56 protein-coding genes, 1 pseudogene and 1 CRISPR repeat array (2 of these 58 cut by a window edge) are annotated in these 57,671 nt (G+C 42.9%); of the genes and pseudogenes, 45 read left to right on the top strand and 12 right to left on the bottom strand.

What is annotated here, in order from left to right; all coding sequences use genetic code 11:
• From A3I5_RS0109850 to A3I5_RS0109765, 18 genes are all read left to right on the top strand, one after another.
• Positions 1–287 carry the 3' portion of a CRISPR-associated helicase/endonuclease Cas3 gene (locus tag A3I5_RS0109850; protein ID WP_018374442.1) on the top strand. 2,122 nt of this gene lie to the left of the window's left edge, so the window shows 287 of its 2,409 coding nt (coding positions 2,123–2,409); its start codon lies off the left edge, out of view; its stop codon occupies positions 285–287.
• A gap of 279 nt (positions 288–566) precedes the next feature.
• Positions 567–1,304 carry a type I-C CRISPR-associated protein Cas5c gene (gene cas5c / locus A3I5_RS0109845; protein WP_018374441.1) on the top strand — a complete coding sequence of 246 codons (738 nt, stop codon included), beginning with the start codon at positions 567–569 and terminating at the stop codon, positions 1,302–1,304.
• Entirely contained in the window at positions 1,304–3,181 is a 1,878-nt protein-coding gene (gene cas8c, locus A3I5_RS0109840; protein ID WP_018374440.1) for a type I-C CRISPR-associated protein Cas8c/Csd1, read from the top strand. The genes cas5c and cas8c overlap by 1 nt, the downstream gene beginning before the upstream one ends.
• A 3-nt stretch (positions 3,182–3,184) precedes the next feature.
• Complete coding sequence (cas7c, locus tag A3I5_RS0109835; RefSeq protein ID WP_018374439.1) at positions 3,185–4,033, top strand: type I-C CRISPR-associated protein Cas7/Csd2; 849 nt, start codon at positions 3,185–3,187, stop codon at positions 4,031–4,033.
• Position 4,034: 1 nt separating this feature from the next.
• On the top strand, positions 4,035–4,706 hold the full coding sequence (gene cas4 / locus A3I5_RS0109830; protein WP_018374438.1) for a CRISPR-associated protein Cas4: 672 nt from the start codon (positions 4,035–4,037) through the stop codon (positions 4,704–4,706).
• The gene (gene cas1c / locus A3I5_RS0109825; RefSeq protein WP_018374437.1) at positions 4,703–5,728 is read left to right on the top strand and encodes a type I-C CRISPR-associated endonuclease Cas1c; all 1,026 of its coding nucleotides are present in this window, start codon (positions 4,703–4,705) and stop codon (positions 5,726–5,728) included. The genes cas4 and cas1c overlap by 4 nt, the downstream gene beginning before the upstream one ends.
• Positions 5,729–5,738: 10 nt before the next feature.
• A complete protein-coding gene (gene cas2, locus A3I5_RS0109820) occupies positions 5,739–6,032 on the top strand; it encodes a CRISPR-associated endonuclease Cas2 (RefSeq protein ID WP_018374436.1) in 294 nt (97 codons plus the stop codon).
• 147 nt (positions 6,033–6,179) lie between these two features.
• Positions 6,180–7,994: a CRISPR direct-repeat array (repeat unit 32 nt; unit sequence GTCGCACCCTTCGCGGGTGCGTGGATTGAAAT).
• Between the two features lie 240 nt (positions 7,995–8,234).
• Positions 8,235–8,471, top strand: coding sequence for a YneF family protein (locus A3I5_RS0109815; protein ID WP_018374435.1), 237 nt, complete (start codon positions 8,235–8,237; stop codon positions 8,469–8,471).
• 50 nt (positions 8,472–8,521) lie between these two features.
• Complete coding sequence (gene racE, locus A3I5_RS0109810) at positions 8,522–9,316, top strand: glutamate racemase (protein ID WP_018374434.1); 795 nt, start codon at positions 8,522–8,524, stop codon at positions 9,314–9,316.
• Positions 9,313–10,287, top strand: coding sequence for a nucleoside-triphosphate diphosphatase (locus A3I5_RS0109805; protein ID WP_018374433.1), 975 nt, complete (start codon positions 9,313–9,315; stop codon positions 10,285–10,287). Before racE ends, A3I5_RS0109805 begins: the two co-directional genes overlap by 4 nt.
• Positions 10,281–10,796, top strand: coding sequence for a metallophosphoesterase (locus A3I5_RS0109800; RefSeq protein ID WP_018374432.1), 516 nt, complete (start codon positions 10,281–10,283; stop codon positions 10,794–10,796). The genes A3I5_RS0109805 and A3I5_RS0109800 overlap by 7 nt, the downstream gene beginning before the upstream one ends.
• A complete protein-coding gene (cbpB, locus tag A3I5_RS0109795; protein ID WP_018374431.1) occupies positions 10,793–11,263 on the top strand; it encodes a cyclic-di-AMP-binding protein CbpB in 471 nt (156 codons plus the stop codon). The genes A3I5_RS0109800 and cbpB overlap by 4 nt, the downstream gene beginning before the upstream one ends.
• Positions 11,250–11,993 carry a site-specific tyrosine recombinase XerD gene (xerD, locus tag A3I5_RS0109790; RefSeq protein ID WP_018374430.1) on the top strand — a complete coding sequence of 248 codons (744 nt, stop codon included), beginning with the start codon at positions 11,250–11,252 and terminating at the stop codon, positions 11,991–11,993. The genes cbpB and xerD overlap by 14 nt, the downstream gene beginning before the upstream one ends.
• Positions 11,994–12,568: 575 nt before the next feature.
• Complete coding sequence (locus A3I5_RS0109785; RefSeq protein WP_018374429.1) at positions 12,569–13,288, top strand: segregation/condensation protein A; 720 nt, start codon at positions 12,569–12,571, stop codon at positions 13,286–13,288.
• The gene (gene scpB, locus A3I5_RS0109780; protein ID WP_018374428.1) at positions 13,272–13,916 is read left to right on the top strand and encodes an SMC-Scp complex subunit ScpB; all 645 of its coding nucleotides are present in this window, start codon (positions 13,272–13,274) and stop codon (positions 13,914–13,916) included. The genes A3I5_RS0109785 and scpB overlap by 17 nt, the downstream gene beginning before the upstream one ends.
• A 96-nt stretch (positions 13,917–14,012) precedes the next feature.
• Positions 14,013–14,735 (top strand): pseudouridine synthase, encoded by a 723-nt coding sequence (locus A3I5_RS0109775; RefSeq protein ID WP_018374427.1) that lies wholly within the window; start codon positions 14,013–14,015, stop codon positions 14,733–14,735.
• Position 14,736: 1 nt separating this feature from the next.
• Positions 14,737–14,985: a membrane protein insertion efficiency factor YidD gene (gene yidD, locus A3I5_RS12440; RefSeq protein ID WP_083903332.1), complete on the top strand. Its 249-nt coding sequence runs from the start codon at positions 14,737–14,739 to the stop codon at positions 14,983–14,985.
• A gap of 464 nt (positions 14,986–15,449) precedes the next feature.
• Positions 15,450–15,962 carry a tRNA (cytidine(34)-2'-O)-methyltransferase gene (locus A3I5_RS0109765; protein WP_018374425.1) on the top strand — a complete coding sequence of 171 codons (513 nt, stop codon included), beginning with the start codon at positions 15,450–15,452 and terminating at the stop codon, positions 15,960–15,962.
• Between the two features lie 533 nt (positions 15,963–16,495).
• Here the strand turns inward: A3I5_RS0109765 and A3I5_RS0109755 are convergent.
• From A3I5_RS0109755 to rlmD, 7 genes are all read right to left on the bottom strand, one after another.
• Positions 16,496–16,978, bottom strand: a complete 483-nt coding sequence (locus A3I5_RS0109755; RefSeq protein ID WP_018374423.1) for an NUDIX domain-containing protein — start codon at positions 16,976–16,978, stop codon at positions 16,496–16,498.
• Between the two features lie 57 nt (positions 16,979–17,035).
• A complete protein-coding gene (locus A3I5_RS0109750; protein ID WP_018374422.1) occupies positions 17,036–17,791 on the bottom strand; it encodes an ABC transporter permease in 756 nt (251 codons plus the stop codon).
• Positions 17,788–18,693, bottom strand: coding sequence for an ABC transporter ATP-binding protein (locus A3I5_RS0109745; RefSeq protein ID WP_018374421.1), 906 nt, complete (start codon positions 18,691–18,693; stop codon positions 17,788–17,790). Before A3I5_RS0109745 ends, A3I5_RS0109750 begins: the two co-directional genes overlap by 4 nt.
• On the bottom strand, positions 18,693–18,902 hold the full coding sequence (locus tag A3I5_RS0109740) for a PLDc N-terminal domain-containing protein (RefSeq protein WP_018374420.1): 210 nt from the start codon (positions 18,900–18,902) through the stop codon (positions 18,693–18,695). Before A3I5_RS0109740 ends, A3I5_RS0109745 begins: the two co-directional genes overlap by 1 nt.
• 19 nt (positions 18,903–18,921) lie before the next feature.
• Positions 18,922–20,037, bottom strand: coding sequence for a helix-turn-helix domain-containing protein (locus tag A3I5_RS0109735; RefSeq protein ID WP_018374419.1), 1,116 nt, complete (start codon positions 20,035–20,037; stop codon positions 18,922–18,924).
• Between the two features lie 249 nt (positions 20,038–20,286).
• Positions 20,287–20,649: a hypothetical protein gene (locus A3I5_RS0109730; protein WP_018374418.1), complete on the bottom strand. Its 363-nt coding sequence runs from the start codon at positions 20,647–20,649 to the stop codon at positions 20,287–20,289.
• Between the two features lie 10 nt (positions 20,650–20,659).
• Complete coding sequence (gene rlmD, locus A3I5_RS0109725; protein ID WP_018374417.1) at positions 20,660–22,021, bottom strand: 23S rRNA (uracil(1939)-C(5))-methyltransferase RlmD; 1,362 nt, start codon at positions 22,019–22,021, stop codon at positions 20,660–20,662.
• A 455-nt stretch (positions 22,022–22,476) separates the two neighbouring features.
• On the opposite strand from rlmD, the gene A3I5_RS0109720 reads away from it, so the two are divergent.
• The 4 genes from A3I5_RS0109720 (at position 22,477) to A3I5_RS0109705 (ending at position 25,193) form a co-directional block, all read left to right on the top strand.
• Positions 22,477–23,316, top strand: a complete 840-nt coding sequence (locus A3I5_RS0109720) for a DegV family protein (RefSeq protein WP_018374416.1) — start codon at positions 22,477–22,479, stop codon at positions 23,314–23,316.
• Positions 23,309–24,157, top strand: a complete 849-nt coding sequence (locus A3I5_RS0109715; RefSeq protein WP_018374415.1) for an SGNH/GDSL hydrolase family protein — start codon at positions 23,309–23,311, stop codon at positions 24,155–24,157. The genes A3I5_RS0109720 and A3I5_RS0109715 overlap by 8 nt, the downstream gene beginning before the upstream one ends.
• Positions 24,126–24,716, top strand: a complete 591-nt coding sequence (locus tag A3I5_RS0109710; RefSeq protein ID WP_018374414.1) for a YpmS family protein — start codon at positions 24,126–24,128, stop codon at positions 24,714–24,716. Before A3I5_RS0109715 ends, A3I5_RS0109710 begins: the two co-directional genes overlap by 32 nt.
• A gap of 201 nt (positions 24,717–24,917) precedes the next feature.
• Positions 24,918–25,193 carry an HU family DNA-binding protein gene (locus A3I5_RS0109705; RefSeq protein WP_018374413.1) on the top strand — a complete coding sequence of 92 codons (276 nt, stop codon included), beginning with the start codon at positions 24,918–24,920 and terminating at the stop codon, positions 25,191–25,193.
• 241 nt (positions 25,194–25,434) lie between these two features.
• Here A3I5_RS0109705 and A3I5_RS0109700 read toward each other — a convergent pair whose 3' ends face one another.
• From A3I5_RS0109700 to A3I5_RS0109690, 3 genes are read right to left on the bottom strand one after another with little or no spacing between them, the layout of a single operon-like run.
• Positions 25,435–26,691, bottom strand: coding sequence for a hydroxymethylglutaryl-CoA reductase, degradative (locus A3I5_RS0109700; RefSeq protein ID WP_018374412.1), 1,257 nt, complete (start codon positions 26,689–26,691; stop codon positions 25,435–25,437).
• A 10-nt stretch (positions 26,692–26,701) separates the two neighbouring features.
• Positions 26,702–27,301 (bottom strand): Type 1 glutamine amidotransferase-like domain-containing protein, encoded by a 600-nt coding sequence (locus A3I5_RS0109695; RefSeq protein WP_018374411.1) that lies wholly within the window; start codon positions 27,299–27,301, stop codon positions 26,702–26,704.
• A gap of 4 nt (positions 27,302–27,305) precedes the next feature.
• Positions 27,306–27,713, bottom strand: a complete 408-nt coding sequence (locus tag A3I5_RS0109690; protein WP_018374410.1) for a GNAT family N-acetyltransferase — start codon at positions 27,711–27,713, stop codon at positions 27,306–27,308.
• A 368-nt stretch (positions 27,714–28,081) separates the two neighbouring features.
• Here A3I5_RS0109690 and A3I5_RS0109685 point away from each other — a divergent pair, with 368 nt between their 5' ends.
• The 5 genes from A3I5_RS0109685 to rsmI all read left to right on the top strand — a co-directional run bounded on the left by A3I5_RS0109685 (position 28,082) and on the right by rsmI (position 31,803).
• On the top strand, positions 28,082–28,960 hold the full coding sequence (locus tag A3I5_RS0109685) for a sulfite exporter TauE/SafE family protein (protein WP_018374409.1): 879 nt from the start codon (positions 28,082–28,084) through the stop codon (positions 28,958–28,960).
• Between the two features lie 93 nt (positions 28,961–29,053).
• Positions 29,054–29,686 carry a dTMP kinase gene (gene tmk, locus A3I5_RS0109680; RefSeq protein ID WP_018374408.1) on the top strand — a complete coding sequence of 211 codons (633 nt, stop codon included), beginning with the start codon at positions 29,054–29,056 and terminating at the stop codon, positions 29,684–29,686.
• Positions 29,687–29,689: 3 nt separating this feature from the next.
• Complete coding sequence (locus A3I5_RS0109675; protein WP_018374407.1) at positions 29,690–30,577, top strand: DNA polymerase III subunit delta'; 888 nt, start codon at positions 29,690–29,692, stop codon at positions 30,575–30,577.
• A 26-nt stretch (positions 30,578–30,603) separates the two neighbouring features.
• Positions 30,604–30,927: a DNA replication initiation control protein YabA gene (gene yabA, locus A3I5_RS0109670; RefSeq protein ID WP_018374406.1), complete on the top strand. Its 324-nt coding sequence runs from the start codon at positions 30,604–30,606 to the stop codon at positions 30,925–30,927.
• A gap of 6 nt (positions 30,928–30,933) precedes the next feature.
• The gene (gene rsmI, locus A3I5_RS0109665) at positions 30,934–31,803 is read left to right on the top strand and encodes a 16S rRNA (cytidine(1402)-2'-O)-methyltransferase (RefSeq protein WP_026217031.1); all 870 of its coding nucleotides are present in this window, start codon (positions 30,934–30,936) and stop codon (positions 31,801–31,803) included.
• Between the two features lie 572 nt (positions 31,804–32,375).
• Here the strand turns inward: rsmI and A3I5_RS0109660 are convergent.
• The gene (locus A3I5_RS0109660) at positions 32,376–32,849 is read right to left on the bottom strand and encodes an arginine repressor (protein WP_018374404.1); all 474 of its coding nucleotides are present in this window, start codon (positions 32,847–32,849) and stop codon (positions 32,376–32,378) included.
• Positions 32,850–33,046: 197 nt separating this feature from the next.
• Between A3I5_RS0109660 and A3I5_RS0109655 the strand changes: the two genes are divergently transcribed.
• The 18 genes and pseudogenes from A3I5_RS0109655 to alaS all read left to right on the top strand — a co-directional run bounded on the left by A3I5_RS0109655 (position 33,047) and on the right by alaS (position 56,213).
• A complete protein-coding gene (locus A3I5_RS0109655; protein WP_018374403.1) occupies positions 33,047–33,727 on the top strand; it encodes a Crp/Fnr family transcriptional regulator in 681 nt (226 codons plus the stop codon).
• 285 nt (positions 33,728–34,012) lie between these two features.
• A complete protein-coding gene (gene arcA, locus A3I5_RS0109650) occupies positions 34,013–35,245 on the top strand; it encodes an arginine deiminase (RefSeq protein WP_018374402.1) in 1,233 nt (410 codons plus the stop codon).
• A 5-nt stretch (positions 35,246–35,250) separates the two neighbouring features.
• Positions 35,251–35,694 (top strand): GNAT family N-acetyltransferase, encoded by a 444-nt coding sequence (locus A3I5_RS0109645; RefSeq protein ID WP_026217030.1) that lies wholly within the window; start codon positions 35,251–35,253, stop codon positions 35,692–35,694.
• Positions 35,694–36,707, top strand: a complete 1,014-nt coding sequence (gene argF / locus A3I5_RS0109640) for an ornithine carbamoyltransferase (protein ID WP_018374400.1) — start codon at positions 35,694–35,696, stop codon at positions 36,705–36,707. The genes A3I5_RS0109645 and argF overlap by 1 nt, the downstream gene beginning before the upstream one ends.
• A 536-nt stretch (positions 36,708–37,243) precedes the next feature.
• Positions 37,244–38,191, top strand: a complete 948-nt coding sequence (arcC, locus tag A3I5_RS0109635) for a carbamate kinase (protein WP_018374399.1) — start codon at positions 37,244–37,246, stop codon at positions 38,189–38,191.
• A gap of 25 nt (positions 38,192–38,216) precedes the next feature.
• Positions 38,217–39,626 carry an arginine-ornithine antiporter gene (gene arcD, locus A3I5_RS0109630; RefSeq protein WP_018374398.1) on the top strand — a complete coding sequence of 470 codons (1,410 nt, stop codon included), beginning with the start codon at positions 38,217–38,219 and terminating at the stop codon, positions 39,624–39,626.
• Positions 39,627–39,762: 136 nt separating this feature from the next.
• Positions 39,763–40,881: an aminotransferase gene (locus A3I5_RS0109625; protein ID WP_018374397.1), complete on the top strand. Its 1,119-nt coding sequence runs from the start codon at positions 39,763–39,765 to the stop codon at positions 40,879–40,881.
• 255 nt (positions 40,882–41,136) lie between these two features.
• On the top strand, positions 41,137–43,677 hold the full coding sequence (locus A3I5_RS0109620) for a M1 family metallopeptidase (protein ID WP_018374396.1): 2,541 nt from the start codon (positions 41,137–41,139) through the stop codon (positions 43,675–43,677).
• A gap of 103 nt (positions 43,678–43,780) precedes the next feature.
• Positions 43,781–44,740, top strand: a complete 960-nt coding sequence (locus A3I5_RS0109615) for a competence protein CoiA (RefSeq protein WP_018374395.1) — start codon at positions 43,781–43,783, stop codon at positions 44,738–44,740.
• A 194-nt stretch (positions 44,741–44,934) separates the two neighbouring features.
• A complete protein-coding gene (pepF, locus tag A3I5_RS0109610; protein ID WP_018374394.1) occupies positions 44,935–46,734 on the top strand; it encodes an oligoendopeptidase F in 1,800 nt (599 codons plus the stop codon).
• Between the two features lie 198 nt (positions 46,735–46,932).
• The gene (locus A3I5_RS0109605; protein ID WP_018374393.1) at positions 46,933–47,448 is read left to right on the top strand and encodes a GNAT family N-acetyltransferase; all 516 of its coding nucleotides are present in this window, start codon (positions 46,933–46,935) and stop codon (positions 47,446–47,448) included.
• A 1-nt stretch (position 47,449) separates the two neighbouring features.
• Complete coding sequence (locus A3I5_RS0109600; protein WP_018374392.1) at positions 47,450–47,959, top strand: GNAT family N-acetyltransferase; 510 nt, start codon at positions 47,450–47,452, stop codon at positions 47,957–47,959.
• A gap of 352 nt (positions 47,960–48,311) precedes the next feature.
• Positions 48,312–50,621: a G5 domain-containing protein gene (locus A3I5_RS0109595; protein WP_018374391.1), complete on the top strand. Its 2,310-nt coding sequence runs from the start codon at positions 48,312–48,314 to the stop codon at positions 50,619–50,621.
• A 187-nt stretch (positions 50,622–50,808) separates the two neighbouring features.
• Positions 50,809–51,516: an O-methyltransferase gene (locus A3I5_RS0109590; RefSeq protein WP_040834832.1), complete on the top strand. Its 708-nt coding sequence runs from the start codon at positions 50,809–50,811 to the stop codon at positions 51,514–51,516.
• A gap of 69 nt (positions 51,517–51,585) precedes the next feature.
• Positions 51,586–52,548 carry a peptidylprolyl isomerase gene (locus tag A3I5_RS0109585; RefSeq protein WP_018374389.1) on the top strand — a complete coding sequence of 321 codons (963 nt, stop codon included), beginning with the start codon at positions 51,586–51,588 and terminating at the stop codon, positions 52,546–52,548.
• 230 nt (positions 52,549–52,778) lie between these two features.
• Positions 52,779–53,156: pseudogene (locus A3I5_RS11940) on the top strand (LURP-one-related/scramblase family protein); the annotation flags it as partial.
• Positions 53,157–53,222: 66 nt separating this feature from the next.
• Positions 53,223–53,423: an LURP-one-related/scramblase family protein gene (locus A3I5_RS12695; RefSeq protein WP_018374387.1), complete on the top strand. Its 201-nt coding sequence runs from the start codon at positions 53,223–53,225 to the stop codon at positions 53,421–53,423.
• A gap of 168 nt (positions 53,424–53,591) precedes the next feature.
• Positions 53,592–56,213 (top strand): alanine--tRNA ligase, encoded by a 2,622-nt coding sequence (alaS, locus tag A3I5_RS0109575; RefSeq protein WP_018374386.1) that lies wholly within the window; start codon positions 53,592–53,594, stop codon positions 56,211–56,213.
• Positions 56,214–56,910: 697 nt separating this feature from the next.
• On the opposite strand, the gene A3I5_RS0109570 is transcribed toward alaS, so the two are convergent.
• Positions 56,911–57,671: the end of a glycosyl hydrolase family 28-related protein gene (locus tag A3I5_RS0109570; RefSeq protein WP_018374385.1), read on the bottom strand. It continues 1,381 nt past the right edge of the window; only the last 761 of its 2,142 coding nucleotides appear in the window; its start codon lies beyond the right edge, outside the window; the stop codon is at positions 56,911–56,913.

The raw sequence follows: 57,671 nt of genomic DNA, 5'->3' as shown, positions 1-57,671 counted from the left end.
ATGATGAGAGTCTTGGAGTTTTTGTCTTTCATAAAGATTGGGAAGAAGCGCTGCTGAATTTGGAAGATCGATTAGCGGCACTGCCAACTTTTCCAGAATTGGAAGACCTCAGAGACATAAAAGAGGACTTGAAAAAGTTACAACTATTCACCGTGAATCTCAGAGAGACAGACGAGTTGCTCAAAGCGACTCGATCATATCTAAATGGTCAAGTTTTGTTTTTGCAAGAAGAATATTACGATGATGTGATTGGTGTTAAAAAAGAAGCAGACAGCTTTATCTTCTAGGACAAGAAAAAGCTGCCTGCGACCGATCAATACTTCCAAAGTATGATATTTCAATCCACATCTTTAATGATGATAATAACAGTATATCAAGTAATTTTTTCGAAATCAAAACCTATTTTTTAAATTTTATTACAAAGAATGATGAATAAAATTGTTGACAAGAGATTCTTAAAATGATATACTAACGCTTGTAAAGCGTTTACAAACAGGTGAGAGGTTAGAACTTCTTATAAGTGTTTTTCTAATTTGTGACCAATAAAAAGAAAAGGAGGTTTTGGTGTGTATAGATCACGGAATTTCTATTTACGAGTGACTGGTGATAGGGCACTATTCACAAACCCTGCGACCAAAGGGGGTGGAGAGCGTAGCTCCTACGCTGTGCCTACTAAGCAGGCTTTGCAAGGCATTGTTGATAGTGTTTATCACAAGCCAACTATTACCAATGTCGTGACTGAGGTGAAGGTTGTCAATCAAATACAGACGGAGCTGCATGGTGTTCGGGCCTTGCTAGCGAACTATGGAGCTGATTTGAGTTATGTCTCTTACCTTAGCGAAGTGGATTATTTAGTGAAATTTCACTTTATTTGGAATGAAGATCGTCCAGACTTGATACAAGACCGATTGCCCAATAAACATGAGGCCATTATGGCACGCTCTATCCGTAAAGGTGGGCGAAGAGATGTTTTTTTGGGAACGAGAGAATGTCTTGGTCTAGTGGAAGAAATTAGTCAAGACGACTACGAATCAGCATCAACTGAATATGATGGTCAAGAGATTGATTTCGGTGTTATGTTTCATTCCTTTGCTTACCCCAAGGATAAGAGTCAACCTTTGCGATCCTTTTTTACAAGGACAGTTATGACGGATGGCAGGATTCATTTTAAGCCTCAGGAAGACTGTGAGATTGTCAATACTCTTTCGAGCTATGCATTTAAAGTATCTGGCCCTGTTCGCTCGGTAGAAGATGAATATGAGGCATATGAAGTAGATCGTGTCCGAGAAGAAGGAGGTCAGTGATGGATTTCTTTACCTCGCTTTTAAAAACTTACGACAAGGCAGAAGAAACAGGATGGGTGGATAATCCTGAAAAAGGAAAAACGCTCCTTTTGCCACGTTACCACACGAGTCTCAAATCTAATGGAAAGAATATCATTTTCGTCCAATTGGATCAGTCTGGCAACTTTATGCGTGCCGAATTTATGGGAGCAGAAACAAGTATTGTTTTTCCTGTAACACCTGATTCGGTGGCGCGTTCTGGGAAAAATCCTGCTCCCCATCCCTTGGTCGATAAACTGTCTTATTATGTTTCAGAACAGAATGAATCTCAGTATCAGACATTTCACCGTCAGCTTGAAAGCTGGATAGGCTCTTCCCAAGATAAAACAGTGAAATCATATCTTGAGCTGATTCAAGGATTTATCAAAAGAGCTGACTTTCTGGATGTGATTTGCCGATCACTCTTTGGAAAAGAGTATCGTCGTGATGGTTTGAAGATTACGACTGTATTTGATGGAAAAGAAAAAGATACGGATTTATCTGCCTGTTTCCTAGAGTTTGCAATAGACAATTTTATCGGTTTAAAGACAGTTTCTGTCAGCAATTACCAAGAACTTCATCAGGATTATATCAAGGTGGTTGAGGCCGCAGATGCAGAAAAAATCCGCTGCAATATCAGTGGCGATTTAGAGATTTTGGCAACTAAACATAGGGGGCTTCTAGGAAATGCCAAACTCATTTCGGTGAGTAATAATGGTGAAGCCTATAAGGGGCGTTTTAGAGAACGTGAGGATGTGTTTACAGTTGGCAATAAGACCTCTGAAAAGATTCATTTAATGGCAAAGTTCCTGCTTGAAAGGGAGAAAACCCATGCCTGGTTGGGTTCTGGACAACATCTGATTAATTGGTTTGATAGTGACCTTGTCAATGACAGTGCATTGGATATTACAGCTTCTGATTTTTTCGGTGATTACGATGAAGAGGAAGATGAGACTGCGGCATTTACTGTCAAGGACGATAATCGTAATATTAGTGACTCTTTTACAAGAGGTACTAAAATCTTCCAAAATAGCTCAACTTATAACGCGGCTATCTTAAACAAAACAAATGATGGGCGTATTGCTCTCAAATATTTTCGACAATTACAGGGATCGAGATTGTTAAAACATCTTGAAAAATGGCAGGATTCTTACTCTTGGGAGCGTCAATTGAAAGGTGGTGTTGGTTATTATCAAAAAACACCGAGCTTCAGAGAGATTATCGTGGCTGCCTATGGGGTTGATCGTGGTCGCTATTTAGAGTTGGATAACGATAGCTTTCTCAGCGATCAATATCAGCAATTGGTAACAGCTTTGCTGGATGGACAAGAAATTCCTAGAGCTTTGGTCCATAAGCTGCAAGAAAATATTAGGCAACGGCAAAAATATCCTAAAACTTGGTATCAACTGCAATATGTGAGTTTAGCAGTATTACAAAAGCAAAATAGAAAGGTGTTCACGCCAATGATAGATCAGGAAAATCATGACAGGTCTTACCTCTTCGGAAGGCTTTTAGCGATTTACGAGTTGATTGAAACTCAGCGCTATGTGATGGATGGCAATTCTCAGGAGAGAATCACAAATGCAGAGCGGTATTGGACTGCTTATACTGGCCAACCAGCTAAGATGATGATGCTTTTGGAAAACAAGATCAAACCTTATGAGGAAGTCTTGAAGCTGAATCGTCCAGGGCTTTGGCATAAATTGGCCAAGGAAAAGGAGCAAATTATGGAGCGATTAATGAATCAATTCACTTCTAGACAGTTCAATCAAGCTCTTGAATACATGTTTCTTTTTGGCTATTATGCTGAAAAACGTTTCTTTTATACCAAACAAGTTAAAACTGAAAGTGAGGACTAAGTCATGTTAGAACATAAGATTGATTTTATGGCAACTATTGAGGTGAGAGAGGCTAATGCCAATGGGGATCCGTTATCTGGCAATATGCCCAGAACAGATGCCAAAGGGTTTGGATTGATGAGTGATGTTTCGATCAAACGCAAAATCAGAAATCGCATGCAAGATATGGGGTATCCGATATTTGTGCAGGCTGGTGATCGAATTGAAGATGAATTTCGCTCGCTTGAGAAGCGTTTCTCAAATCATTTTACTGCCAAGACACCTGATCAAGAAGTTGAAGAAACAGCTAATCAACTATGGTTGGATGTGCGTAGTTTTGGACAAGTTTTCACTTATTTGAAAAAATCTATTGGTGTTCGAGGGCCAGTTTCGATTAGCATGGCTAAGTCCTTAGAACCAATTGTCATTTCCAGCCTTCAAATTACTCGAAGCACCAACGGGATGGAAGCCAAAAATGATAGTGGTCGCTCTTCGGATACGATGGGAACTAAGCATTTTGTGGATTATGGTGTTTATGTCATTAAGGGGTCTATTAATGCTCATTTTGCAGAGAAAACTGGTTTTTCAGATGCGGATGCTGAGGTTATTAAGGAAGCTCTGCTGAGTCTCTTTGAAAATGATGCCTCATCGGCTCGACCTGAGGGATCTATGCGTATTCGTGAAGTGTTTTGGTTTACACACTCCAGCAAATTAGGAAATGTGTCTAGCGCGCGTGTCTTTGATTTGTTAGAATTTAATAAGGAGCAGTTAGACAAGAATAGCTATGAAGATTATGCCATCAGGTTGAATCAAGAAAAACTAGAAAGTTACCAAGAAAAAGGGTTGAAGGTTGAAATCCTAGAAGGACTGTAATATGGGATATGCAGAAGATGATTATCTTATGCTTTCGGGCATTCAGCACTTTCAGTTCTGCAAAAGACAGTGGGGATTAATTCATATCGAGCAGCATTGGCTGGATAATGAAGCGACTGCTCATGGCCAAGTTCTGCATCAAAAAGCAGATAACCCGTATGTCAAGGAAAAACGAAAAGACATCATTACCTCTAGAGCTATGCAGGTTTCGTCCAAGTCTCTGGGGCTGTATGGTATTTTAGATGTCGTTGAGTTTCATAAGCATGAGGATGGTGTTGCTTTAAAGGGTAGACGAGGAAGATGGCTACCGACCATTGTCGAGTATAAACGGGGGAAACCTAAAAAGGATAGTAGGGATATTGTCCAGCTTGTCGCTCAGGTTATTTGCCTTGAAGAGACATTGGGATGCCAGATTGATAAGAGCTATCTCTATTACCACAGTGTCAATCAAAAGCAAGAGATTATTATCACTCCTGCTCGTAGACAGAAAGTTGCAGACTTGGCAGCTCAGATGCATGCTTATTACGCAGATAAAAGAATCGAAAAGGCAGCCTATTTTAGAAATTGCCAGCTGTGTTCTCTGGTTGATATTTGTATGCCAAGGCTCAGTAAAAAGACACCAAGCGTGTCGAATTATATCCAGTCTGCGCTTAGAAGTGAGGCGTTGTTATGAAAAAATTACTCAATACCCTTTACCTAACGCAGGAAGATTTTTACTTGACGCGTGAGCGGGATAATATTGTCATAAAGCAAGATGGAAAGGTACTAAATCGTTTTCCCTATCGGATTATTGATGGGATTGTCTGCTTTTCTTATCTCGGCGCATCACCATCTCTGATTGAGCTCTGTGCAGAAAATCAAATCAATCTTTCCTTTCACACGCCTCAAGGTCGGTTTTGCGGGCGTTTTGTTGGACCGACCAATGGAAATGTTCTTCTTCGAAGACAACACTATCGATTAGCAGATGATGTTGAATCACTGGATTTTGCCAAACGGTTTATGCTTGCTAAAATCTCCAATTCGCGTAAATACTTGCTCCGCTTTAAGCGAGATCATAGGGATCGCGTTGATGTGAAGTTGTTTGAAGAAATTGATAATGAGCTGGTTTGGGCATTGGAAAACGTTCAAGTTGCTCAAGATAAAGAGATGCTGCTAGGTATTGAAGGTCAGGCTGCAAACCAATATTTTCGCGCCTTTAACGATATGGTTTTATCTGATAAAGAGACTTTCAGGTTTAATGGTCGTTCGCGGAGGCCGCCATTGGATTGTTTGAATGCCTTGATGTCCTTTGGTTATAGTTTGCTGACTTATGAGTGTCAATCGGCTTTAGAAGCGGTTGGCCTAGATAGCTATGTCGGTTTTTACCATACAGACCGTCCTGGTAGAGCTGGTTTAGCTCTTGATTTGGTGGAGGAATTCCGATCTTTTATCGTTGATCGTTTTGTCTTTTCTCTGGTCAATCGTGGACAATTGACAGCTAAGCACTTTGAGATCAAAGAAAATGGAAGTGTCCTTCTAACCGAAAAGGGACGAGCTGTCTTTATTGAAAACTGGCAGAAGCGCAAGCACACCGAGGTTGAACATCCATTTTTAAAAGAAAAAGTGAAGTTGATGCTGCTCCCCTACGTCCAAGCTCAGCTATTGGCTAAAGCTATTCGAGGAGACTTGGACGCTTATCCGCCGTTTTTAATTTAGGAGATTTACGATGATGGTCTTGGTTGCTTATGATGTAAACACAGAGTCGGCAGCAGGTCGAAAGCGTCTGCGCCATGTTGCGAAACTATGTGTTGATTATGGTCAGCGCGTGCAAAATTCTGTTTTTGAATGTTCAGTGACACCAGCTGAATTTGTCGAAATTAAAGATCGTCTGTCCAAAATAATCGATATGGAATCAGACAGCATCCGCTTTTACCTGTTAGGCAAAAATTGGCAAAATCGTGTTGAAACGATGGGACGCGATGACAGTTACGATCCTGATATAGGGGTTTTGCTCCTTTGAAAAATACTTTGCGAACCCTTGTTACTCATAAAAGTACGGGAGGTTCGCGCAAAAAAATAGGAAAAATGGGTCATTTTTGCAGTTTTAGAAGCTAAAAAGTGCTTTCTAGATCGCCAATGTGGCCCACAAACGGTGTCTCTACGCGCCGTCGCACCCTTCGCGGGTGCGTGGATTGAAATGATTTTATAAGTTCAATTAACCCAGCTTATCAAGTCGCACCCTTCGCGGGTGCGTGGATTGAAATTCGGTGTCATAAACTACCTCCGCAACTCATTTTGTCGCACCCTTCGCGGGTGCGTGGATTGAAATTCGGTGTCATAAACTACCTCCGAAACTCATTTTGTCGCACCCTTCGCGGGTGCGTGGATTGAAATTGCGGTGGCTAGTACAGCATTGACCGCGTATCTAAAGTCGCACCCTTCGCGGGTGCGTGGATTGAAATATCTGGTTGATGTATGGCCGCAGAAAGTCCGGGAAACGTCGCACCCTTCGCGGGTGCGTGGATTGAAATCAATTCAAGAGACGCTATTTTGAAACATGTTGAGTCGCACCCTTCGCGGGTGCGTGGATTGAAATAAGAGTGATTTCCATTTGTCCATGAAAAACTTCGGTCGCACCCTTCGCGGGTGCGTGGATTGAAATAGGCCAAGTATATGCTCTCAGGTATCGCTCAATGCGTCGCACCCTTCGCGGGTGCGTGGATTGAAATCCAATGCTGACGTGACGATAATTTCTGTGATTTGAGTCGCACCCTTCGCGGGTGCGTGGATTGAAATAAAGTAATCGTTACGAGACTAAGACTATTACCTTGTCGCACCCTTCGCGGGTGCGTGGATTGAAATAAGTACATATCTTGATGATACATTAGGATTTGTGTCGCACCCTTCGCGGGTGCGTGGATTGAAATTCGTTCTAGCTGTGCAAACACTGACAGGACTCCGACCGTCGCACCCTTCGCGGGTGCGTGGATTGAAATCCTGATACAGCTATCATGAGTAAAGACTATCAACAGTCGCACCCTTCGCGGGTGCGTGGATTGAAATTGCTGGCGGATAATCTATAAAGATGTCCTCGTACTGTCGCACCCTTCGCGGGTGCGTGGATTGAAATGGAACCAACATTAAAGCCTAAATCGACATAGACAGTCGCACCCTTCGCGGGTGCGTGGATTGAAATCCGTAATGATAGCTTCATTATAGCACAGGAGGCTACGTCGCACCCTTCGCGGGTGCGTGGATTGAAATACTATTCGAACTAGGTTAAAAACAGACTAAACCTTCGCACCCTTCGCGGGTGCGTGGATTGAAATAAGGGGCTTTTGATGATGAACCACCTAGACCATGTCGCACCCTTCGCGGGTGCGTGGATTGAAATGGGTCTTACGATATTTTTTATTTGATAAGTCATGTCGCACCCTTCGCGGGTGCGTGGATTGAAATGGAACAAGTCGTTGATGTAGCTGATGCGAATTGGGTCGCACCCTTCGCGGGTGCGTGGATTGAAATTCAATGAGCTATACATTGAAGCACTTGGTGGCAAGTCGCACCCTTCGCGGGTGCGTGGATTGAAATTTGCCAGCGTCTAGCAAAGTCGTCCATAGGCCCGTCGCACCCTTCGCGGGTGCGTGGATTGAAATTCTCCTTTATGGTATAATAGACACAGGGTATTTGTCGCACCCTTCGCGGGTGCGTGGATTGAAATGTCTGCAAAGTTCCAGCACTTGTCGCTCCGAGGGTCGCACCCTTCGCGGGTGCGTGGATTGAAATAGTACCAACTGGATCTCGAAATGGTGGCGCTAGGTCGCACCCTTCGCGGGTGCGTGGATTGAAATATTTTGGCCAGATTGTCCATTGCCTGCAACTTAGTCGCACCCTTCGCGGGTGCGTGGATTGAAATTAGGTTGCTTTTTGCGAGGTTCCCAGCTCGTTTTGTCGCACCCTTCGCGGGTGCGTGGATTGAAATGGCTTGTAAACTTGTGCTAACTCGTACATAGATAGGTCGCACCCTTTGCGGGTGCGCGTGATTTCGCCTAGTAAATTATGCTGTAAAGTTAAAAGATGATACGTTGTTTTTTAGAATTTGGCGCTTATAGTCGTTAAAGTCAATATATTGAATTTATCATCTAAAGTGTAAGTCTCTCGCTTTCAAATCGTTTCCATTTTTGGTATAATGTAAGGGATTAAAACTTAGGAGTTGTGTAACATGAATATTGGATTAGCGATTTTATTGATTGTCCTTGCCTTGGCTGGGGGAACATTCTTGGGCGCTTTCTTAGTGCGCAAGCAGATTGAAAAAGACTTTGCAGAAAATCCCCGTTTGAATGTAGATGCGGTGCGTGCTATGATGTCTTCTATGGGCCAAAAACCTAGTGAAGCCAAGGTTCAGCAAGTTTACCGTCAAATTAAAGCCTCTCAAAAAGAAGCGACTAAGAAGAAATAAGGATAGTGAAAGGGACTGGGATTTTGCCCAGTCTCTTTTGGAGATAAAGCATGGACAATAGACCCATCGGATTTTTAGATTCAGGCGTGGGCGGATTGACGGTTGTGCGTGAATTTATGAGACAACTTCCTCATGAGCGTGTTATTTTCGTTGGAGATCAAGCGCGTGCACCGTACGGTCCTAGACCAGCAGAGCAGATTCGTAAATACACTTGGGAAATGGTCAGGTTCCTATTGACCAAGGATGTCAAAATGATTGTCTTGGCATGTAACACAGCGACTTCAGTCGTCTGGGAGGAAATCAAGGCGGAGCTGGATATTCCAGTCTTAGGTGTGATTTTACCAGGAGCTTCAGCGGCAATTAAGGCTAGTCGTTTGGGGAAAATTGGTGTCCTAGGAACTCAGATGACCATCAACTCAGATATCTATCGGCAGAAAATCCAATCACTCTCACCTGATACTGAGGTGACGAGTCTTGCTTGCCCGCGGTTTGTGCCCTTAGTGGAGTCCAATGAGCTAGACTCAAGCCTTGCCAAAAAGATCATCTACGAGACCTTGCAACCTTTGAAGGGAACGATAGATACCCTTGTTCTGGGCTGCACCCATTATCCGCTTTTGCGTCCAATTATCCAAAATGCTATGGGACCAGAGGTCAAGCTGATTGATAGCGGAGCTGAGACGGCGCGGGATATATCTGTTTTACTAAATTATTTTGAAATCAATGCAGCACGAGATGCTGCTGAGAAACATCATCAATTTTACACGACTGCCAGTCCAGAAGCCTTTCAAAAAATGGCTGAAAGCTGGCTCGGTCAAAGGATAGAAGTGGAGCATGTCAAATTATGAATGAGAAAAGCCCAAAGATTTTTGAGTATCGTGATGACCTAGACTGGTTTGTCGGTGCAGTTAGTGATTACACTTACATCTCAAGTTTTGTAGATGATGAGGTGCATTTTCAAATTCAGCATGATTTAGCGCAATTATTGGAAAATCAACAGTCTTCTGAAGACAAGGGGATCCATATCCATGTCATCACCTACAGTTCTGTTTTTAAATTAATCCGCTTTGCGGTCGAGATGATTAATGAGAGTTTTGGGCGTAATCTTGTGGTCAAACAGCACCAAGGTGCCATCTTAGTTTTGGAAAACGACCAGCTTTTGCAGGTGGTTTTACCTGAAGAGGGTGTGCCGTTAGAGAGTTTTACGGGCTCATCAGAGGACTTAGGAGATATGATTTTAATTGCCACGCGAAATGAGGGCAAGACCAACGAATTTCGTGAATTCTTTGCGAACTTGGGTTATGGTGTGCAGAACCTCAATGATTTTCCAGACCTTCCTGAGGTAGAAGAGACGGGAATGACTTTTGAAGAAAATGCTCGTTTGAAAGCTGAGACCATTGCTGAGATGACAGGCAAGATGGTTCTTGCTGACGATTCGGGTCTCAAAGTTGATGCGCTCGGTGGCTTACCTGGTGTCTGGTCAGCACGTTTTTCAGGGCCTGACGCAACAGATGACACGAATAATCAAAAACTCCTGCACGAATTAGCGGTTGTTTTTGAGCAAAAAGATCGTTCGGCTCAATTTCACTGTACTTTGGTGTTGGCCAAGCCGGGCAAGGCTAGCTTAGTCGTTGAGGCTGATTGGCCAGGGTTTATTGCCTATGAGGCCAAAGGAGAACATGGATTTGGTTATGATCCGCTCTTTATCGTTGCAGATACGGGAAAACGGGCGGCTGAACTAACTACAGAAGAAAAAAATAGCCAGTCGCATCGTGCTCTGGCTCTGAAAAAGCTTTTGGAGGTCTTTCCAACATGGTAACACGGTTTATTATCATGAGTGATTCCCATGGTGACCGTGGGATTGTCGAGGACATTAAAGCGCGCTATCAAGGTAAGGTAGCAGCGCTCTTCCATAATGGTGATTCGGAGCTAGATGCTAGTGACAGTCTTTGGGACGGAATCCATGTGGTCAAGGGAAATTGTGACTGGACAGCTTTTCCAGAGCGTGTGATAACGACCATTGATGGTGTAACGATTGCCCAGACCCATGGCCATCTTTACGCTATTAACTACGGTTGGACTCGCTTGAATTATTGGGCAGAAGAAGCTGGTGCAGACATTTGCCTTTACGGACACTTGCATGTGCCCGCAGCAGATATGCGAGATGGTTGTCTCTTTGTCAATCCGGGCTCCATTAGCCAGCCTCGTGGCCTCATACAAGAGCGCCTTTATGCGATACTGGATATTTATCCAGACCACTTCCATATTGAGTATTTGGATCGTAACCATCAACCTTACCCTGATTTAACAAGAGATATAAAACGATGATTAATCCACATTTTAAAGAATTTTTACGTTCGCAGGAAGAGACGTTTTTAACACCTGCTGAGAATTTGGCGGTCTTGATTGACACGCACAATATGGATCATGCCAAGCTCGTTTTGACTCACATGGCCTATTCTCGTGTGCCTGTGGTGACTCAGGAGGGGAAATTCGTTGGAACTATTGGTTTGACGGAGATTACCCGCTATCAGTTGGAAAATGAGCTTTCTGATGAAGACTTGAATCAGGACATTAGTAGTATCGTTAAGACTGATGTTGCGGTTGTTAGTGAGTTTTATAGTTTGACTCAGGTCATGCATGACCTTATTGATCAGTCTTTCTTACCGGTGGTGGATCAAGATGGCTTTTTCAAGGGCATCATCACTCGGAAAGCTATTTTGAAAGCTATCAACAGCATGCTTCATAAGTTTGCAGATGATTATGTGATTGAGGAAAAAGATGACAGCCATTGATGATTTCCTTGACCAGAAAAAATTAGCGCAAAACTCCCTGTCAGCCTATCGTTACGACTTAGAGCAGTTTCGCCAACTGGTTGAAGGCGAGATTGAACCTGCTAAGCTTAAGGCCTACCAGCAATTTTTGACAGACTTGAAGCCTACAGCTCAGAAGCGTAAAATTTCAGCAGTCAATCAGTTTCTTTATTATCTCTATGAAACTGGTCAGATTAAGCAATTTCACAAGTTAAGCCTGCCAAGTCAGGTCCGTCTTGTCAGTCCTCGTTTTACGTCTAAGACGGAAGTGTTGGATTTAGCGATTTTGTGGCAAAAGAGTGAACGTCCTGTAGGGCAGCTGTTTGCCTTGTTTATCTGGACAATGGGGCTACAACCCAGTGAAATACTCCAGCTTGAAGCTGAGCATTTAAATCTGGATTTCCAGATTTTAACGGTTAGGCGTGGTCAGGACAAGCGGGTTTTGAAGATTCCGCAGAAGCTTTTGCCATATTTAATAGAGTTACCTGAGGTTGGTTTTCTGTTTGCCAAGGGAGGCAAACCTTATTCACGTCAGTGGTTGTTTAACCAGCTTCGGCTTTATTTGGAGACTATTGGCATGGCTCATCTAACAGCGCAAAAGTTGCGAGAACAATACATCCTAAGTCAGCTAGCATCAGATGTCAGTCTTGAGAAAGTAGCCAAAAATCTAGGGCTCAAGTCTGCAGTGACTTTGGAAAAATATGTAAGATGAGATAAAGAGGAGAGCGGCAAATTGACCATTTCGTAGAAATTACAAAGGACGTTAAGAAAAGCGTAGGAAAATGGCGGTAAGTCAGGGAGTGAGACAGAAGTCGTGATTTCAATGAAATCGACTTCGTCGTCTCACCCCCGCAAGGTTGGGAGTAAGACTTGTTGGCCGTGCCAACTTAGTCTTACCCCTGCACAGGTCATTAGGTGCTTTAGCACGAATGAACCACTGCTGACTAGATTTGTAGAATGGTGAGTTATCAACATTTTACAAACCAGACAACTACTGCGTCGATCTGTTTAAACTATAAATGATATGAGACTGTGTACTTTGCCTCAGCTCATCGACGCATCCTGGCCAGAATGACTAGGATTTTCACAGATGGAATCGAAGAAAATCCAGACGGCCACGGTTCCAGTTAGATGAGGCTAAATTTAGCTTTTTAGACCGTGTTCAACTCCGAGATACAAACCCACACTCACTTTTCCTAGATTACGGTGTCTCATTTGTTTAGTATAAAAATTGCTGAGACTGTTTTTTTAGATTCAGCCTCAGCAAGGCAATAATATTTGGTAATAATGGATATTAAATTAAAAGATTTTGAAGGTCCGCTGGATCTCTTGCTCCATCTGGTGTCCAAATACCAGATGGACATTTACGATGTGCCGATCACAGAAGTGATTGAGCAGTATTTGGCCTATATCGCGACCTTACAAGCCATGCGCTTAGAAGTGGCGGGGGATTATATGCTCATGGCTAGTCAACTCATGTTGATTAAGAGCCGTAAACTTCTCCCCAAGGTTGTTGCTGAGGCTCCTGAAGAAGATGATCCCGAACGCGACCTGATTGATCAGATTGAGGAATACCGTAAGTTTAAGCTACTCAGCCAGAAATTATCGGATCAGCATGATAGGAGGGCTCAGTATTTCTCTAAACCTAAGCAGGATCTGGTCTATGAGGATGTGACGCTGAAACAAGATAAGACTAGTTTAGATATTTTTCTGGCCTTCTCACAAGTCATGACAGCCAAGCAAGCAGAATTTAAGCGCAGTCACACGACCATCGCGGCGGATGACTATAAGATTGAAGATATGATGTCCTATATCGAGACGCAATTTTCGGAAAAAATAGAAGTCCGTTTGGAAGAAATTTTCCAAGTCAGTCAATCTATGAATGAGCTGATTACCATGTTTTTGGCGACGCTGGAGCTGATTAAAACTCAGGTCATTACCGCAGTCCAAGAGGAAGTATTCGGACAAGTTTATTTGAGAAAGGTGAGCTATGAACCGATTAGCTGAAATTGAAGCTCTGCTCTTTATTGCAGGTGAAGAGGGGTTGAGCTTACGCCAGATGGCAGAAGTTCTTGAGTTGCCTCCAACAGGTCTCAGTCAATCGTTGGAAAAACTGGCTGATAAGTATCGTGATGATGAGTTTTCTTGTTTGGCGTTGATTCAGTCTGGCAATAAATACCGTCTGGTGACCAAGGAGATTCATGCAGATTTACTGCGTCGTTTTTCACGGACACCTATCAATCAGACCATGTCGCGAGCTCTGTTAGAAACTCTCTCCATCGTCGCCTACAAACAGCCTATCACGCGACTTGAGGTCGATGAGATCCGTGGGGTCAACTCCAGCTCTGCTTTATCGAAACTGGTGACATTTGAGCTGATTGAAGTCGTTGGTCATAAAGAAGCTATCGGGCGTCCGCGTCTTTATGCGACGACGGAATATTTTCTGGATTTTTTAGGAATTAACAGCCTAGAAGAATTGCCAGAAGTGACAGCATTAGACCTCAGTCAGGAAGAGAGCCAGCTCTTTGTCGAACGAGAAGATTCGCCTGAGGAAACTGAGCCATTAGCAGCTGGTGAATTGGCTGAGCCAGATTTACCGGAAGAGTTAGGTCTCTTTGAGTCGTCAGTAGATTAGGTGGTCTGATAACTAGCTTATCAGGACGAGAAAGTTGGCAGATCAGTCAAACTAATCTGCTTTGCTATTTTCCAAAAAAAAGAAAAAGAGAAGAATATGCGTATCAATAAATTTATCGCTCATGCGGGCGTGGCTAGTCGTCGAAAGGCAGAAGAGCTGGTCAAGCAAGGCTTAGTCACAATCAATGGTGAAGTGGTGCGGGATCTGGCAACGACAGTCAAGTCGGGAGACCGTGTCGAGGTGGAAGGAACACCAATTTATAATGAGGAGAAGGTCTACTATCTTCTCAATAAACCACGCGGTGTCATTTCTTCGGTGTCAGATGATAAGGGGCGTCAGACCGTAGTTGACTTGTTGCCACAGGTCAAGGAGCGGATTTATCCTGTTGGGCGTCTGGACTGGGACACATCTGGTATTTTGATATTGACCAATGATGGGGATTTTACTGATGAGATGATTCACCCGCGAAACGAGATTGACAAGGTCTACGTGGCGCGTGTTAAGGGGATCGCCAACAAGGAAAATTTGCGTCCGCTAACACGCGGTGTTGTGGTTGACGGTAAGAAAACTAAACCAGCTGTTTATAACATTCTCAAGGTTGATCCGATTAAAGGCCGTTCGGTAGTACAGCTGACGATCCATGAGGGGCGGAACCATCAGGTTAAGAAGATGTTTGAAGCTGTGGGCTTGCCCGTAGACAAACTATCTCGCACACGCTTTGGCAATCTGGATCTGACTGGCCTTCGTCCAGGTGAATTCCGTCGCCTCAATAAGAAGGACATTTCCAAGCTTCATGAGCTGGCTGTCCGTCAGAAATAGCATGAAAAAGTTACTAATTGTCCTGGTGCGCTGGTATCAGAGGCGGATTTCACCACTAAGTCCGCCTAGCTGTCGCTTTCGGCCAACATGTTCTAACTACATGATTGAGGCTATTGAAAAACATGGTTTCAAGGGTATTTTGATGGGAATTGCTCGGATTTTCCGTTGCCATCCTTTCAGTGCTACAGGAGATGATCCAGTGCCTGATCATTTTAGTCTGAGACGAAATTGGAATCATCATAAGAGTTAGGATTGGAATCACAGTAAGCAAGTGCCTTGATGATTAAGAAAACAGCATTTTTAAGCACTTTGGTCAAGATTGCAGGTTCTAAGATTGGTACGGATGACTTGTTTTGCAAAAAAAGAGGAAAGTCAGCTTTTTTTCAGAAATCCAGTTAAAAACCCTTGACACCAGTCCTCAGAGTGGTATACTAAAGTAGAAATTGATTGGCTTACATCAAACCTGTTGTGATTTAAGTTAACCAATACAGACTACGCCAGTTGCCGAGCTAGACTCCGACTGGCGTCGTTTTTGTTATAATTATCAAATCGTTAAATGAAGCAGGACGAGAGCAATGGCTTCTCAAAAGTGGATATAAAGGCCGTTAAGAAAAGCTGTTTTAACTGAGCGATACTAGCAAATATTGACATTCGCTTTGACAGCGGTTAAACCTCTAAATCCCCACAATTGCTAACTAACAAAAGGATCAATTTATGCCGAAAACTCGCAATCACATCGTTTTATTTGAACCACAAATTCCCCAAAACACTGGAAATATTGCCCGTACCTGTGCGGCGACCAATAGCCCTCTACACATCATTCGCCCCATGGGTTTTCCCATTGATGATCGCAAGATGAAGCGGGCGGGGCTTGATTATTGGGATAAGTTGGACATTTATTTCTATGATTCCTTGGTGGACTTTTTGGAAAGATGCCAGGGACAGATTCATCTCATTTCTAAGTTTGCGTCCAAGGTTTACTCGGAGGAGTGCTTCTCAGATGGCCAAGAACATTATTTCATCTTTGGTCGAGAAGATACGGGTCTGCCAGAAAAATTCATGCGAGACCATCCTGAAAAAGCGCTGCGCATTCCCATGAATGATGAGCATGTCAGAAGTCTCAATGTGTCCAATACAGTCTGTATGATTGTCTATGAGGCCCTTCGCCAACAGAATTTTGCAGGGCTAGACTTGGTGCATACCTATGAAAAGGATAAACTAAAATGAGAGTGAGACAGACAGCCATGATGACATCGCCCCAAAGTATGTAACAGTTGAAGATGACGTATAAGAAGTCGTGGTTTCAATGAAATCGGCTTTGCTGTCAAAGGTCATTAGGTGCTTTAGCACCAATGAACAACTGCTGATTGGCAGATTTGTTCGTGTTTTACACTCCAAATCTAGCCTAATCAACTGTGCGGGGGTGGGAAAACGAACTCTTTTTTAATTGCTCGAGTTCTTTCCCGCTCCCAATGAAGCACTGCTGACTAGGTTTGTAGAAGATTGATTTATCAGCATTTTACAAAGCAGACAACTACTGTGTCAAACGATAAATAAAACGAGACTGGGGAAATGATCAGACCCCAAAAGTTAGACGAAAACTCTAACGATTGGGGTGCAGTTCATCAGTTCCAGTCTCTTAGTTTTAATTCGAAAAAAGAGGCATTCGCAGTGGTTTTGAGAATGGCTGTCTCAGCCCTCTGTGTAGAGGTGAGACTAGGTTGATTGAGCCAACAAGCCTTATTTTCATTTTTCCTCAATCACTGCACTGCCCAAGTAGCAGAATCGCCATGAACAAGGCCGCCGTAAAGAGCGCTTGTCTCACACCCTATCTCAATGTAATGTTTCAAAATCAGTCTGGCAGATAAAGGCATATCTAACTGGTTTATCTGATCAAGATCAAACCACTGAAGTTGACCCTCGTTGGAGATAAGGTTTAGGCTGTCAGTATTTCTAACTTGGGCAAAGTAAAAATAATTCTGGCGGATTTCACCATTAACACTACGCAAAGTAATGTAACGCAGAGCCATCTCTTTTAGATAATCTTCGGTTAGGCCTAATTCTTCTTCGAGTTCACGAATTGCACCTTGATAAGGATGATTAAGCTCTTCAGGCTCCAAATGACCACCAGCAGCGGCTACCCAGACATTGTTCACCACGCGCCCACCCTGTCGAAAGAGCAGAAGAATTTTGCGATCGTGTAAAAGGTAGATGGAAGTCATTTCACGCATAGTTTGGGTCATCGATTTCCTCCTTGGTTTTCTTTTAGTATAACACTTTAGAAAATAATCATGGGTAAATTAAAGTTGTTTTTTATTAAAGGAGAGGACAGCTCCTCCTAAAGAAATGGTGATTGTGATGATTGTGATGACAACTGCTGGAAAGATTCTGCTAGGTTTTTCCAGATTGGTTAAGAATGCTGTGCTTTGTGTAATGAGAGAAAGCGGATTAAAAGAAAGTGTGCCAGGAAAGAGATTAAGCACAAGGAGTCCAGCTACGAAGAGTCCTATAACGATCAGGACGAGATAATTGCTTGTGATAATAACGGAAGTTATGAGAATTAATGACATCAAAAGAATGCCAAAGAGCCAAAGACAAAAAAGTGCGAAGCTAAGATGAGGTAGAGATATTTGAGGAAAAAGAAAGACTGTGTAAGTATAGGCGATGCCAAAACAGAGTATCAGACTGAGCGTCCATAGGCTTATCATGAGTAGACCCTTGGCCAAAATGACACACCATCTTGGTAAACCTTTAGCTAGCAAAATGATTAGGGTGCCTTTGGATAAATCTGATGTGAGGATTCCACTAAACAGGACGACAAGAAAAATCAAGCCAGTCTGCGTAACATTCTTAAAAAATTGTCCCCAAGAATCCAGCGCTGTTGGTTCTGGTAGAGTAGTAAGATCTACTCCGTCAATAACGATTTCCATGATAAGGGGAGTTAGCTTTGCAATAAGAGGACTCATAAAACCAAATAGAGCAAAAATGATGAGCATTAAAAAGAGTTTGTAGTTACGTTGATGCTCTACCCATTCCTTTTTTAGAAAGGTAATCATTGAATCACCTCCTCAAAAATAGTTTCTAGATTAGGCTCTAACTTAGCAAATGATGACGGGAGAAGTTTTTCTTGAGCCAGAATCTCTAGGAGTTTTTGACCATCACTGGTTTTGAGATGCAGCACCAGCCCTTCTTTAGATTTTTGATTGCATAAATTTTTAATATCTGGATGAGTGAAGAAGCGGTCTAGATCGGCTTGCTTAGCAAAGGAGATCTGATAATCATCTCTGCTGTATTGTCGTTTTAAAGTATCCAGAGTACTGCTGAGCACAATTTTTCCCTTGTGAAGAATAGCTACTTGGTCGCAGATACGTTCAACATCAGATAAGATATGCGTCGAAAACAAGATAGTGGTTTGTTCCTTGACGGCCAAGAGAATATCTAGTATTTCCTTACGGCCTATCGGATCAAGCGCAGAGGTCGGTTCATCACAAATGAGGAGTTTCGGTTCGTTGAGTAGAGCCTGGGCAATCCCCAGACGTTGTTTCATTCCTCTGGAAAATGTCTTTATAGGCTTTTTTTCGTAGGTTAAACCAACTAACTGGAGTAATTCCTGACTTTTTAGTTCAGTTTTTTTCTTGGATAATCCAGTTAGGCGCCCGCAGAGTTGTAAATATTCTCTGGCAGTCATATAATCATAAAAGGCTGGGACATCGGGTAAATAGCCGACAAAACGATTTGTTTTAGTATCACCGTACTGAACCTTTTCGCCATTTACGGTAATTGTCCCCTTGTTTGCTTTTAAGAGTCCAAGAATTAATTTCATGGTGGTTGTTTTCCCAGATCCATTTTGACCTAAAAAACCAAAGATAGAATGCTCTGGCACTGTAATATTAAGGTCGCTAAGTATCTTTTTTTCACCAAAGTGCTTTTCCAGATGGCTAATTTCTAAAATTGCCATTAGTCATCTCCTTTCCCAATCAGAAAATAAAGAATGGGCCCGACAAGTTGTCCAAATATGACAATGATCAGCCAAAACACTTTATTTCCGTATCGGTAATGAGAGTGTCTAAGGATATGAATAACGGCAACAATAGCTAGGATTAGTTGTAAAAGGAACAGTGGTACGAGGAAGGGAAGATATTCTTTAACCCGTTCAAATGTGTTCATAGGAACCTCCAAATAGGGATTAGGATTCTAAAAGTATCTGAAGCCGGTGACAAAGTTTAGAAAAGCTAGGATTTTCAGAAAGATTAGTAAAAGATGGATTAAGAATCACTCCATCATAAAGAGATTTTTTGACAGCAACTTCATCCTGAGGTGGCTGGGTGCCAAGTGGAAGCTGGTTAAACCAGCCATCTATTTTGGTAAAAAAAGAATCGCCCTTCAGTTTAACAGGAAAAATTTTTGAGGTGGCTAAACGGACATACTCATTTAGGTAATGAAAAACTTTTTCAATATTTTGATGAGTGCTGTAAACTTGAGCTAATTTCAGATAGATAGGGAAAAGGACAAAAGGATGTAGCTTTTCAAGGTCAAAAGCAATGATTAATTTTAATAAGCGATTCTCAATCATACTAACAGTTTTCGGTTGGTCTGCAGTAAGGGACAGATAGGTTTGTAAAAGCTGTAGTAGGGTCAAAAAATACTGGTAAATTTCAATCTGTAATGTTTCTTGAGCTTGTTCGATTTGCCCAGTAGCCTGATAAGCCTGTGCCAGAAGAATTTCTTGGGACATCAGCGCAGTATTAGGGTGTTCAATAAGATCGATCACGTGTTCAGGTTCTTTGAGCTGTAACAAACAAATGGCTTCTAAATAAATCGCTTGCTTTTGAAGTTCAAGGTCATTTGACTCCGTTTTGATCTTTTGAAAGAGGCTTTGAGCATAACGAATTGTGGCTTCCGTCTTATCGATTGTAGGTGCTAGATGACAATGATTGAGTAGCAGTTGCCCCATTGCAAAGAGGAAAGGGTAACAGGAATAATAGGACTTAATCAATTCTTGGCAACTCTCTAAAACTTTCTCAAACGGTTTTCTTGAAAAATCGGTTGCTAAAGATTGATAGTATTCTCGAATAGCAGTAGGAGTCAACTGTGGCTCATAGCCCATCAACTCATCGATGCTAATGTTAAAGTAGGTCGCCAATTGTGGCAGAAAGGTAATATCAGGAAAACTGTGCCCAATCTCCCATTTGGAAACTGAGGCCTTTGAGACGCCAATAAAGTTGGCTAATTCTTCTTGTGTGATTCCTTTCTCTTTTCGATACTTGCTAATTCTATGGCTAATTGAAATTTTGTGAGTCATATACGCACCTCTTTCCTATTTTCATTTTATATTAGAATTTCTGGAAAAACAATGGATTTTTAGTTGACTTTTGTTGATTTTGTCAACCACAAGGAAACTATTGCTAAATCAAATACTTTCAGACAAAAATTTGAGACGTAGGTATCACTGTCTTAGGCAAGTCGAAAGTGGCGCTATATCAAAGTTACTTCAAATGTCTCTATTTATACAAAAAAAAGCTCGACAGTGTGAATGTAAACCAGCGAGCTTTTAATTAATAGAGGTACTTTTTTTGAGAATAAAAACAACGAGCAAAATAATCTGTGGTAGGGCAAAAATAATGGTATGTGAGAAGGGTGTTGCTAGGGGAGCGAGCGAAAGAATGACTTGAAGTCCTGCTAGCCATTTATTAGTGAGCATAAAAGCTAGTGCATTAATCACACTCAAAGTAAAGAAATAGGCGAAAGGAATCGTGAGAATGGCAATAGCCATGCCGTGACCAGCTGTATCTGAGGCATATTCATGAGATCCATATGATGCATCAAACCAGAGATAAGCCATTAGAAGTGCGACAAGGCTTAACTCGATCAGCGTGATGATGAGAGAGGATTTTAAAAGTTTACTTTTTGGCATGCTTTTCTTTCTAGACTTTCTTTTTCCGTACCAGTTTAACCACACACTCTGTTCTTGCAGTGTGTGGAAACATGTCAACAGATTGGAGGTAGACGACGTTGTAAACTTTGACTAGCTGGGCTAGGTCGCGAGCTAATGTGGAGACATTGCAGGAAACATAGACCATCTTTTGGGGTTTGTAGCGCAGAAGAGTATCAAGTAGCTTGCTATCCAGACCAGTCCGCGGAGGGTCTACGATGATGGCGTCTGCTCGGTAACCATTTTTGTACCATTTAGGAATAACGGTTTCAGCAGTTCCTGTCTCGTAGAGGGCATTTTTAACTCCTAATCGCGCAGCATTTTCCCTAGCATCAGCGATAGCTTCTGGAATAATATCCATCCCCCTGATAGAGGCGACTTTTCCTGCAAAAGCGAGTCCAATAGTTCCGACGCCGCAGTAAGCATCGATCAGATGATCGTCAGGTGAGACATCCAGCGCCTTGATAGCTTCGCTATAGAGAATTTGGGTTTGTTTGGGATTGAGCTGGTAGAAGGCGCGTGGGGACAAGGCAAAGCGGTAATCCAGAACACCTTCTTCAATCGTCTCTTTGCCCCAGAGAATCTTGGTGAAGTCACCGTAAATCTCACTGGTTTTCGACTTGTTGAGATTAAAGGCAACAGTCTCAATCTGTGGAAATTGCTGGTTCAAATCTCGAATGACAAAATCAAGCTTGACAGGCTTAGAGGCGACAAAGATTAGCTGAATCTGGTTAGTAGCGTGAGCCTTACGAATCATGACTGTGCGGACGCCAGCAATTTTGCGTTCGTCGTAGATGGGAACATTGTAGCGGGTCAAAAGCAGGCTTACTTGATTGATGATTTGCTGGGTTAAGTCATCCTGAACGAGACAGTCTCGTAATTCGACCAGACGGTGGGAGTTCTGAGCGTAGAGGCCAGCGACTACCTTGCCCTTGAATTTACGAACTTGAAATTGCAGTTTCGCTCGATAATGCGTTGGCTCTGTCATGCCGATGGTCGGCCTAATCTCAAAATTCTCGTAACCTTGGGGTTGAAATTTTTTCAGAGCCTGCTGTAACAGATCCGTTTTGAAATCCAACTGCTTGTCATAGCGCAAGTGCATGATTTGGCAGCCGCCACAAACTTGATAAACAGGACAGGCTGGATCAACGCGGAACTTTGACGGTTTAGTGATTTTCAGCAGACGAGCTTCTACAAAATTTCGCTTAATAGCCGTCACCTGACAGAGAATATCCTCGCCCTTTAAGGCTCCGTCAACAAAAACGAGGGTTTTCTTGTAAAAGCCAATCCCTTCGCCATTGATGCCTAGACGCTTGATTTTTAGAGGAATGGTTTGTTTAATGGTAAGATTCATAAGTCTATTATAGCACGATTTAGGAGGAAAACGAGCTGAGAGAGATGGGAAATAGCTGAGCTAGCAACCGTTTTTTTCTGAAACACTTAGAACCTGCTTTTACAAGCTAGTTTTGGTGTGAAACTAGCGTTGGGGAGTGAAATGGATAGTCAGTACGGCGGAGATCACCGAGAAGGTCAAAACAATCAAACTTTAACAAAGAAGTAAGCGGGTAATAATTATCTGAGATACGAAGTTTGCCTTTTTACAGCTGACCTCTAGTTTTTAAACAGTATTGTTCACAGGACTGGTACAGTATGGCAAATCCTTTTGTTGTGCTATTCTTTGAAAAAATGCTGACAAGAAAAGCCTTGCTTTGATGAAAAGAGCTACTATCCCATATAAAAGTCTAGGGACAGTCTTTTTTTAGCAAATCTGATATAATATAAACAATTATGAGAAAGTGAGTGTATGACATGTCTAAGATTAAAATTGTGACAGATTCTTGTATTAGCATTGAACCTGAGATTGTAAAGAACCTTGAGATTACGATAGTTCCCTTGTCAGTTATGGTTGATGGGGTTCTTTATTCAGATGCCGACCTCAGGGAAGGCGAGTTTCTGGCTTTGATGAAGAAGGCCAAGGCGTTACCAAAGACAAGTCAACCTCCTGTTGGTCTTTTTGCAGAAACCTATGAGGCCATTAGCGAGGAAGGGGACCAAATTATCTCGATTCATACCTCACACGCCCTGTCTGGTACGGTAGAAGCTGCGCGTCAGGGCGGGCTTATCGCCAACCGTGATGTCACGGTGGTCGATTCGACCTTTACCGACCAAAGCCTCAAATTCCAAGTGGTTGAAGCGGCCAAGCTTGCTCAGGCTGGCGCTAGTAAGGACGAAATCTTAGCTAAGATTGAAGAAGTCCGCAACAAGTCGCAACTCTTTATAGGGATTTCAACTCTGGAAAATCTCGTAAAAGGAGGTCGTATCAGCCGTGTGTCTGGTATGATGAGCTCGCTTTTAAACATCAAAGTGGTAATGGAAATGGTTGATCATCAGCTTCAGCCGATTTTAAAAGGCCGTGGTACCAAGACATTTACAAAGTGGTTGGATACTTTCATCTCTCAGGCAGAAGCTGGTGGACGAAAGATTGCTGAAATCGGTATTTCCTATGCAGGGATGGCTGATTATGCTCTTGGAATGAAAGAAAGATTATCACATTTAGTCGCTAAGGAGATTTCGGTTTTAGAAACAGGCTCGATCATTCAGACTCATACGGGAGAAGACGCTTGGGCTGTCTTGGTGCGCTATGAATAAGCGGGGCCTTTTAACTAGCCTTATAGGATTAGGACTGAGCTTTGGCTTGGCCTTTTTCCTATTTCAGGCTCTCATTCCAGAAGCAAAGCCACTTTTACTACGAACGACAGAAGAGAAAAAGCCCAGTCGTCAGCCATTTCACTATGTTGCACTAGGGGATTCTTTGACGGAAGGTGTCGGAGATTCAACCGGCCAAGGAGGATTTGTTCCTTTGGTGGCAAGCAACCTCTCTTTGCAATATGGCTATGACGTTCAGGTTGAAAATTATGGGGTAGCAGGTAATACGAGCAATCAGATTTTAAAGCGACTGACAGAAGATATTCATTTGCAAGAACACTTGGCTCAGGCAGATCTTTTGACCTTGACTGTCGGTGGAAATGACGTCATGCGGGTGATTCGACAAAATCTTGCAAATCTGACAGTGGATACTTTCGAAAAACCCGCCCAAGAGTACAGCCAGCGGTTGAGGGACATTATTACGCAGGCGCGGGCCGAAAATCCTGATTTACCGATCTATGTGCTGGGGATTTACAATCCTTTTTACCTGAATTTTCCTGAGATCACAGAGATGCAAACGGTTATCGATAATTGGAATAGCGTTACTGAGCAGACCTTAGCTTCCATCGATAGGGCTTATTTTGTGCCCATAAACGATCGACTTTACCGAGGGATTGACGGGCAGGAAGGAATCACAGAAAACGCGAATGGGCAGTCAGTGGTGGTTAATGACGCTCTGTTTGAGGGAGATCATTTCCATCCAAATAATATCGGCTATCAAATCATGCAAGCAGCAATTATGGAGAAATTAGATGAAACGCGTCAGATTTGGCAACAAGATTAATATCTGGAAATGGCTTTTTATTGGTTTAGTGGGCGTTCAGTTAGCTCTGATGACGGTTCTCTTTTTGAGAATGTCTAGCCCACGAGAAACCGATAGGACTGCTCAAGAAGTGACCACGAATTTTCAAGTTGGGACATTTTCAACGACAAGGGACCAACTCAATCTTGCTCTAAAGAGTTATCTCAAGAATTACCAATCTAAGACCTTTACTTACGCTATCTATTTGACAGAGAAAAGGGTCGTTTTTGAGGGATTTTATGAAATTTTAGGGGCGAAAATTCCGCTTTATGTCTACTTTTCGCCCTATCGCGATGAGACAGGAGCTGTTATTTTAGAGGTCAATGAGGTCTCAGCAGGCACCCTGTCTTTGCCAAAATCGGAGATTTTAAACTATATCAGTAAAAACTACAAATTGCCTAAGGCCATTTTAATCGATCCTAAAACAGGAAAGATTACCGTTGATTTACCGCATATTGAAAATAAATTAGGTATGGCTGTTAAGGCAAGAAGCATTGATTTGTACAATGATCAGCTGATTTTTGAAGTTTTCCAAAAATAAGTTAAAACGCTGAATATCCTACGATTTAGGATAATAAAAGCACTTTATCACAGATAAAAGGTTCTCGTTTTAAAAAATTTCAATAAAACCCTCAAAAATGACGTCAAAACGCCTTTAATACTTGACCGAATACATTTTTTAGGATATGATAGTACATGTTAGAGCAATAGCTCATTAAAATTATTTGGAGGTTTTAGCACAATGGCTAACAAACAAGATTTGATCGCAAAAGTAGCAGAAGCTACAGGGTTGACTAAGAAAGATTCAACAGCTGCTGTTGATGCAGTATTTGCATCAGTATCTGACTACCTTGCAGCTGGTGAAAAAGTTCAATTGATCGGTTTCGGTAACTTTGAAGTACGTGAACGTGCTGCTCGTAAGGGTCGCAACCCACAAACTGGTAAAGAAATCACAATCGCGGCATCAAAAGTTCCAGCGTTCAAAGCTGGTAAAGCCCTTAAAGACGCTGTTAAATAATAACAGCTTAAAAAGCCTATTGTATCAACGTTTCGGCGTTGTGCAGTAGGCTTTTTCTGTGTTTTGGGGCATTTTTTTGGCATAAAATCAGTAGTTTTCCATGATTTCTGCTACATTTGCCTTTAATGGTTTGGTGACATAGGAATAAATCTGGCTAGTAGTAGGCTTTGAGGGATACACCGCAAAGTCTACTTTCTCTAATCCGTTTTTGATTTTCTGGAACAAAGTATTTTTTCTTACTTTAGTCTATGTTTGGTTTTCTCAATTTCTCTAGTATGGCCTTAGCTTGCGCTAAATTGGTGTGCTGGCTTTGGCGGAGTTTTTGGGCAACCTGCTCGATTTCGCTTTCCGTAGCTCCTGCTAGCATGGCCAAAGACTTGGCTTGGAGTTTCATGTGGCCAGCTTGGATACCAGTAGTTACTAGAGCTCTGAGGGCTGCAAAGTTTTGGCAGAGTCCTGTTGCAACGATTAGACCAGCTAAAGTTTTGGCATTGGGATGGCCTAGTAGATCAAAAGCAGCCTTGACCTTGGGATTTAAGCCAATAGAGCCACCGACAGTGGCGATGGGCATGGGCAGGCTCAGCTGGCCCATGAGACATTCTCCGTCTAGCGTCCATTTTGCTAGTCCTCGGTACTGTCCATCTTGACAGGCATAGGCGTGACTACCTGCTTCAATGGCTCGCCAATCATTTCCTGTTGCCATTACGACAGCATCAATGCCATTAAAAATTCCTTTATTGTGAGTTGCTGCCCGATAGGGATCTACCTGAGCTAGACGACTAGCTTTGACGATTTTTTGAGCAGTCTCAAGACCACCAGAAATAGTATTGACGTTCAAACGACAGCTGGCTGTGACTAGAGAGGCGGTCGCGTAATTGGACAGGATGGCCATGAGGGCTTGAGCACCTGTCAGCTCCGTCAAATAAGGCTTGATACCTTCTAGCATGTTATTGAGAATATTGGCGCCCATGGCTTCTTGGACATCAGCATGGAGGTAGACGATGAGAAAGTCTTCCTTGACTTCTGTGCGGAGATATCTGGCGCCGCCGCCTCTCTTGACAATGGACGGGTGTGCCGCGTCAGCTAGGTTTAAAATATCTTGTTCATGCTGGGCAATCTGGTAGAGTGCTTCTGATAAATCGGGGACATCATAGAGGGCTACTTGGCCGATCATCAGGCGTTCATGCACTTGAGTCGAAAAGCCATCTGATTTGCTGATGATTTTATTAGCATAATTTAACGCCGCAACCACCGAAGGTTCCTCCGTGACGAGAGGCAGCTGATATGCTTGGCTGTTGACCAGAAAATCAGGCACCGCACTCATAGGAAGGGCAAAAGTGCCGATATGGTTTTCAGTCATTTGGCCAGCGGTGCTCTCAGGGAGATTGTTGTCCTCTACTAAGTTTTGGTAGGTTTCAGCAGTTAAGGGGTTCTGATTTTTAAGCAGTTCTATACGCTCTAGGCGTGTTTTTTTATGGAATCCAGAAAAATGTGTCATAAGGCTCCTTTTATCTGAGGTTGGGCCAGTAGCCCTCACCGTCCTGTAAAGGACGAACGTTTGTGTGAAGATCGCTTTCAAATTGTTTTAAAATGGTGTCAAGATTTTTAAAACGTTTTTGACATTGATCAAAATGTGGTAAAAGGTCATCATCAAAAAGATGTAACCCTGTTAGGTCTGTCAGCCATTTATTCATTTCAGGGGTTAGGCGGTCGATAAGTCTCAGACTTGGTCCAAGAGCTAGAGCGCTTGCGCTCCATGCCATGATGAGCTTGTCTGGGGCTTGAGCCAGTTGCTGAAAGATGGGTTTGGCCATTGATTGGTTCAATCGGTGCAGGAAGTAGTAGGGATTACCACCGATACACTCTACCACATCGTAGTTTAAGAGATTTTTGACATCGGTTTGGTCAAGGTCAAAAAGATCAACGGTTAATCCCAGATTCTGAAGTATCTGTTGACAAGGCTTGACATGCCAATTTTGCTCTTTGTAATCAGGGTCGGCAGTTACCACTAGGGCAGCCCGATGACCTGATAGAGTATGGTCTAGTGTTTTTTGGACTTCTTTTATTAACATTGGCGAAGTCAGTCCATTTGAGGTTAGAAATAGCATCGTTTTACTTTCTATAATACGATATGATTTGCCCCTCTGCGATAGGGACCATTCCCAGAGACTGGTAGAAGGCGTTGGCTTTGACATCGTGAAGGTCAGTGTTAAGTTGGAACATTCGGACATGGGCATAGCGATTCCACATTATTTTTAGCAGTTCTGTTCCGATGCCACGCTTTTGATAGTCAGGATGGACTAGCAAATCTTGAATGAGAACAATGTGTTGACCGTCTCCAACGATACGGATAAAGCCGATTAGCTGATCCTTGTCAAAAGCTCCGAGCAAATCTAAAGACTGATCAAAAGCAGACGGCAAGAGGCTTTCGTCTTTCAGGTAGCTGGTCCAGCCGACACTAGCATAAAGGTGTTTAATTGCTTCGCTAAAATCTGTGTAGTCAAAAGAGTTAAAGTGCATAGAATTCTCCCTATTTTAAAATGCAAAGAAATCATAAAATGTCTTGAAAATAGAAGGATTATCAACGATTTTTGAGGGAAAGTTGAGCATTTTAGAACTAGCCTGTCCAGCGGTTGTTTTTCTACCACTCAACGTGCGTTTTTAAATGCTATCAAGTACTCCTTCCAAAAGCTTTCCTGATGATCGAAAAAGAATTTCCTGAACCAAGAGCTCTTACTTGTGAATACAGTTGTTTACAAACAGAAGGCTGTGTTTCTTGCTAAAGCTATTATACCATACGCTCGCCTTATAGAACATTGTTATCAAAAGAGAATCCAAGATAGTGAAAGTAACTTTACAAATAAGGGGATTTAGCTTAAAATGAAACAATGACAAATGAACTTATCCTACGAAGTATTCAATTTCTCTTAGTTGCGCTGATTATCTGGGTAGCATGGATGATTTGGCAACATACTCAAAAGCAGAACATTAATTTGAAAGAGCGCTTCTGGACAGGGCTGTGGATTGGCTTTGTGACAGATCTTCTAGACACGCTTGGTATCGGGACCTTTGCGACGACAACGACTTTGTTTAAGGTGACCAAGTTGGTAGACGATGACCGTAAAATTCCTGCAACTCTGACGACAGCCCATGTGATTCCAGTGATGGTTGAGGCACTGTGCTTTATCACCATTGTCAAGGTTGATATCACGACCCTTGTTTGCATGGCGTCCTCGGCCTTTGCAGGTGCGTTTGTGGGGGCTCGTATCACTAAGAGTTGGGACACTAAGCAGGTGCAGCGGATTTTAGGTTTTTTGTTAATTGTGGCAGCTTGCTTCATGGTTTATCGCTTTCTAACTAATCCGGGTACGGGATTATCAGAGGAAATTCGCGGACTTTCTGGAATTTGGCTTGTTATCGGGATGGCTTTTGACTTTTTAGTCGGCCTCCTCATGACGATGGGACTTGGTAATTATGCGCCTGAGTTGATTTTCTTTTCTCTTATGGGCATTAATCCATCTGTGGCTCTTCCTGTGATGATGCTAAATGCGGCGATGATCATGGCCGCGGGGGCTAAGCAATTTATCCAGTCAGATCGGGTTCATTGGCCAGGTGTACTGGGGATTATTGTTGGAGGTGTTGTTGGAGTTCTGACAGCAGCTGTTTTTCTGACTAGTCTAGACATCAATCATCTGAAAATTTTAGTGATTTTCATTGCATTTTATACAGGGATAATGTTATTGCGCGCATCTCTTTTAAGGCGCTGAAAAATTTTGCGAAGCATTGCCTCGATGAGGTAAAATCTTCTCTGAAATGGTACAATAGAAAAGATCATAATCGTGTAGAGAAAAGGAAATGACATGCAAAAGGGAATTTTTATTTCAGTGGAAGGGCCAGATGGAGCAGGCAAGACCAGCGTAATCACTCAGCTGCTGCCAAGATTGGCAGATTATGGCAAGGTAGTGACGACTCGGGAGCCTGGAGGAGTGCCAATTGCGGAGAAAATCCGTGAAGTGATCTTGAATCCAGAACACACCGGTATGGACGATAAGACTGAGCTCTTGCTTTATATCGCCGCTCGTCGGCAGCATTTGAAAGAACGGATTGAGCCAGCTTTGGAAGCAGGGAACATTCTCTTGGTCGATCGTTTTATTGATTCTTCTGTGGCTTATCAGGGCTTTGGACGAGGTCTGAATCCAGCAGATATTGACTGGCTAAACCATTTTGCGACAGATGGTCTAGTACCTGATCTAACCCTCTATTTTGACATTGATGTGGAAGAAGGCTTGGCAAGGATCGCTCAGACCCGCGGTCATGAGGTCAATCGTTTGGATATGGAGAGCCTTGGCCTGCACCAGCGAGTGCGAGAAGGCTATCTTTCCATTTTGAACAAGCAGCCCGATCGTCTGGTCAAAATTGATGCCAGCCAGCCCTTGGAGCAAGTAGTAGCTGACGCTTGGTCAGTCATTGAAACGCGCTTTTTTAAGGACTAGCCTATGAAATTAGAAATCTTAAAGCGCCAGCAGCCCAAGTTATTTGACGAGTTTCAACAGATTTTGCAGGCAGGAAAACTAGCCCACGCTTACCTCTTCACAGGTGCTTTTGCAAGTCTAGACATGGCTGTTATGCTGGCTCAGGCTAGTTATTGTGAAGCACCTCTTGATAGCCTGCCTTGCCAGATTTGCCGAGCTTGTCGCTTGATTGAAGCCGATGAGTTTTCAGATGTCAAGCGTTTGACCCCGACTAATAATATCATCAAGACCGATCTAGTGCGTGAGGTCATGCAGGACTTTGTCCAATCGGGATTTGAGACAGATCATCAACTATTGATCATTGAAGGCGCTGATAAGATGCATGTCAATGCAGCAAATAGCCTACTCAAGTTTATTGAGGAACCTCAAAGCAAGGTCAATATTTTTCTTTTGACCGATCAGGAGACAGCTGTTTTGCCAACTATTAAGAGTCGTTGTCAGATCTTTCATTTTCCTAAAAATCAAGCACTGATGCAGGAAGAATTAGAGGCAGCTGGCCTACTTAAGACACAAGCTCAGCTCTTGTCAGATTTGTGTCCAACTTTGGATCAGGCTTTGGCTTTGGGACAAAATAGTCATTTTATGGAAACGCTAAGTGTCGCAGAGACATGGATTGAACGCTATTTGGCAGGCGATGCGATGGCATATCTGACCACGGCCAAATTGTCAAGTCTTCCCTCTGATAAAGCAGAGCAAGGGCAATTATTTGACCTTTTGACCTTGCTTTTAGCTAAGGCGATGCCAACGAAAAAGGCGCAGGAAGGACTGAGTCAGCTCCTAGAAGTAAGGCTCATGTGGCAGGCTAATGTCAGCCTGCAAAACGCTTTAGAATACATGATTTTGACAGCGTGAGATAATAGAAATAGAAAAGAAATAGTATGGACAAACGAGAATTATTTAACGCCCTAGAGACATTTTCCCAGAATTTGATGTTGACTCTAGCAGAAGTTGAGTCCATCAAGGCTCATTTGCAGGACTTGGCTCAAGAAAATACAGCACTCAGATTAGAAAACGACAAACTGCGCGAGCATTTACAACAATTAGAGACAGCAGAAGATGTTAAACTAGTTCGCAACACCAGCAATCTGGAAAAAATTTACGATGATGGGTTTCACATCTGTAAGGATTTCTTTGGGCAACGTAGGGATAATGATGAGCCCTGTGCCTTTTGCTTAGAACTTATCTACCGCGAGGATGTCTAGATGGCAGTGGAAGTACAACGTTCCTTTAAAGGAGAGCAGGGAACTGGGACCCTTTACTTAGTGCCGACACCTATCGGAAATCTTGGAGATATGACTTTTCGGGCGGTTGAGACGCTCAAGGCTGTTGACCTCATTGCTGCTGAAGATACCCGTAACACAGGTCTCTTACTCAAGCATTTTAAGATTGAGACTCGTCAGATTGCTTTTCATGAGCACAATGCCTATGAGAAAATCCCTGATTTGATTGCTCTTCTTAAAGCAGGAAAGCATCTGGCTCAGGTTTCAGATGCGGGTTTGCCCTCTATTTCTGATCCCGGTCATGATTTGGTCAAGGCTGTGATTGCTGAGGGAATTCCAGTCGTCGCTCTTCCGGGCGCATCAGCTGGAATTACAGCTCTTATCGCCTCTGGTCTAGCACCTCAACCCCATGTTTTTTACGGTTTTTTACCAAGAAAAGCAGGGCAGCAAAAGGCTTTTTTTCAAGAAAAACGGCTTTATCCTGAAACCCAGATTTTTTACGACTCTCCCTATCGAGTGACTGATACGCTGGCAAATATGTTGGCCATCTATGGCGACAGACAAGTGGTCATCGTTCGTGAGCTGACCAAGCTCTATGAAGAGTATCAGCGGGGATCGATTACAGAGATACTCGACTATCTGGCCGAGCATCCACTTAAAGGTGAGTGCCTGTTGGTGGTGTCAGGTGCAAGCGAGGAGCTTGTTCCTAGTGAAGACTTAGCCGAGCTTGATGTCGTGGCCAGTGTTCAAGCCCTTATTGACCAAGGCAAAAAGCCTAATCAGGCCATCAAGACTGTTGCCAAACAGTATGGACTAGACCGTCAGACCGTCTACAACCAGTTTCATGGTTTAACATAAAAGATACTGAGACAGACAGCTATGATGGCTTCGCCCACACCTCCAAAACATGTAATCGTTGAAGATTACGTATAAATATTTCTCAAGCGCGGACTTATCATCTAGCGTGCCTCTGAAGGAGAGGGTTTAATTGAATATAGACAAAAAGAGTCTGGGACAATCCCAGACTCGCTTATTTTTCTAATTTCCTTGCAAGACGCAGTGGTTGGGAGTAAGACTTGTTGGCCATGCCAACTTAGTCTTACCCCCTGCACAGGTTATTAGGCGCTTTAGCGCCAATGAGCCACTGCTGAGTGGGCTCTAATACATTGATGAATCAACTTTTAGAGCCCTACTCAGCGGTTCGCTGTTTCCAATCGTTTGCTTACAATGTTCGCAACTCTTGGACAGCTATCGCATAGGTGGAACATCTGGGTGTGGACAACGCCATCATGGCTGTTTGTCCCAGTCTCTTTTTCAAAACTTGTCGAATCAATTATCCGCAAAATTAGCTGTAATAGTGTTCAAAGATAAGAACCTGTCTTCACGAGTAAGAGATGTTGATTCAGGAGATGGTTTCCTTTGAGTATTACCTATTTATTGCTAAAAAAGAATGGTGGGGTATAATTGCTTAAGGTTTCAAAACATTTGATAGCCCCTTCATTATCATTACAGATAATAAGACAGACATCATCGCCACAAACGGTGGCCACAACTTCTGGAATTTGCATGGCATCTAAAATAGATCCAAACGATTGGGCCAAGCCGGGCAACGTTTTTAGCACAACTTGATTTTGGACGGGTTTTAGCATGATCAGGGCATCTTCCATATAAAAACGAAGGCGGTGCTCCCAACGACTAGGTGAAATTTTGTGGATTTCATAGTGAGCATCTTCGTTATTAGAAACCTTGACCAAGTGCAAATCTTTCATATCTCTTGAGAGAGTTGCTTGAGTGACAGAGATACCATTTTTCTTGAGGGCTTCTTGAAGCTCTTGCTGGGTATGGATTCTCGTCTCTGTAATCAGAGAGCGAATAAGTTGGTGTCGGGCCTCTTTTTTATTCATAGTAACCTTGTATTTCCTTTGATAACGTTTTCTAATGCTTTATAAACATTATTGTAACATAAATAAAAAGATAAGAAAAATTATATTAATTTTTCAAAAAGCTAGCTTATTGTAAAAGTTTAGTGTAAGATAGAGGTGTATTGATGTGGAAAATCTGTTTATGGATAACAGTTTAGAAAAAATGGGGTTTACTACGGATGATTACTAAAGAGCAGTACCAACTGCTACGTGGTTTGGATGATTTTAAATATTTCTCCATGGCACAATTTGACAAGTTGGTAGCTACCATGACGCTCAGAAAGGTCCGAAAGGGACAAATTCTTTTCTTTGAAGGGGATAAGCGAGATCGGCTGTTTTTGTTAACTTCAGGTTATGCTAAGATTGAGCAGTTTGATATTACAGGCTCATTTATCTATACTGATTATGTTCGTCAAAAAACAGTTTTTCCGTATGGAGATTTGTTTACAGAGGAGAATTACCATTTTACAGCGACTGCTGTGGCGGAGCTTGAATATATTAGCTTTCCCTTAGAGTTGTTTGAAAAATTTTCATTAACAAATCCAGCACAAATGAAGATGCTCTATCAAAAATTATCAAATTTGCTCAGATTACATGAAATTCGACTGCGAAATTTGGTGGTTTCCAGCGCCACGGTGAGGGTCACGCAGTCATTGGCTTTCTTGCTCTATGAGATGTGCGAAGGGACAGATACGCTTCCTTTTGGGATTACGACGATAGATGTTGCTAATATGAGTGGCACGACTCGTGAAACGGTCAGTCATGTCTTTAAGCAATTGAAAAAAGAAGGGGTTTTAGCCTTTAAAGGAAGACGACTCACTTTTCTAGATAGAGAGTATTTTTCACAGTTTTTGAATTAAATTAACAGGTGAGATTGGTGTAGATGGCTACAATGGTTGTCTATGCCAATCTTTTTTATAAAATCATAAATTTATAAATATTAATTTTTTAGTATAAATTAAGGGAGAAACAAGTTCCTGATGTGAAATTTGTATAAATAAAAAAAGAAGGGAAAGGTCCCGTGAAAACGCTCACACATAATTTGCGAGATTGCTTAAAAAGCTTCTTTGGGAATTTCTTAAAATGAAGTTGTCAACAAGGGAAAATCCCTACAAGATTAACGTTACAGAAAGGAAGTAACACCTATGTCAAACACTAAACCCATTCATGTTTTCTCTGAGATCGGTAAACTCAAGAAAGTCATGTTGCACCGCCCAGGCAAGGAAATTGAAAACCTGATGCCAGACTACTTGGAGCGCCTGCTCTTTGATGATATTCCTTTCCTCGAAGATGCTCAAAAAGAGCACGACGCTTTTGCACAAGCTCTGCGTGATGAGGGTGTAGAAGTTCTCTATTTAGAAGACTTGGCTGCTGAATCGCTGACATCTCCTGAATTAAAAGAGCAATTCGTAGACGAATACCTAGAAGAAGCGAATATCCGTGGTCGTGCAACAAAGAAAGCCATTCGTCAACTTTTGCTTTCAATTGACGATAATCGTGAGTTGATTGACAAAACAATGGCCGGTATTCAGAAATCTGAATTGCCAGAAGTTCCAGCAGATGAAAAGGGCTTGACAGACTTGGTAGAGTCTAACTACCCATTTGCTATCGATCCGATGCCAAATCTTTATTTCACGCGCGATCCGTTTGCAACGATTGGCAATGGTGTCTCTCTCAACCATATGTATGCTGACACCCGTAACCGTGAAACACTCTATGGGAAATATATTTTCACCTATCACCCTGAATACGGTGGCAAAGTGCCTTTGGTTTACGACCGTGATGAAACCACTCGTATCGAAGGTGGAGATGAGCTGGTTCTGTCAAAAGATGTGTTAGCAGTTGGTATCTCACAGCGGACAGATGCAGCTTCTATTGAAAAACTCTTAGTGAACATCTTCAAAGAAAATCTCGGATTCAAGAAAGTGTTAGCCTTTGAATTTGCTAATAATCGTAAATTCATGCACTTGGATACCGTCTTTACCATGGTTGACTATGACAAGTTCACCATTCACCCAGAGATTGAAGGAGATCTGCGCGTTTACTCAGTGACTTACGAAAATGAAGCTCTTCATATCGTGGAAGAAAAAGGTGATTTGGCAGAGCTTTTGGCAGCAAACCTCGGTGTTGAAAAAGTTGACTTGATTCGTTGTGGTGGTGACAATACTGTTGCAGCTGGTCGTGAACAATGGAACGATGGCTCAAATACTTTAACCATCGCACCAGGTGTGGTTGTGGTTTACAAGCGTAACACCATTACCAACGCTATTTTGGAATCTAAAGGGCTACGCTTGATTAAAATTGGCGGAAGCGAGTTGGTTCGGGGTCGTGGTGGGCCACGTTGTATGTCAATGCCATTCGTGCGTGAAGATTTGTAAAAATGATGACCATGAAAATCGGCTGTGAGCCCTATCTTCGGGCTGCGAGTCTCTTCATCCGCTACACTGTCTTTGTGCTTGAAAAAGGCATTGCAGCGGAAGATGAATTTGACCAAAATGATGAAAAAGGAATAATCTATGCAGTGCTCTACCGAGACCAAATGCCAGTGTCAACGGCACGTTTCCTGCCTCAGGGTGAAAAACAGGCTCGTTTGACACGGGTGGCCACCCTTAAAGATGAGCGCAGCAAAGGCTATGGTGCTCAGATTATTCAAGCTTTAGAGCAATATGCTCGTGATGAGGGATTTGAGCATCTCGTTATTCACAGTGAACTGACTGCCAGAGCGTTTTATGAGAAAATCGGCTATAAGCCATTTAGTTCAATCTACGAAGAAGACGGTGAACCCTGCCAATCGTTAGAAAAATATTTAGAAGGAGAACAGTATTAATGACACAAGTATTCCAAGGACGTAGTTTCCTCGCAGAAAAAGATTTCACTCGTGCTGAGTTGGAGTATCTGATTGATTTTTCAGCTCACTTAAAAGATTTGAAAAAACGTGGTATTCCGCACCACTATTTAGAAGGTAAGAACATTGCCCTCTTGTTTGAAAAAACATCTACCCGTACTCGTGCAGCCTTTACAACAGCAGCTATTGATCTGGGTGCTCATCCAGAGTATCTCGGTGCTAATGATATCCAACTGGGCAAAAAAGAGTCCACAGAAGACACGGCTAAGGTTCTCGGCCGTATGTTTGATGGGATTGAATTCCGTGGTTTTAGTCAACGCATGGTTGAAGAATTGGCCGAGTTTTCAGGCGTGCCTGTATGGAATGGCTTGACAGATGAATGGCATCCAACCCAAATGTTAGCAGACTATCTGACTGTTAAAGAAAACTTCGGTAAACTGGAAGGTTTGACCTTGGTTTATTGTGGTGATGGCCGCAACAATGTGGCAAATTCTCTTCTTGTGACAGGTGCTATTCTTGGGGTTAACGTCCATATTTTCTCACCAAAAGAACTCTTCCCAGAACAAGATGTGGTTGATTTTGCTGAAAAATTTGCCAAAGAATCAGGTGCTCAAATCCTCATCACGGATAATGCAGATGAAGCCGTTAAGGGAGCAGACGTTCTCTATACAGACGTTTGGGTATCAATGGGTGAAGAAGATAAGTTTGAAGAACGTGTGAAGATGTTGACACCATTCCAAGTCAACATGGATTTGGTGAAGAAAACAGGCAATGATGATGTGATCTTCTTGCACTGTTTGCCAGCTTTCCACGACACAAATACAGTCTATGGTAAAGATGTTGCTGAAAAATTTGGTGTCAAAGAAATGGAAGTGACAGATGAAGTCTTCCGTAGCAAGTATGCCCGTCATTTTGACCAAGCAGAAAATCGCATGCACACGATCAAAGCTGTGATGGCAGCGACACTCGGAAACCTTTTCATTCCAAAAGTTTAAAGTATTGCTAATCGACCATACCGCGTTAAGGGGCTGGACTGGCTGAGGCCCAGCCCTTTCGTGTTCCCAAAAAGGTGATATGCCAAGATGAACAGCGTGATCGGTCATACTCTTTGAAAATCAGTAGTTGTCTGGATTTCCATTGATTTCATCTGTGAAAATCCTAATCGTCTTGGCCGGGGTGCGTCGACGCCATCAAAGATGGCTGACTTACCGCCATTTTCCATCGCATTTTTGAACACCCTTTGTATCTTGGAATGGAATTCGGGCTAAAATACTCTCATATCTTAATAACTGAATTCGGCCTAAAATCCTCGATAAAATTCAAAAACTTCCTCAAGTCCAGAGACTTGTCGTCTGTTTTCTCATTTTTCATCGGATTTTTTAACGGCCTCATATCTTAGAATTGAATTCGGCCTAAAATCCTTGATAAAATTCGAAAACTTCCTCAAGTCCAGAGACTTGTCGTCTGTTTTCTCATTTTTCATCGGATTTTTTAACGGCCTCATATCTTATTTATAAGGAGATTTTGTTATATGTCTAATCGTAAAATTGTTGTTGCTCTTGGAGGGAATGCTATTCTTTCAAGCGATCCTAGCGCTCAAGCACAGCAGAAAGCTCTTGAAGACACTGCTAAACACCTCGTCAAGCTTATTAAAAATGGTGATGATCTCATCATCACTCACGGCAATGGCCCTCAAGTTGGGAATCTCTTGCTTCAAAATCTAGCAGCTGATTCTGAGAAGAATCCTGCCTTTCCGCTGGATTCTTTGGTAGCTATGACGGAAGGCTCTATTGGTTTTTGGTTGCAAAATGCCCTCCAAAATGCTCTTTTGGATGAAGGCATTGAAAAGGAAGTAGCATCTGTTGTGACTCAGGTTATTGTTGATAAGAAAGATCCTGCTTTTGAAAACTTAACTAAGCCAATTGGACCGTTCTACACGGAAGAAGAAGCTAGGGTTGAGGCGGAGAAGACAGGTGCGACCTTCAAAGAAGATGCTGGACGTGGTTGGCGCAAAGTGGTTGCTTCACCAAAACCTGTGGGAATAAAAGAAATTGGTACCATCCGTACGTTGCTAAATGCAGGCTCTGTGGTCGTTGCTGCAGGTGGTGGTGGTATTCCTGTGATTCAGGAGGACAATGGCTATTTGACAGGCGTTGAAGCAGTTATTGACAAAGATTTTGCTTCACAAACCTTGGCTGAATTGGTTGATGCGGATCTCTTTATTGTCTTGACTGGTGTGGATTATGTCTTTGTGAATTATAACAAGCCAGACCAAGCGAAGTTGGAGCGCGTTACTGTCGCAGAACTAGAAGAGTATATCAAGCAGGATCAGTTTGCACCAGGCTCCATGCTTCCCAAGGTTCAAGCAGCGATGGCTTTTGTTAATAACAAACCAGAATCCAAGGCAGTTATCACTTCCCTTGAAAATCTTGGAGCATTGATTGCTTCAGAAAGCGGAACGATTATTGAAAAAGGATAGTCTGGTTTAAGGGGGAGGAGATTATATGTCAACAGAGCCTAAAAAATTAGGTATTATTGCCTTAACGGCTTTAATTATCAGCTCGTCAATTGGATCAGGGATATTTGCAATACCAACTGACATGGCTGATGCGGCAGCACCAGGTAGTGCCTTAGTGGCATGGCTAATCGCAGGTTTAGGGGTTTTAACGCTTTGTTTATCCATTGTTAATATTGGAAATAAGAAACCTGAGTTATCAGGGATTGTCAGCTATGCTGAGGATGGTTTTGGCCCCTTCAATGGTTTTATCAGTGGTTGGGGATATTGGCTATCGGCTTGGCTTGGTAACGTTGCCTTTGCCACTATGATGATGAAAACGGTAGGTCGCTTTATCCCAGCTTTTGAAGATGGTAGTAACCTCTTATCGATATTGGTAGCATCGGTCGTTCTTTGGGGACTTTATTTCTTAGTTAATCGTGGCGTTGAAAGTGCTGCTGCACTCAACACCATCATCACACTTTGTAAGTTATTACCACTAGCTCTTTATATTATTTTGGCCTGCTTGTTCTTTGATTTAGATACGTTTACGGCTAATTTCTGGGGAACTGCTTCAGGTGGTTTTGAATGGTCAAGTGTCGTAAGCCAAGTTCAAAATTCGATGATGGTCATCATGTGGGTGTTTGTCGGTATTGAAGGCGCTGCAATGATGTCAGACCGCGCTAGCAGTCGCCAAATCGTTGGTAAATCAACAGTTTTAGGGCTAATTGGACTTTTAGTCGTCTATATTGCGGCTTCTATCCTACCTTATGGAATAATGCGCCAAGAGCAGATTGTTGAACTACCAAGTCCAGCCATGGGTTATGTTTTGGCAAGCAATGTCGGTTCGTGGTTTCCAGTTGTGGTCAATATCGCGCTCATCGTCTCTATTTTTGGTGCTTGGCTGTCTTGGACCATGCTTCCAGCTGAGACCACGCTCATTATGGCTCAGCGAGAATTGTTACCAAGCAAATTTGGAGACTTAAATGACAAGGGGGTTCCAACGTATTCATTGTTCTTTATGACCGCTTTGACCCAAGCTTTCATGTTTACCTTGCTCTTTACGGAATCGGCTTATCAGTTTGCTTTCTCACTCTGTACAGCAGCGATGTTTATTTCATGGCTTTACGTGGTGCTTTATCAGGTCAAGTTATCAAGTGATCTAAAAGACACAGGCCAGTTGCTTCTTGGTATCATAGGCTCAGCTTTCTTTATCTGGGTCATTTGGGCATCAGGAATCGATTACTTCTTACTTTGTTTGATTGCTTACTTGGTTGGGATTTTCTTTTATATCCAAGCCCGCAAACAAAAAGGTGTCAAGAAGGTCTTCTCTCAGACTGAACGGATCTTACTAGGGCTATTAGTAGCCGGTGCAGTTCTTGCTTTATATCGATTGGCGACTGGACAGATTGCGCTTTAGTGCACAAATTGATATATTTGTTTACCAAATACCAAAATGGCAGGAGTAGGTGCGATAATCTGAATGTCACCTTCTTCCTGCCATTTGCATCAGGAAATTCAGAACGAATAGATGTTGATCTGGAAAGGAGAGACTTATGGATATTAATGCATTTGGCGTGGAAGAATGGCTGAACATTTGGGAAAAGGATACGATTTACGATATCGCTGGGAGCTCTATAGCTTCTATGACTCTCGATGAGATTTTGGACTTGAATCCAGCTGGTCGTGAGGAGCTGATGGAGATTCTCCTTGCTAAAAAGATGGACTACGGTTGGATAGAGGGATCTCCTGAGTTTAAGGAAGAGGTTGCTAAACTCTATACGACAGTGCGGCCAAGCCAGATTTTGCAGACCAATGGTGCGACAGGCGCAAACTTTCTAGCTCTATACAGCCTGATTGAGCCAGGAGATCATGTCATCTCACTTTATCCGACCTATCAGCAGCTCTATGATATTCCGAGGTCTTTCGGAGCTGAGGTAACGCTGTGGCGGACTCATGAGAAGGACAATTGGTTACCATCTTTGGATGAATTGCGTCAGCTGATTCGCTCCAATACCAAGATGATCTGCATTAACAATGCCAATAACCCAACAGGGGCTGTTATGGACAAAGTTTTCTTAGAAGGATTGGTCGCCATTGCTAGTAAGGTTAGTGCTTATATCCTATCCGATGAGGTCTACAAACCGTTGGAAAATGGACTTGATGTGCCTGCTATCGTGGATCTTTATGACAGGGGAATTTCGACAAACAGCCTGTCAAAAACTTACTCAGTACCAGGTGTTCGAGTAGGGTGGGTCGTCTCTAACGATGACTTGGCTAATCGTTTCAGGAAATATCGTGACTATACCATGATTTGTGCGGGTGTTTTTGACGATTTTATCACGACCTATGTTCTCAAACATCGAAAAACCATCCTCAAGCGTAATCAGGAGATTGTTAGCCGAAATCTGGAAATTGTGAAAAATTGGGTGGCTAAGGAGGCGCGAGTGTCGCTGATCTTCCCTCGTCATGTATCAACTTCTTTTATCAAGCTAGACGTGCCAGAAGAAACAGAAACGTTTTGCATTCGCCTGCTTAAGGAAAAAGGAGTCCTGTTGGTTCCAGGCAATCGTTTTGACATGCCAGGTTATGCTAGACTTGGCTATTGTTGCCAGACGGAAGTTCTGGAAAAAGGTCTTGAAAAATTATCAGAATTTCTGCGAGCGTATGATTAAGGCTCTGTATTTCGTAGCTAAATGCAGTCGCTGAAATTGTGGTATACATACCTCTTGTTGAGAGAAAATCCAATAGTTCTTTCAAAAAAGCTATGAAATTATTTTTTAAAATTGCACTTATCAAAAGCTAGGATAGGTGCAATTTTTCGTACATTTGCCATGTGAGAACCGATCTTTTTATTACCATTTTTTCAAAATGTGGTACAATAAGAAAGACGATTGATTTAATCATACTTAATTTTAAAAGGAGCTTTTATGACAGCTGTAAAACGTTTAATTGAAACTTTTGTTCCTGAAAACTATGACCTTTTCTTGGACATTAACCGCAGCAGCAAGACCTTCTCTGGTCGTGTGACTATCACAGGAGAAGCGCTCAAGGAGCAGATTTCCCTCCACCAACACGATTTGGAAATTCTTTCGGTGACTTTAGAAGGGAAATCCTTGAATTTTACCAAAGATGATGCCAATGAAGCAGTGCACATCGCGGTTGGACGGACTGGTGATGTGGCCTTGACAGTGATGTTTGCTGGAAACATCACGGACAATATGACAGGGATCTACCCATCTTACTACACTGTTGACGGTGTGAAAAAAGAAGTGATTGCTACTCAGTTTGAGAGCCATTTTGCCCGTGAAGCCTTTCCATGTGTGGACGAGCCAGAAGCTAAGGCCACCTTTGATTTCTCTGTGACATTTGATCAGGAAGAGGGAGAGATTGTTCTGTCCAACATGCCTGAAATCAAGGTTGAACACCGCAAAGAAACAGGTGTTTGGACTTTTGACACGACCCCACGCATGTCGTCTTATCTGCTTGCCTTTGGTTTGGGAGATTTGCAGTCCAAGAAAGCTAAGGCCAAGGGTGGTACTGAAGTAGGAATCTTTGCGACCAAGGCTCACCCTGCATCATCTCTGGATTTTGCCCTTGATATCGCTGTTAGGGTCATTGATTTCTACGAGGACTATTTCGGGGTGAAATACCCTATTCCGCTCTCCTACCAGTTGGCTCACCCTGACTTTTCATCAGGGGCCATGGAAAATTGGGGATTGATTACCTACCGTGAAATCTATCTTTTGGTTGATGAAAATTCAAGTGTGTCCAGCCGTCAGCAGGTGGCATTAGTCATTGCTCACGAACTTGCTCACCAGTGGTTCGGAAATCTCGTTACCATGAAATGGTGGGACGATCTTTGGCTCAATGAAAGCTTTGCGAACATGATGGAATACGTGGCAATTGATGCTATCGAGCCAAGCTGGAACATCATGGAAGACTTCCAAACGACTGGTTGCCCAGCAGCTCTTAAACGAGATGCGACAGATGGTGTGCAATCAGTACACGTTGAAGTCAACCATCCTGATGAGATCAATACCCTCTTTGACCCTGCGATTGTCTACGCTAAGGGGAGCCGCCTTATGCATATGCTCCGCCGTTGGCTGGGCAATGAAGCCTTTGCGGCTGGTCTCAAGATTTACTTTGAAAAGCACCAGTATGGCAGCACGGTTGGTCATGATCTTTGGGAAGCTCTCAGCCAGACCTCTGGTAAGGATGTTGCTAGCTTTATGGACTCTTGGTTGGAACAACCGGGTTACCCAGTAGTATCTGCCAACGTTGAAGATGGTGCTCTCAAGCTAAGCCAAGAGCAATTCTTCATTGGGGAGCACGAGAATAAAGGACGCCTTTGGGAAATCCCGCTTAATAGCAATTGGGCTGGATTACCAGACACCTTGTCTAGTGAGAGTATGACCATTGCTAACTTTGACGGTTTAGCTGCAGACAATAGCAATGCTCTACGTCTCAACACTGAAAATACTGCTCATTACATCACCAACTACCAAGGACAGCTTTTGGAAAATATTCTTAAAGCATTGCCAGATTTGGATGCTGTCACAGTGCATCAGATTTTGCAAGAGCGCCGTCTTTTAGCTGAAGCAGGACAAATTTCTTACGGTGACTTGGTCGGTCTAATAGCTGAACTGACAGGTGAGAAATCCTACATGGTAGCCGCTGGGATCAGCCAAATTGGTACAGGTTTAGACCGTTTTGTCGATGAAGGCTCTGCTATTGAATCCAAGTACAAAGAGTTATTGATTAATATCTTTGGCGCAGACTATGCCCGTCTTGGTTTTGAAAAAGTTGCTGGTGAGTCTGACGAAGACGAAATGACTCGTGAAATTGTCTTGTCTAATCTGCTTTACGCAGACCATGCCGAGGCGGTTGCTAAGGCTAGCGAGCTCTTTGAAATTCACAAGGATGATCTGAGCAAACTTCCAGCCAGCTTACGTGGCGAGGTCCTGCGTAATCAGCTGAAAACAGCTGAAACAGATGACTTGGTTGAACAATATCTAAAAGCCTATGTAGCAACGAATGACAATAACTTCCGTCGCGATTTGGCTCTAGCGTTAGCACAAAGCAAGTGCGAAACAACTGTTGCCCGTATTTTAGAAAGCTTCAAGAATAAGGACATCATCAAGCCGCAGGATTTGTCTATGTGGTATGCCTTCTTGCTCAGCCGTCCGTTCACTCAGAAGTATGTCTGGGCATGGGCGCGTGAGAATTGGGACTGGATCAAATCAGCCCTCGGTGGCGACATGAGCTTTGACAAGTTTGTCATCTACCCAGCTATGATGTTCAAAACTAAGGAGCGCTTGGATGAGTTTAAAGCTTTCTTTGAGCCTCAACTAGATGATATGGCCATCAGCCGTAATATCTCTATGGGCATCAAGGAAATCGCTGCTCGAGTTGACCTCATTGAACGCCAAAAATCAGCTGTCCATGCAGCGATTGAAGAAGCAGTGTAAGTTAATTGAAGAAAGAGAGTGGAACAGACAGCTATGAGTCATGGTAGTCTTGTCCCGCTCTCTTTTTCCTTTTTTCTACGAATAAAAGAGTTGGAGGTGATTTATGTTAGTTGCAGTGAATCGCTTTGGGCGCTTGGTTAATACTGTTAGTGATAAAGTGACACCTGATCAGGCGCCGTTTGCTTGCCCAGGTTGCCAAAGTCAGGTTCGTTTTAAAAAAGGCAAGATCAATCGTCCTCACTTTGCTCATGCTACTTTGGCGCAATGCCAATTCTTCACAGAAAATGAATCAGCCGAGCATCTCAATCTCAAGGGACAACTTTATCGGTGGGCAAGAAAGTCACAGATAGATCAGATTAGCTTGGAGCATTGCCTGCCAGAGTTGGGGCAAATAGCTGATCTCATGCTTAGTGGCAGAATCGCTTTGGAGGTACAATGCTCGCATTTGTCTGTAGAGCGACTGCGTGAGCGGACAAAGAGTTATCACAGCGCTGGCTTAGAAGTTCTCTGGCTCTTGGGGCGTAAGCTCTGGCTCAAGGACAGCTTGACCACTCTCCAGCGTCACTTTATCTACTTTAGCCAGAATCGTGGCTTTCATCTCTGGGAATTGGACGAGCAAAAAGCCATTTTACGTCTTAAATACCTGATTCACGAAGATCTGCATGGCAAGATTCAGCACCTGACGGAGGAATTTCCTTTTGAGGAGCAGAACTTGCTGGACTGTCTTAGAACACCATTTAAGCAGCAAGAACTTGCTCATTTTCAGGGGAAGATGGACGCTAAGATTATAGACTACATTGCTCAACAGCTCTACTATCGTAACCCTAAATGGCTGGCCAAGCAGGAAAAATGTTATGCGCAAGGAGACAATCTACTGACCCAAAGTCTTGCTGACTTTTACCCACAAATTCAGCCAGTCAAGGGCAAGCATCTCACGCAAGTGCGACAAGATCTGAGCGCTTACTACGCCCATTTTCAAAAGTATTATGAAAATCTCGAGGATAAATCTCGCCAAACGCTTTATTCGCCAGCCTTTTATGAAAGAATGACTAGAGATATGTGAATGATTAAGTAAACCCAAGGGGTAAGAGAAAAAGTTGGGCTGGCAATCGTTCTGACGAATAGCGTTACCCTGTGATATGCGATAGTATTGCCGACGCGTTAATGGCCATACCTGATCACAGAAAAGATAGATTCGAGAAATCAGGTGCTTTTTCACTTTTTATGGTAAAATAGTCTCCACGGAGGATTTTACACATGGTAAAAAATAGAAACGAAATCGATGAAAAATACACTTGGGATCTGTCTACCGTTTTTGCGACAGATGAGGCTTGGGAAGCAGAATTAGCTGAGATTATGACAGCTCTTGATGAAGCGAAGGCTTTTGAAGGGACGCTTTCTGAATCTGGACAAGCCCTTTTAGCGGTGACAGACGCTCAGCTCGCCCTCATGCGTCGGATTGAAAAGCTTTATGTCTATGCTAGCATGAAGAATGACCAAGACACTCGCGAGGCTAAATACCAAGAATTTCAGGCTAAAGCGACTAGTGCTTATGCTAAATTCAGTCAAGTCTTTGCTTTCTTTGAGCCAGAGTTGCTGGAAATCTCTGATGAGACTTACGCTCAGTTTGTCAAGGCTGCACCAGGTCTTGAAGCCTATGCCCATTATTTTGAAAAATTGTTCCAAAACCGTCCGCATGTACTGTCAAAATCAGAAGAAGCTATTCTAGCCGCTGCCAGTGAAGTCTTGTCTGCAGGCTCTGAAACCTTCTCGATCCTCAACAACGCAGACCTAGAATTTCCAAATGTTAAAAATGAAAAGGGCGAAGAGGTTCAGCTCTCACACGGGAACTACATCACCATTGTTGAGTCTAAGGATCGTGAGGTTCGTAAAGGTGCCTATGAGGCTATGTATGCAACCTACAAGCAATTCCAGCATGTCTTTGCCAAGACCTTGCAGACGACTGTCAAAACCCATAACCTCAACGCGACCCTGCGTCATTATGCTAGTGCGCGCGAAGCTGCCTTGGCTCGTAACTTTGTGCCAGAAGCAGTCTATGACACGCTCGTGTCTGCGGTTAATAAGCATCTGCCGCTGCTTCACCGTTACATCAAGCTCCGCAAGGAAGTTTTGGGCTTAGATGATCTTAAGATGTACGATATGTATACCTCGCTGGCTGAGACCGATGTCGCCTATACCTATGAAGAAGCCCTCGTTAAATCAGAAGAAGCCTTGGCCATCTTGGGTGAGGATTACCTCAACCGTGTCAAGACAGCCTTTAAGAATCGCTGGATTGATGTTCATGAAAATGCTGGTAAGCGTTCGGGTGCCTACTCAGGCGGTTCATACGACACCAATGCCTTCATGTTGCTCAACTGGCAGGATACTCTCAATAACCTTTACACATTGGTTCATGAGACTGGTCACTCCATGCACTCTAGCTATACTCGTGAAAATCAACCTTACGTCTATGGCGATTACTCGATTTTCCTAGCTGAGATTGCCTCAACGACCAATGAAAATATCTTGACCGAACACTTGCTCAACGAAGTTGAAGATGACGCGACCCGCTTTGCGATTTTGAACAACTATCTGGATGGTTTCCGTGGAACTATTTTCCGTCAGACCCAGTTTGCAGAGTTTGAACAGGCCATTCATCTGGCTGATCAGAAAGGCGAAGTCCTAACCAGCGAGTACCTCAATTCGCTTTACGCAGACCTCAATGAGAAATACTATGGACTTGCCAAGGAAGACAATCCGCAAATTCAGTACGAATGGGCTCGGATTCCGCATTTCTATTATGATTTCTACGTTTTCCAATATTCCACAGGATTTGCAGCAGCGACAGCTCTCGCAGAGAAAATCGTGAATGGAACTCAGGAAGACAAGGACAAGTACATCAGCTATCTCAGCGCAGGTAGCTCAGATTATCCGATCAATGTCATGCAAAAAGCAGGTGTTGACATGACCAAAGAAGACTACCTCAACGATGCTTTCAAAGTTTTTGAACGCCGTCTGGATGAGTTAGAAGCCTTGGTGTCTAAGTTGAAAGAGTAAAAACACATGAGAGTTAGGGGCAAAGCGCCCCTCAATCTTGTGTAACTTTTCGCAGTAGCTGATGGGCTTGTCGTTTATGACTTCACAAGCTCATCAGTCTTGTGTAGGGGTGAGACGATAACAGCGGTTTCTTTGAATACCGATTGCGTCCCACTCCTTTTTGTGCTATCATGGGGAAAATCATAGAGAGGTGTCAGCATGCTAGAAATCAGACCACTTTCGCTTCAGGATGAGCAGGCTTTTTTTGATTACCAGCAGGCCTTGCTGGTAGAGGACAATCCCTTTCTGGAGATTTATGTTGTCGAAGATTTTCAAGATTTTTTGGAAAAAGCTGCGCTCTATACCAAGCAGGCACCCCAAGAGGGAATGTCACGTCTGACACATTTTTATGGCTTTTACAATGGGACTATAGTTGGTCAAGTTGACTGCTTCTGGGATTCGGACAAGCCAGTAATCAATGAATTAGGTCATGTTGGTTACAAGGTTGCCAAGCCCTATCGTCGTCAAGGCTTCGCTCAAGAATTGCTCCAATTTGCTAGAAAAGTCTTTGCTAAGCGTGGAGAAAAGCAGATTTTGCTGACAGTCCTTGAAGCTAATCATGCTAGCCGTACCTTGTTAAAAAAATTAGGAGCAGTAGAAGAGGGGCTGATTCCTATCACATATCAAAACCAAGAAGTCACCGTTGCCAGATACTGGCTAAAAACAGGAGAGTGAAATGCTAGAAATTAGAACGATTGAACTGAGAGACGAAAAAGCTTACCATGACTTTCAAGCTTTATTGGCGGAAGAAGGAAATCCCTTTATCCAAGTTAAACAGCTAGAAGCAGGTCAGTTTGCAGCTTTTGTAGAGCGTTCTAAGCGTCAAGAGACCGAGACGGACAATCCAGATTGGTCCACCTCGACTAATTATTATGCTTTTAAAGATGGACAAATCGCAGGCCGTGTCGGCTGTCGTTGGGAATTAGACAAGGGCGATTTGGCAATGGTCGGAGGTCACATCGGCTATGTCACTTCACCAGCTTTTCGCAGGCAGGGAATCATGACCGAACTATTGGCCTTTGCCCTTGAACGCTACCGTGAACGGGGCATTTTGGAGGTCCTGATTACGGCGAATAAAGACAATCTTGCCAGTCGTAAAACCATTGAAAAAGCTGGCGGACAACTCGAAAATATCATAACGCTAGAAAATAATAAAAAATTGGCTCGTTACTGGGTTCAGTTATAAAAGCCTGTCTTTTTAGACGAACACCCACAAGTCTAAAACTTGAATTCAGGCGACAGTTTTCCTAACGATAAATAACAAAAAACGAACGATTGTGTTTCTTTAAAGTAAAGGAGTTCACGCGTTCGTTTTTTACTTTCGAACTTTTTGATGATCAACAGATATTAGTTTCTAAAATTGGTTAGAAAAAAGTGCAAGAAATTCCTAGAAAATAGCAGAAATAGTTAGGCAAACGGCTTACCTTAGCCGCTGATGAAAAATTACCAAAAAAACAGATAATCTTATAGTTCCGTACAGGTTGGGCTGGTAAAATGAATAAGGTTTAACCACTGTTTACAGAAAGGTCTATTTTAATATGCAATCTAAGAAAGTTATCCTATCCACATGCTTGCTGTGTGGTGCTTTATTATCTGCTTCAGCTGTTCAGGCTGTGGAAGCAGCATCCGTACCTGCTGTTGAGACGGCAAAAGCAGAAGAGCAAGTCCCTCTTGATCCGAGCCGTATCATTCCCTTAGCTTATGGGGAAGATCCGTCTAAAGTTAGTAAATCTGTTGATATTAAAGCGACATATGATAAGACAACCAACAAGGTAAATTTTGTAGTTACATTCAATCCTAGCGAGGAAAACTGGACTTGGTTTCTTTCTCGTGTGTATATGTTTTTACCAGCTAATGCTGTATCGTTCTCTGAGATTGGTGTAAAAAGTACTCAGGGTAGAGATGAAACTATAGCTACCGATAAATCATTTAAAGATACTGGGACACAAGGAGTTCTTTATGGCATTATTGATGCTGTAAATAGAGGACAAACAGATTACAAGAGTACCTTAAAAGATTTGAATTTTAAATCTTTTTATGTGGGATACAGCGATGTATTGACTTCAAAGCATACTTATACATTTAGCTTAGATATGAAAAAAGATTTCCAATTTAACGAACTCTATTTTTTGGCGGCTATGACAACCCCTAGTTATAGCTATGTTCGTGTCAAGGCTGTTGTACCAACTGAACATCCTCCAAAAACACCTGAAGCTCCAAAAGACAATGAGCAGCCAGAGAATCCTCAAAAAGAAAAGGAAGAAACCCCGCCCAAAACCCCAGAGGCTCCGAAAGACACTCCCCAAGAGAATCCGCCTGTTCCAAAAGATGAGCCAAAAGCTGAAACGCCAGCTCCAGACGATTCTTCAAAAGGTAAAGACGATTCTACTCCGCTAAACCCAGAATCTCCAAAAGACAACGGTGAGTCTACTCCAAAACAGGAAATCCCAGAGGAGAAACCAGAACAAAATGATTCTCCAGAGGACAAGGGTGAAGAAGCTCCAGCACCAAAAGAGCCAGAGAGCATGGAACCTAAAGAAGACACTCCTCCACAACCACCTCAAACGGACGAAAATCCAGAATCTCCAGAAGAACCAAAAGAAAACGAGCAACCAGCTCCAGAAAACAATCCAGAATCCCCAGAGATGGATCAGCCAGAGCAACCAAATCCTGAGGAAGAACAGCCAAAACTGCCAACTCCACCTCAAAATGACCACCCCAAAGAGGATGGAAGCACTGCTCCAATGATTCCAGAGGCACCAAAAGAAGATGATGGTCAGCCTGAGCCAGCACCAGCTCCAGACGATACACCAAAGGACAAAGAAGATGTTCCGCTAGCCCCAGAATCTCCAAAAGAAAATGGTGAGTCCGCTCCAAAACAGGACGAACAAATCCCAGAAAACAAACCAGAGCAGAACGATTCCCAAGCACCAAAAGACGATCCAAAAGCTGAAAATCCAGCTCCAAATGATTCCCCAGACAAGGGTGAAGAAGCTCCAACACCAAAAGAGCCAGATAACACACAACCTAAAGAAAAGGAAATTCCACAACAACCAAAGGTTGAGCATATCGTCGAAGCTGAAGTCCTTCCGTTTAAGACGATCCGTAGGGCGAATCCAGAGTTATTTGAAGGCTTGGAAAACGTAGTGACTAAAGGGCAAAATGGTACAGCCTTTGTCACTTATAAGATTACCAAGGTAAATGGCGCGCCAACCAAGAAAGAAAAGGTTTCCACACAAGTTCAGACCCCAGCGGTTGATCAAGTGGTGGAATATGGCACGAAAAAACGCCCAGTAATCGTCAAGTCTGAGGTCAAAGAAACCCAAGTCATATTGCATGGCACGAAAAAAATTGAAAATGCCAATTTGGAAAAAGGCAAGACCCGTACCCTTGTTGCTGGGCAAAACGGTGAAAAAGTGATTACCTATGCGGTTGTCACCGTAGATGGCGTAGAAACCAAGCGTGAAAAGATCAATGAGTTGATCACCAAACCAGCCGTTGATACAGTCATCGAAATCGGAACCAAAGAAACCACTCAAACGCTAAATCCTACTCCAATGCCGAAAACTCCAGAAAAGGACAGCGGTACAAAGGCTAAGCCAGACATGAAGTCAGAAAAGGCACCTGCGGACACCGGTCTCGGAAATAAAATTCCAGACCAGTCAGCTAAAACGCCAAGTGCTTCATCTGACAAGCTTACTGGCTCAAACACCCAGCCAATGACAGAGCAGAAAGAGCGCAAAGAATTGCCACAGACCAACGAAGCGACCTCTCTTCTCTCCCTCTTAGGCAGTTTCCTTCTGACAGGTGGTCTCTTGACCATCAAATCCAAGAGAAGAAGAGACTAGCATGAGTCCAAAAGAGCGCAAGAACGCTCTTAGCGTATACATGTAAAAGGGGATGGGACAGTCTGTTCAATCCCCTTTTATCCGAGGAGTGATAAAGAAAATTCGTTTTTGACTTAAACTTAATTATATAGAGAGTGGCTACTTCGTCAGACTAGGTTTTCTCTACTTTTTGTGGTAGAATAGCGTCATGGTAGAAACATATAGTCAACACGCAAACCCTAATATGAGACGGCCCGTGGTCAAGCAGGAAATAGTAGACTTCATGCGTCAGCGTCAGGCTCCTGTGACAGATGATCTGGCAGTTTTAGAGAGCTTTGCTAAAGAGCACAATATTCCCATCATTCCTCATGAGACAGTCGCCTATTTTCGTATCCTGATTGAGAGTTTAGCGCCTGAGATGATTTTGGAAATCGGTACAGCCATCGGCTTTTCAGCACTTCTCATGGCTCATCATGCGCCAAATGCCAATATTACAACCATCGACCGCAATCCTGAGATGATTGGACTAGCCAAGGCAAATTTTGCCCAGTATGATAGGCGACACCAGGTGACTCTGCTAGAGGGTGATGCCATGGAAGTCCTGCCGACTTTAAAAGACAGTTATGATTTGGTCTTTATGGATTCGGCCAAGTCTAAGTACATTGTCTTCTTGCCTGAGATTCTCAAGCGAACCAAGGTCGGAGGAGTTATTATCATCGACGATGTCTTCCAAGGTGGCGACGTGGCGTTGGATTTTTCAGAAATCAAGCGAGGGCAACGCGCTATTTATAAGGGACTTCAAGCGCTTTTTGAGGCGACTCTTGACCATCCTGACCTAACAGCAAGCCTTGTCCCGCTTGGCGATGGCCTGCTCATGATTCGAAAAAAAGCAGAAAATATCATTCTGCCAGACTAATTTAAGTATTCTTCAAGGTTTTATGGTATAATAGACAAGCTAATTTTAAAGAAGGAGTAAACGAATTCTATGAATAGAAAATCTATTGTCGGCACTGGTATTGCCTTGATTGCGACAGCAGTCATTGCTTCAGTAGCAACCTTATCAGTGACTTCAAAAACAAACGCAGATTCAGACATCATTACGATGAAAGGTGATACCATCACCGTTTCAGAATTTTATGATGTGGTCAAAAACAATAAGGCCGCTCAACAAGTTCTTCTCGAACAAGTCATCACCTCTATCTTTGAAGCTAAATATGGCTCAAAGGTGACCGATGAAGAGGTTCAAAAGGCTTACGAGGAAAGTGCGAAGCGATATGGTGATAACTTTGCTAAAGCTCTGTCATCAGCCGGTATGACCGAGGAGAGCTATAGGTCTCAAATCCGCACCAATAAATTGGTAGAGTATGCAGTATCTCAAGCAGCCGAAAAAGAATTGACTGATGAAGCTTACAAAGCAGCTTACGATGCTTATACACCTGAAGTGAAAGCTCAAATCATCAAGTTGGCAGACGAAGCAAAAGCTAACGAAGTCCTTGAAAAAGCTAAGGCCGAGGGTGCTGATTTTGCTCAATTAGCTAAGGACAATTCGATAGACACTGCCACTAAAGAAAAAGGGGGAAATGTCACTTTTGATTCTACCTCTACTGACATTCCAGCCCAATTGCAAAAGGCTATTTTCGCTCTTGAAGCAGGTAAAGTTGGAGAGTCTGTGGTGACTGTCGTTGATCCTCAAACTTATGCAACCAGCTATTATGTGGTTAAACTTAACGAAAAAACAGAGAAGTCTGATAACTGGAAAGATTATCAGGATACGTTGAAAAAAGCGATCTTGGCTCAGAAAAAAGCTGATGCAACCTTTATCACAGGCGTTGTTTCTGATGAACTTCAAGCAGCCAATGTGAAAGTTAAAGATCAAGCCTTCCAAGGTCTTCTTTCGCAATACACCAAGACCGACAAGACAGAGACGTCATCATCAACTTCTGAATGATGAAGATCAACAAACAAGAATCCTCCCTCTTAAAGCAAATTCAGGGAAGTGGCGGTTAGTGCGAGCCATCTTTGCTGAGCGGATGTTGCTACTTGTTTGACAATAAGTGCTTCTGCACTTTTTATAGCTGAGCTTTGGCTCAACGAGGATGACAAGTTCATCGAATGAAGGTGGTACCGCGGTTTTCGCCCTTCGTTTGATGGGCTTCTTCTTGTCTTAGGGAGGTTCTTATGGCAAAATATTTTGAAATCAAGCAAAAAATGTGGGCTTTAGGTGGGAAATTCACCATTAAAGATGAACTAGGTCTACCAGCCTATGAAGTCACTGGAAGCTTTTTCCAGATTCCGAAGACCTTTACGATTGCAGACACGCAAGGTAGACTAGTCAGTAAAATCGAGAAGAAAATCCTGACTTTCTTGCCTCAGTTTACAGTGACTTTGGCGACTGGGCAGAGATTTACGATCAAAAAAGAATGGACCTTCTTTAAGCCTAAATATACGATTTCAGGCCTTGGCATGACGGTTCAGGGTGATTTCTGGGATATGAACTTTACGCTTAAGCAAGTAGGGCAGACCGTTGCCAAAATCCGTCAGGAATGGTTGCGTATGGGAGTGAGAGAGAAGTCATAATTGACTTCGTCGTCTCACCCCCGCAAAGTTGGCTAGGGTTGTAGAATGGTGAATTATCAGTATTTTACAACCCAGACAACTACTGCGTCAATCTGTTTAAACTACAAAAGAAACGAGACCGATTACTTTTATACCAGCCTCTCCGAAGACAGTTATGCGGATCTAGTCATTTCTCTCGTCATCGCTATTGATTACGTCAAGGAGCAGGAAGCCATTGCAGCTAACTCTTCGACATCATCACACTAGACAGATAGCCATGATGGCTCTGCTCTAACCCCAAAAGTTTGTAATCTCTGAAGATTATGTATAAAACTAAAAACTGTAACTGAAAAACTCCCTAGAGGCTTAAAAGTTTTCTCATGCTTTCGAAGGATTTCTTAATAGCTCTATATCTTACAATAAAGGAATATGAAAATGAAACAATTATCTTCTGCACAAGTTCGCCAAATGTGGCTTGACTTTTTTGAATCAAAAGGGCACTCAGTTGAGCCATCGGCTAACTTAGTACCTGTCAATGACCCGACCCTTCTTTGGATTAACTCTGGGGTTGCAACTCTCAAAAAATATTTTGACGGCTCTGTTATTCCTGAAAATCCACGGATTACCAATGCTCAAAAGTCTATTCGGACCAATGATATTGAAAATGTCGGAAAGACTGCTCGTCATCATACCATGTTTGAAATGCTGGGAAATTTCTCTATTGGTGATTATTTCCGCGATGAAGCCATTGGCTTTGCTTTTGAACTTTTGACCAGCCCAGAATGGTTTGGTTTTGAGTTGGACAAGCTTTACATGACTTACTATCCTGAGGACAAGGATTCCTACAATCGCTGGATTGAATTGGGGGTTGACCCAAGTCACCTCATTCCGGTTGAGGACAATTTTTGGGAAATCGGTGCAGGCCCTTCTGGTCCAGACACAGAGATTTTCTATGACCGTGGTGAAGCCTTTGACCCTGAAAATATTGGCATACGCTTGATTGCAGAAGATATCGAGAACGATCGCTACATCGAGATCTGGAACATCGTTTTGTCTCAATTCAATGCCGATCCTAAAGTCCCTCGTTCAGAGTACAAGGAATTACCAGCTAAAAACATCGATACGGGTGCTGGTTTGGAGCGTATCGTTTCGATTTTCCAAGGGGCCAAAACTAACTTTGAAACGGATCTCTTCATGCCAATCATTCGTGAAGTGGAAAAGCTTTCTGGTAAGACTTATGACCCAGATGGGGATAATATGAGTTTCAAGGTGATTGCTGACCATATCCGTTCGCTGACATTTGCGATTGGCGATGGTGCATTGCCAGGTAATGAAGGTCGGGGTTATGTTCTGCGCCGCCTCCTTCGTCGAGCGGTCATGCACGGCCGTCGTCTGGGGATCAATGAGCCTTTCCTATACAAATTGGTCGTGACCGTTGGTCAAATCATGGAAAGTTATTACCCAGAAGTCCTTGAAAAACGCGATTTCATCGAAAAAATCGTTAAGCGTGAGGAAGATACCTTTGCTCGTACCATCGATGCGGGATCAGGTCACTTGGACGATCTCTTAGCAGAGCTTAAGGCTGCTGGCAAGGACACGCTTGAAGGTCAGGACATTTTCAAACTTTATGATACCTACGGATTCCCAGTGGAGCTGACTGAGGAATTGGCTGAGGATGCTGGTTTTAAGATTGATCACGATGGGTTTAAGGCTGCCATGAAAGAGCAGCAGGATCGCGCTCGGGCAGCAGTGGTCAAAGGTGGTTCTATGGGCATGCAAAATGAAACCTTGCAAAACATCACAGTGCCGTCTGCCTTTGTTTACGACACGTTAGCGCTTGATTCTGACTTGACCGCCCTTGTTTTTGATAATGAAGCTGTTGAAACCGTTCAAGCAGGTCAGACTGCTCTGGCTGTCTTTACAGAAACGCCGTTTTATGCGGAGATGGGGGGTCAAGTAGCGGATCATGGTCTCATCACGACTGCTGCTGGGGACATTGTGGCCAAGGTTGTTGATGTGCAAAAAGCACCAAATGGTCAACCCCTTCACACGCTGGACGTCCTAGCAGATCTAAGCCTTGGTCAGACTTACCATTTAGCCGTGGATCAGAAGCGCCGTTACGCAGTTGAAAAAAATCACACAGCTACTCATTTGCTTCACGCAGCCCTTCACAATATCCTTGGCAAACATGCAACTCAGGCAGGTTCCCTCAATGACGAGGACATGCTCCGCTTTGACTTTACCCATTTTGAAGCAGTGACAGCAGCAGAACTCCGTGCCATCGAAACACAGGTCAATGAAAAAATCTGGGAAGCACTTGCTATTGAAACGATTGAAACAGACATTGATACCGCGAAATCGCTTGGTGCGATGGCACTCTTTGGTGAAAAATATGGTCAGAGTGTGCGTGTCGTCAAAATCGGTGATTACTCGATTGAGCTTTGTGGTGGAACGCATTTGGAGAACACCTCAGAAATCGGCCTCTTCAAAATTCTCAAGGAAGAGGGGATTGGTTCAGGGACTCGTCGGATCATTGCAGTGACCAGTGCAGATGCCTTTAAGGCCTACCGTGAACAAGAAGATGCCCTCAAGGAAATCGCAACAACTTTGAAAGCACCACAAATTAAGGAAGTTCCAAGCAAGGTAGCAAGCCTGCAAGAGCAATTGCGTGAACTTCAAAAAGAAAACGCGGCCCTCAAAGAAAGGGCTGCCGCAGCAGCGGCTGGAGATGTCTTTAAGGACGTCAAGGAGGCTCATGGGGTACGTTATATTGCAAGTCAGGTTCAGGTATCTGATGCTGGTGCTCTTCGTACCTTTGCGGACAACTGGAAGCAGAAAGACTACTCTGATGTGCTTGTCCTTGTGGCGGCTATCGGCGATAAGGTCAACCTCCTAGTCGCTAGCAAGTCTGATGGTGTTCATGCTGGGAATCTAGTTAAGGCTCTGGCACCTCACATCTCAGGTCGAGGTGGCGGTAAACCAGATATGGCTATGGCTGGTGGTAGCGATGTGTCAGGTATGGACAAGCTCTTATCAGCAGTCGCAGAAAACCTCTAATATTTTTAGAACATCAAAAGATTTATCGCTAATCTTCAATCTGTCTTGCTGAGCTTTAAAAGTCTGGGAAGCGGTCAAAGGTTAGAACGAAACTTACTAAAGCAGCGATCCAACAATCACACTTGGCTTACAAAGGTTAGAAACTGTGCAAATAGTCGTCTTTCAACGGTGAAAAAACAGATTGGACGAAATCATGATTTCCACCTCAAGACTAGCCTTGTCTGCTGTGAAGATAACCATACACAAAAATCAGTCTGTTACAGGCTGATTTTTCTTGACCCATCCCACAAAATGCGTTATTCTGAAAGAACATGAATTCAAAGGAAATGTTAGGGGTATAGTAGATTGAAACAAGATACAAAGTTGTCTCAAAATCAGATCATGATCTAGTACGCCTTTTTAAACCAAAGATGTACCGTTCTATATATAAAAGACTCGTAACTCTAGAGTGAAAGGAATTAGAAAAAGCCTTGATTGCAAGGCTTTTTCGCATAGAGAGGAAATATTAGAGGGTGATTAGTAACTGAGATTGTAGACTTGATAGAGAGAAGCTGTGTCAATCTATTACTAGAAAGCTATCTTGAGAAATAGATACGTTATTCAGTTTATCTTTTGTTATATTCTCAACTTACTCTATCTAATTTCAGTTACATCTGGAGTTTGCTTTTCTAAATGTGTTTTTGGAATAACATGTATGTCAATTTCCATCTTTTTTTGATATTAAGTTCATCCCCACTCCTAGCAGGATAAAACTTCCTAATAGAGTTAACGTTGAGGTGCTCTGTCCTGTTCTTGGTAAGATTGATTGAGGTGAAATCTGGGCTTTCTTTGTAATTGACGATATAGGAGATGAATCTTTTTTCTCCGTTGTGTTAAGAGTTATTCTTATATCATTCAATGGACTAGGCCTGTTGTTTTGAGGGTTACTTGGAAGTTTAGGATTGCTTTTAGGTGAAACATCTTGTTCTTCTTTGGATAGAACATTAAATAAGAAGATTAGTGAGGAAGTAGTGGCTTCGTTTATTGGAATAGAGTATGTCGTAGCATCAGAAATTTTTTGCTTCGACACTGGATCACTATACAGCCCCGCATAGACAAATCCAGAATTGGATTTTGCAAGGAAGTGATACTGGTTATCATCAGTGGTTAATTCGATTGTGCCAGCTCCTTGTGTTTTTAAATGAATTGTCTGATTAGACCCTAATTTAGATAAATCCATATAAGTATCCGACACGTTAGATATGATATTGTTTGCTAGGAGAGTAGCTCCAGAAGTTTCTGCTAGTGTAATACCTTGATAGCCACCAAGAATTGTATTTCCTGTAATGGTCAAGTTATCAACGACACGCAAGGTTTGGATAGCTGGTTGCTTTGAGTCGGGATGCGTATATGTAATTGTATTATTAGTAATTGCAATATCTCGAATCTCGCCTAAATTTTGAGCATTGTCTTTCGCAA

Source organism: Streptococcus merionis DSM 19192 (assembly GCF_000380085.1).
Taxonomy (GTDB): Bacteria; Bacillota; Bacilli; order Lactobacillales; family Streptococcaceae; genus Streptococcus; species Streptococcus merionis.
The sequence above is the reverse complement of the archived record's forward strand: the minus strand, read 5'-3'. Positions and strand labels throughout refer to the sequence as shown.

Coding starts and splice junctions, on each gene's coding strand:
- cas8c (WP_018374440.1), top strand. CDS start 1,304: ATGGATTTCTTTACCTCGCTTTTAAAAACTTACGACAAGGCAGAAGAA.
- cas7c (WP_018374439.1), top strand. CDS start 3,185: ATGTTAGAACATAAGATTGATTTTATGGCAACTATTGAGGTGAGAGAG.
- cas4 (WP_018374438.1), top strand. CDS start 4,035: ATGGGATATGCAGAAGATGATTATCTTATGCTTTCGGGCATTCAGCAC.
- cas1c (WP_018374437.1), top strand. CDS start 4,703: ATGAAAAAATTACTCAATACCCTTTACCTAACGCAGGAAGATTTTTAC.
- cas2 (WP_018374436.1), top strand. CDS start 5,739: ATGATGGTCTTGGTTGCTTATGATGTAAACACAGAGTCGGCAGCAGGT.
- A3I5_RS0109815 (WP_018374435.1), top strand. CDS start 8,235: ATGAATATTGGATTAGCGATTTTATTGATTGTCCTTGCCTTGGCTGGG.
- racE (WP_018374434.1), top strand. CDS start 8,522: ATGGACAATAGACCCATCGGATTTTTAGATTCAGGCGTGGGCGGATTG.
- A3I5_RS0109805 (WP_018374433.1), top strand. CDS start 9,313: ATGAATGAGAAAAGCCCAAAGATTTTTGAGTATCGTGATGACCTAGAC.
- A3I5_RS0109800 (WP_018374432.1), top strand. CDS start 10,281: ATGGTAACACGGTTTATTATCATGAGTGATTCCCATGGTGACCGTGGG.
- cbpB (WP_018374431.1), top strand. CDS start 10,793: ATGATTAATCCACATTTTAAAGAATTTTTACGTTCGCAGGAAGAGACG.
- xerD (WP_018374430.1), top strand. CDS start 11,250: ATGACAGCCATTGATGATTTCCTTGACCAGAAAAAATTAGCGCAAAAC.
- A3I5_RS0109785 (WP_018374429.1), top strand. CDS start 12,569: ATGGATATTAAATTAAAAGATTTTGAAGGTCCGCTGGATCTCTTGCTC.
- scpB (WP_018374428.1), top strand. CDS start 13,272: ATGAACCGATTAGCTGAAATTGAAGCTCTGCTCTTTATTGCAGGTGAA.
- A3I5_RS0109775 (WP_018374427.1), top strand. CDS start 14,013: ATGCGTATCAATAAATTTATCGCTCATGCGGGCGTGGCTAGTCGTCGA.
- yidD (WP_083903332.1), top strand. CDS start 14,737: ATGAAAAAGTTACTAATTGTCCTGGTGCGCTGGTATCAGAGGCGGATT.
- A3I5_RS0109765 (WP_018374425.1), top strand. CDS start 15,450: ATGCCGAAAACTCGCAATCACATCGTTTTATTTGAACCACAAATTCCC.
- A3I5_RS0109755 (WP_018374423.1), bottom strand. CDS start 16,978: ATGACCCAAACTATGCGTGAAATGACTTCCATCTACCTTTTACACGAT.
- A3I5_RS0109750 (WP_018374422.1), bottom strand. CDS start 17,791: ATGATTACCTTTCTAAAAAAGGAATGGGTAGAGCATCAACGTAACTAC.
- A3I5_RS0109745 (WP_018374421.1), bottom strand. CDS start 18,693: ATGGCAATTTTAGAAATTAGCCATCTGGAAAAGCACTTTGGTGAAAAA.
- A3I5_RS0109740 (WP_018374420.1), bottom strand. CDS start 18,902: ATGAACACATTTGAACGGGTTAAAGAATATCTTCCCTTCCTCGTACCA.
- A3I5_RS0109735 (WP_018374419.1), bottom strand. CDS start 20,037: ATGACTCACAAAATTTCAATTAGCCATAGAATTAGCAAGTATCGAAAA.
- A3I5_RS0109730 (WP_018374418.1), bottom strand. CDS start 20,649: ATGCCAAAAAGTAAACTTTTAAAATCCTCTCTCATCATCACGCTGATC.
- rlmD (WP_018374417.1), bottom strand. CDS start 22,021: ATGAATCTTACCATTAAACAAACCATTCCTCTAAAAATCAAGCGTCTA.
- A3I5_RS0109720 (WP_018374416.1), top strand. CDS start 22,477: ATGTCTAAGATTAAAATTGTGACAGATTCTTGTATTAGCATTGAACCT.
- A3I5_RS0109715 (WP_018374415.1), top strand. CDS start 23,309: ATGAATAAGCGGGGCCTTTTAACTAGCCTTATAGGATTAGGACTGAGC.
- A3I5_RS0109710 (WP_018374414.1), top strand. CDS start 24,126: ATGAAACGCGTCAGATTTGGCAACAAGATTAATATCTGGAAATGGCTT.
- A3I5_RS0109705 (WP_018374413.1), top strand. CDS start 24,918: ATGGCTAACAAACAAGATTTGATCGCAAAAGTAGCAGAAGCTACAGGG.
- A3I5_RS0109700 (WP_018374412.1), bottom strand. CDS start 26,691: ATGACACATTTTTCTGGATTCCATAAAAAAACACGCCTAGAGCGTATA.
- A3I5_RS0109695 (WP_018374411.1), bottom strand. CDS start 27,301: ATGCTATTTCTAACCTCAAATGGACTGACTTCGCCAATGTTAATAAAA.
- A3I5_RS0109690 (WP_018374410.1), bottom strand. CDS start 27,713: ATGCACTTTAACTCTTTTGACTACACAGATTTTAGCGAAGCAATTAAA.
- A3I5_RS0109685 (WP_018374409.1), top strand. CDS start 28,082: ATGACAAATGAACTTATCCTACGAAGTATTCAATTTCTCTTAGTTGCG.
- tmk (WP_018374408.1), top strand. CDS start 29,054: ATGCAAAAGGGAATTTTTATTTCAGTGGAAGGGCCAGATGGAGCAGGC.
- A3I5_RS0109675 (WP_018374407.1), top strand. CDS start 29,690: ATGAAATTAGAAATCTTAAAGCGCCAGCAGCCCAAGTTATTTGACGAG.
- yabA (WP_018374406.1), top strand. CDS start 30,604: ATGGACAAACGAGAATTATTTAACGCCCTAGAGACATTTTCCCAGAAT.
- A3I5_RS0109660 (WP_018374404.1), bottom strand. CDS start 32,849: ATGAATAAAAAAGAGGCCCGACACCAACTTATTCGCTCTCTGATTACA.
- A3I5_RS0109655 (WP_018374403.1), top strand. CDS start 33,047: ATGATTACTAAAGAGCAGTACCAACTGCTACGTGGTTTGGATGATTTT.
- arcA (WP_018374402.1), top strand. CDS start 34,013: ATGTCAAACACTAAACCCATTCATGTTTTCTCTGAGATCGGTAAACTC.
- A3I5_RS0109645 (WP_026217030.1), top strand. CDS start 35,251: ATGACCATGAAAATCGGCTGTGAGCCCTATCTTCGGGCTGCGAGTCTC.
- argF (WP_018374400.1), top strand. CDS start 35,694: ATGACACAAGTATTCCAAGGACGTAGTTTCCTCGCAGAAAAAGATTTC.
- arcC (WP_018374399.1), top strand. CDS start 37,244: ATGTCTAATCGTAAAATTGTTGTTGCTCTTGGAGGGAATGCTATTCTT.
- arcD (WP_018374398.1), top strand. CDS start 38,217: ATGTCAACAGAGCCTAAAAAATTAGGTATTATTGCCTTAACGGCTTTA.
- A3I5_RS0109625 (WP_018374397.1), top strand. CDS start 39,763: ATGGATATTAATGCATTTGGCGTGGAAGAATGGCTGAACATTTGGGAA.
- A3I5_RS0109620 (WP_018374396.1), top strand. CDS start 41,137: ATGACAGCTGTAAAACGTTTAATTGAAACTTTTGTTCCTGAAAACTAT.
- A3I5_RS0109615 (WP_018374395.1), top strand. CDS start 43,781: ATGTTAGTTGCAGTGAATCGCTTTGGGCGCTTGGTTAATACTGTTAGT.
- pepF (WP_018374394.1), top strand. CDS start 44,935: ATGGTAAAAAATAGAAACGAAATCGATGAAAAATACACTTGGGATCTG.
- A3I5_RS0109605 (WP_018374393.1), top strand. CDS start 46,933: ATGCTAGAAATCAGACCACTTTCGCTTCAGGATGAGCAGGCTTTTTTT.
- A3I5_RS0109600 (WP_018374392.1), top strand. CDS start 47,450: ATGCTAGAAATTAGAACGATTGAACTGAGAGACGAAAAAGCTTACCAT.
- A3I5_RS0109595 (WP_018374391.1), top strand. CDS start 48,312: ATGCAATCTAAGAAAGTTATCCTATCCACATGCTTGCTGTGTGGTGCT.
- A3I5_RS0109590 (WP_040834832.1), top strand. CDS start 50,809: ATGGTAGAAACATATAGTCAACACGCAAACCCTAATATGAGACGGCCC.
- A3I5_RS0109585 (WP_018374389.1), top strand. CDS start 51,586: ATGAATAGAAAATCTATTGTCGGCACTGGTATTGCCTTGATTGCGACA.
- A3I5_RS12695 (WP_018374387.1), top strand. CDS start 53,223: ATGGTGAATTATCAGTATTTTACAACCCAGACAACTACTGCGTCAATC.
- alaS (WP_018374386.1), top strand. CDS start 53,592: ATGAAACAATTATCTTCTGCACAAGTTCGCCAAATGTGGCTTGACTTT.